62 protein-coding genes and 3 tRNA genes (1 of these 65 running past the window's edge) are annotated in these 57,671 nt (G+C 48.4%); 16 read left to right on the top strand and 49 right to left on the bottom strand.

All coding sequences use genetic code 11. The features are described 5' to 3' along the window. The 5 genes from EA58_RS03570 to EA58_RS03550 all read right to left on the bottom strand — a co-directional run. Positions 1-512 carry the 5' portion of a hypothetical protein gene (locus EA58_RS03570; protein WP_036748989.1) on the bottom strand. Its footprint begins 160 nt before the window's first position, so 512 of the gene's 672 nt are visible here — the first part of the coding sequence; the start codon lies at positions 510-512; its stop codon lies off the left edge, out of view. A 176-nt stretch (positions 513-688) separates the two neighbouring features. Further along, positions 689-2,134 carry a hypothetical protein gene (locus EA58_RS03565; RefSeq protein WP_036748984.1) on the bottom strand — a complete coding sequence of 482 codons (1,446 nt, stop codon included), beginning with the start codon at positions 2,132-2,134 and terminating at the stop codon, positions 689-691. Between the two features lie 3 nt (positions 2,135-2,137). Next, the gene (locus EA58_RS03560; RefSeq protein WP_036748983.1) at positions 2,138-3,307 is read right to left on the bottom strand and encodes a hypothetical protein; all 1,170 of its coding nucleotides are present in this window, start codon (positions 3,305-3,307) and stop codon (positions 2,138-2,140) included. Between the two features lie 173 nt (positions 3,308-3,480). Further along, on the bottom strand, positions 3,481-4,740 hold the full coding sequence (locus tag EA58_RS03555; RefSeq protein ID WP_036748982.1) for a Y-family DNA polymerase: 1,260 nt from the start codon (positions 4,738-4,740) through the stop codon (positions 3,481-3,483). 1 nt (position 4,741) lies between these two features. Continuing rightward, the gene (locus tag EA58_RS03550) at positions 4,742-5,149 is read right to left on the bottom strand and encodes a LexA family protein (protein ID WP_036748980.1); all 408 of its coding nucleotides are present in this window, start codon (positions 5,147-5,149) and stop codon (positions 4,742-4,744) included. Positions 5,150-5,193: 44 nt separating this feature from the next. On the opposite strand from EA58_RS03550, the gene EA58_RS03545 reads away from it, so the two are divergent. Continuing rightward, positions 5,194-5,805: an SOS response-associated peptidase gene (locus EA58_RS03545; protein ID WP_152547926.1), complete on the top strand. Its 612-nt coding sequence runs from the start codon at positions 5,194-5,196 to the stop codon at positions 5,803-5,805. A 111-nt stretch (positions 5,806-5,916) separates the two neighbouring features. Here EA58_RS03545 and EA58_RS03540 read toward each other — a convergent pair whose 3' ends face one another. The 8 genes from EA58_RS03540 to EA58_RS03505 all read right to left on the bottom strand — a co-directional run bounded on the left by EA58_RS03540 (position 5,917) and on the right by EA58_RS03505 (position 13,398). After that, positions 5,917-9,309: a hypothetical protein gene (locus EA58_RS03540; protein WP_036748977.1), complete on the bottom strand. Its 3,393-nt coding sequence runs from the start codon at positions 9,307-9,309 to the stop codon at positions 5,917-5,919. Positions 9,310-9,330: 21 nt separating this feature from the next. Then, a complete protein-coding gene (locus EA58_RS03535) occupies positions 9,331-9,690 on the bottom strand; it encodes a hypothetical protein (RefSeq protein WP_036748970.1) in 360 nt (119 codons plus the stop codon). 181 nt (positions 9,691-9,871) lie between these two features. Further along, entirely contained in the window at positions 9,872-10,834 is a 963-nt protein-coding gene (locus EA58_RS03530; RefSeq protein ID WP_235199547.1) for a DUF968 domain-containing protein, read from the bottom strand. Between the two features lie 73 nt (positions 10,835-10,907). Then, entirely contained in the window at positions 10,908-11,111 is a 204-nt protein-coding gene (locus tag EA58_RS03525) for a hypothetical protein (RefSeq protein WP_036748966.1), read from the bottom strand. Further along, entirely contained in the window at positions 11,101-12,051 is a 951-nt protein-coding gene (locus EA58_RS03520; RefSeq protein ID WP_036748964.1) for a helix-turn-helix domain-containing protein, read from the bottom strand. Before EA58_RS03520 ends, EA58_RS03525 begins: the two co-directional genes overlap by 11 nt. Then, positions 12,041-12,571, bottom strand: coding sequence for a class I SAM-dependent methyltransferase (locus EA58_RS03515; RefSeq protein ID WP_036748962.1), 531 nt, complete (start codon positions 12,569-12,571; stop codon positions 12,041-12,043). Before EA58_RS03515 ends, EA58_RS03520 begins: the two co-directional genes overlap by 11 nt. A gap of 123 nt (positions 12,572-12,694) precedes the next feature. After that, positions 12,695-12,946: a hypothetical protein gene (locus EA58_RS03510; RefSeq protein WP_036748960.1), complete on the bottom strand. Its 252-nt coding sequence runs from the start codon at positions 12,944-12,946 to the stop codon at positions 12,695-12,697. Continuing rightward, a complete protein-coding gene (locus tag EA58_RS03505; protein ID WP_036748958.1) occupies positions 12,946-13,398 on the bottom strand; it encodes a YmfL family putative regulatory protein in 453 nt (150 codons plus the stop codon). The genes EA58_RS03510 and EA58_RS03505 overlap by 1 nt, the downstream gene beginning before the upstream one ends. A gap of 291 nt (positions 13,399-13,689) precedes the next feature. On the opposite strand from EA58_RS03505, the gene EA58_RS03500 reads away from it, so the two are divergent. From EA58_RS03500 to EA58_RS03480, 5 genes are all read left to right on the top strand, one after another. Beyond that, a complete protein-coding gene (locus EA58_RS03500) occupies positions 13,690-14,427 on the top strand; it encodes a LexA family protein (RefSeq protein ID WP_200872150.1) in 738 nt (245 codons plus the stop codon). 140 nt (positions 14,428-14,567) lie between these two features. Then, complete coding sequence (locus EA58_RS03495) at positions 14,568-14,762, top strand: hypothetical protein (protein ID WP_036748957.1); 195 nt, start codon at positions 14,568-14,570, stop codon at positions 14,760-14,762. An 8-nt stretch (positions 14,763-14,770) separates the two neighbouring features. After that, entirely contained in the window at positions 14,771-14,977 is a 207-nt protein-coding gene (locus EA58_RS03490) for a hypothetical protein (RefSeq protein ID WP_036748956.1), read from the top strand. A 12-nt stretch (positions 14,978-14,989) separates the two neighbouring features. Beyond that, complete coding sequence (locus tag EA58_RS03485) at positions 14,990-15,214, top strand: DUF4224 domain-containing protein (RefSeq protein WP_036748955.1); 225 nt, start codon at positions 14,990-14,992, stop codon at positions 15,212-15,214. Positions 15,215-15,242: 28 nt separating this feature from the next. Continuing rightward, positions 15,243-16,226: a tyrosine-type recombinase/integrase gene (locus tag EA58_RS03480; protein WP_051641879.1), complete on the top strand. Its 984-nt coding sequence runs from the start codon at positions 15,243-15,245 to the stop codon at positions 16,224-16,226. 83 nt (positions 16,227-16,309) lie between these two features. Here the strand turns inward: EA58_RS03480 and EA58_RS03475 are convergent. The 3 genes from EA58_RS03475 to EA58_RS03465 all read right to left on the bottom strand — a co-directional run bounded on the left by EA58_RS03475 (position 16,310) and on the right by EA58_RS03465 (position 16,619). Continuing rightward, positions 16,310-16,396 (bottom strand) — tRNA-Leu (locus EA58_RS03475). A gap of 70 nt (positions 16,397-16,466) precedes the next feature. Further along, a tRNA-Gly gene (locus EA58_RS03470) sits at positions 16,467-16,542 on the bottom strand. Between the two features lie 3 nt (positions 16,543-16,545). Further along, a tRNA-Cys gene (locus EA58_RS03465) sits at positions 16,546-16,619 on the bottom strand. 411 nt (positions 16,620-17,030) lie between these two features. On the opposite strand from EA58_RS03465, the gene EA58_RS03460 reads away from it, so the two are divergent. Beyond that, entirely contained in the window at positions 17,031-17,780 is a 750-nt protein-coding gene (locus tag EA58_RS03460) for a bifunctional UDP-sugar hydrolase/5'-nucleotidase (RefSeq protein ID WP_152547924.1), read from the top strand. Positions 17,781-17,785: 5 nt separating this feature from the next. Here EA58_RS03460 and EA58_RS03455 read toward each other — a convergent pair whose 3' ends face one another. From EA58_RS03455 to EA58_RS03445, 3 genes are all read right to left on the bottom strand, one after another. Continuing rightward, the gene (locus EA58_RS03455) at positions 17,786-18,418 is read right to left on the bottom strand and encodes a bifunctional 4-hydroxy-2-oxoglutarate aldolase/2-dehydro-3-deoxy-phosphogluconate aldolase (RefSeq protein ID WP_036748952.1); all 633 of its coding nucleotides are present in this window, start codon (positions 18,416-18,418) and stop codon (positions 17,786-17,788) included. A gap of 15 nt (positions 18,419-18,433) precedes the next feature. Then, entirely contained in the window at positions 18,434-19,327 is an 894-nt protein-coding gene (locus EA58_RS03450; protein WP_235199555.1) for a sugar kinase, read from the bottom strand. A gap of 288 nt (positions 19,328-19,615) precedes the next feature. Next, positions 19,616-20,530 (bottom strand): LysR family transcriptional regulator, encoded by a 915-nt coding sequence (locus EA58_RS03445; RefSeq protein ID WP_036748950.1) that lies wholly within the window; start codon positions 20,528-20,530, stop codon positions 19,616-19,618. 57 nt (positions 20,531-20,587) lie between these two features. Here EA58_RS03445 and EA58_RS03440 point away from each other — a divergent pair, with 57 nt between their 5' ends. The 3 genes from EA58_RS03440 (at position 20,588) to EA58_RS03430 (ending at position 22,366) form a co-directional block, all read left to right on the top strand. Next, the gene (locus EA58_RS03440) at positions 20,588-21,322 is read left to right on the top strand and encodes an alanyl-tRNA editing protein (RefSeq protein WP_051641878.1); all 735 of its coding nucleotides are present in this window, start codon (positions 20,588-20,590) and stop codon (positions 21,320-21,322) included. A gap of 16 nt (positions 21,323-21,338) precedes the next feature. Next, entirely contained in the window at positions 21,339-21,995 is a 657-nt protein-coding gene (locus EA58_RS03435; protein ID WP_235199545.1) for a LysE family translocator, read from the top strand. 170 nt (positions 21,996-22,165) lie between these two features. Continuing rightward, positions 22,166-22,366 carry a hypothetical protein gene (locus EA58_RS03430; protein ID WP_036748949.1) on the top strand — a complete coding sequence of 67 codons (201 nt, stop codon included), beginning with the start codon at positions 22,166-22,168 and terminating at the stop codon, positions 22,364-22,366. 58 nt (positions 22,367-22,424) lie between these two features. Here EA58_RS03430 and EA58_RS03425 read toward each other — a convergent pair whose 3' ends face one another. The 4 genes from EA58_RS03425 to amrS form a co-directional block, all read right to left on the bottom strand. Then, entirely contained in the window at positions 22,425-23,114 is a 690-nt protein-coding gene (locus EA58_RS03425) for an MOSC domain-containing protein (RefSeq protein WP_235199544.1), read from the bottom strand. Then, entirely contained in the window at positions 23,111-23,563 is a 453-nt protein-coding gene (locus EA58_RS03420; RefSeq protein WP_036748948.1) for an OsmC family protein, read from the bottom strand. The genes EA58_RS03425 and EA58_RS03420 overlap by 4 nt, the downstream gene beginning before the upstream one ends. Before the next feature lie 66 nt (positions 23,564-23,629). Next, a complete protein-coding gene (locus tag EA58_RS03415) occupies positions 23,630-23,938 on the bottom strand; it encodes a glutaredoxin domain-containing protein (RefSeq protein ID WP_036749153.1) in 309 nt (102 codons plus the stop codon). 88 nt (positions 23,939-24,026) lie between these two features. Beyond that, positions 24,027-25,151, bottom strand: coding sequence for an AmmeMemoRadiSam system radical SAM enzyme (amrS, locus tag EA58_RS03410; protein WP_051641877.1), 1,125 nt, complete (start codon positions 25,149-25,151; stop codon positions 24,027-24,029). 163 nt (positions 25,152-25,314) lie between these two features. Here amrS and amrB point away from each other — a divergent pair, with 163 nt between their 5' ends. Both amrB and amrA read left to right on the top strand, forming a co-directional pair. After that, positions 25,315-26,118 (top strand): AmmeMemoRadiSam system protein B, encoded by an 804-nt coding sequence (gene amrB, locus EA58_RS03405; protein ID WP_036748946.1) that lies wholly within the window; start codon positions 25,315-25,317, stop codon positions 26,116-26,118. Beyond that, positions 26,072-26,686, top strand: coding sequence for an AmmeMemoRadiSam system protein A (gene amrA / locus EA58_RS03400; protein WP_036748944.1), 615 nt, complete (start codon positions 26,072-26,074; stop codon positions 26,684-26,686). The genes amrB and amrA overlap by 47 nt, the downstream gene beginning before the upstream one ends. An 86-nt stretch (positions 26,687-26,772) precedes the next feature. Here the strand turns inward: amrA and EA58_RS03395 are convergent, their stop codons facing one another. Continuing rightward, a complete protein-coding gene (locus tag EA58_RS03395; RefSeq protein ID WP_051641876.1) occupies positions 26,773-35,901 on the bottom strand; it encodes an Ig-like domain-containing protein in 9,129 nt (3,042 codons plus the stop codon). 210 nt (positions 35,902-36,111) lie between these two features. Further along, positions 36,112-37,185 carry a TIGR03032 family protein gene (locus EA58_RS03390; RefSeq protein WP_051641875.1) on the bottom strand — a complete coding sequence of 358 codons (1,074 nt, stop codon included), beginning with the start codon at positions 37,183-37,185 and terminating at the stop codon, positions 36,112-36,114. A 103-nt stretch (positions 37,186-37,288) separates the two neighbouring features. Here EA58_RS03390 and EA58_RS20805 point away from each other — a divergent pair, with 103 nt between their 5' ends. Continuing rightward, positions 37,289-38,575 carry a sulfotransferase gene (locus EA58_RS20805; RefSeq protein WP_051641874.1) on the top strand — a complete coding sequence of 429 codons (1,287 nt, stop codon included), beginning with the start codon at positions 37,289-37,291 and terminating at the stop codon, positions 38,573-38,575. A gap of 9 nt (positions 38,576-38,584) precedes the next feature. Here EA58_RS20805 and EA58_RS03380 read toward each other — a convergent pair whose 3' ends face one another. From EA58_RS03380 to EA58_RS03275, 22 genes are all read right to left on the bottom strand, one after another. Then, positions 38,585-39,112, bottom strand: a complete 528-nt coding sequence (locus EA58_RS03380; RefSeq protein ID WP_036748943.1) for a GNAT family N-acetyltransferase — start codon at positions 39,110-39,112, stop codon at positions 38,585-38,587. Between the two features lie 18 nt (positions 39,113-39,130). Further along, on the bottom strand, positions 39,131-40,396 hold the full coding sequence (locus tag EA58_RS03375) for a S8 family serine peptidase (protein ID WP_152547923.1): 1,266 nt from the start codon (positions 40,394-40,396) through the stop codon (positions 39,131-39,133). A gap of 90 nt (positions 40,397-40,486) precedes the next feature. After that, on the bottom strand, positions 40,487-41,014 hold the full coding sequence (locus EA58_RS03370; RefSeq protein ID WP_036748941.1) for a phage tail protein: 528 nt from the start codon (positions 41,012-41,014) through the stop codon (positions 40,487-40,489). A 12-nt stretch (positions 41,015-41,026) separates the two neighbouring features. Further along, positions 41,027-41,548, bottom strand: a complete 522-nt coding sequence (locus EA58_RS03365) for a phage tail protein (protein WP_036748940.1) — start codon at positions 41,546-41,548, stop codon at positions 41,027-41,029. A 10-nt stretch (positions 41,549-41,558) separates the two neighbouring features. Next, on the bottom strand, positions 41,559-42,098 hold the full coding sequence (locus tag EA58_RS03360) for a phage tail protein (protein ID WP_036748938.1): 540 nt from the start codon (positions 42,096-42,098) through the stop codon (positions 41,559-41,561). A 15-nt stretch (positions 42,099-42,113) separates the two neighbouring features. Continuing rightward, a complete protein-coding gene (locus tag EA58_RS03355) occupies positions 42,114-42,410 on the bottom strand; it encodes a DUF6916 family protein (protein WP_036748936.1) in 297 nt (98 codons plus the stop codon). 253 nt (positions 42,411-42,663) lie between these two features. After that, positions 42,664-42,969: a membrane protein insertion efficiency factor YidD gene (gene yidD, locus EA58_RS20800; RefSeq protein WP_051641873.1), complete on the bottom strand. Its 306-nt coding sequence runs from the start codon at positions 42,967-42,969 to the stop codon at positions 42,664-42,666. Positions 42,970-43,082: 113 nt separating this feature from the next. Continuing rightward, positions 43,083-43,844, bottom strand: coding sequence for a GNAT family N-acetyltransferase (locus tag EA58_RS03345; protein WP_036748934.1), 762 nt, complete (start codon positions 43,842-43,844; stop codon positions 43,083-43,085). A 204-nt stretch (positions 43,845-44,048) separates the two neighbouring features. Beyond that, positions 44,049-44,501, bottom strand: a complete 453-nt coding sequence (locus EA58_RS03340) for a GNAT family N-acetyltransferase (protein WP_036749138.1) — start codon at positions 44,499-44,501, stop codon at positions 44,049-44,051. A 108-nt stretch (positions 44,502-44,609) separates the two neighbouring features. Beyond that, a complete protein-coding gene (locus tag EA58_RS03335) occupies positions 44,610-45,563 on the bottom strand; it encodes a CE1 family esterase (protein WP_051641872.1) in 954 nt (317 codons plus the stop codon). 331 nt (positions 45,564-45,894) lie between these two features. Continuing rightward, entirely contained in the window at positions 45,895-46,311 is a 417-nt protein-coding gene (locus EA58_RS03330; protein ID WP_036748933.1) for an ester cyclase, read from the bottom strand. A gap of 183 nt (positions 46,312-46,494) precedes the next feature. Continuing rightward, the gene (locus EA58_RS03325; protein WP_200872149.1) at positions 46,495-47,064 is read right to left on the bottom strand and encodes a GNAT family N-acetyltransferase; all 570 of its coding nucleotides are present in this window, start codon (positions 47,062-47,064) and stop codon (positions 46,495-46,497) included. A 353-nt stretch (positions 47,065-47,417) separates the two neighbouring features. Continuing rightward, entirely contained in the window at positions 47,418-47,738 is a 321-nt protein-coding gene (locus EA58_RS03320; RefSeq protein WP_036748932.1) for a hypothetical protein, read from the bottom strand. A 172-nt stretch (positions 47,739-47,910) separates the two neighbouring features. Then, positions 47,911-48,405: a GNAT family N-acetyltransferase gene (locus EA58_RS03315; protein ID WP_051641871.1), complete on the bottom strand. Its 495-nt coding sequence runs from the start codon at positions 48,403-48,405 to the stop codon at positions 47,911-47,913. Further along, positions 48,402-48,716: an NIPSNAP family protein gene (locus tag EA58_RS03310; RefSeq protein WP_036748931.1), complete on the bottom strand. Its 315-nt coding sequence runs from the start codon at positions 48,714-48,716 to the stop codon at positions 48,402-48,404. The genes EA58_RS03315 and EA58_RS03310 overlap by 4 nt, the downstream gene beginning before the upstream one ends. 2 nt (positions 48,717-48,718) lie before the next feature. Continuing rightward, on the bottom strand, positions 48,719-49,315 hold the full coding sequence (locus EA58_RS03305) for a DUF2238 domain-containing protein (protein ID WP_036749129.1): 597 nt from the start codon (positions 49,313-49,315) through the stop codon (positions 48,719-48,721). A 51-nt stretch (positions 49,316-49,366) separates the two neighbouring features. Further along, positions 49,367-49,984, bottom strand: a complete 618-nt coding sequence (locus EA58_RS03300; protein ID WP_036748929.1) for an NUDIX hydrolase — start codon at positions 49,982-49,984, stop codon at positions 49,367-49,369. 70 nt (positions 49,985-50,054) lie between these two features. Further along, a complete protein-coding gene (locus EA58_RS03295; protein WP_152547922.1) occupies positions 50,055-51,182 on the bottom strand; it encodes a DUF3541 domain-containing protein in 1,128 nt (375 codons plus the stop codon). A gap of 95 nt (positions 51,183-51,277) precedes the next feature. Next, positions 51,278-51,889: an alpha-ketoglutarate-dependent dioxygenase AlkB family protein gene (locus EA58_RS03290; RefSeq protein ID WP_036748925.1), complete on the bottom strand. Its 612-nt coding sequence runs from the start codon at positions 51,887-51,889 to the stop codon at positions 51,278-51,280. A 17-nt stretch (positions 51,890-51,906) separates the two neighbouring features. Continuing rightward, positions 51,907-52,986, bottom strand: coding sequence for an endonuclease/exonuclease/phosphatase family protein (locus tag EA58_RS03285; RefSeq protein ID WP_051641888.1), 1,080 nt, complete (start codon positions 52,984-52,986; stop codon positions 51,907-51,909). A 121-nt stretch (positions 52,987-53,107) separates the two neighbouring features. After that, the gene (locus tag EA58_RS03280) at positions 53,108-53,602 is read right to left on the bottom strand and encodes a hypothetical protein (protein ID WP_036748922.1); all 495 of its coding nucleotides are present in this window, start codon (positions 53,600-53,602) and stop codon (positions 53,108-53,110) included. Positions 53,603-53,895: 293 nt separating this feature from the next. Further along, on the bottom strand, positions 53,896-54,405 hold the full coding sequence (locus tag EA58_RS03275; protein WP_036748920.1) for an O-acetyl-ADP-ribose deacetylase: 510 nt from the start codon (positions 54,403-54,405) through the stop codon (positions 53,896-53,898). Between the two features lie 119 nt (positions 54,406-54,524). Between EA58_RS03275 and mobB the strand changes: the two genes are divergently transcribed. Further along, positions 54,525-55,034, top strand: a complete 510-nt coding sequence (gene mobB, locus EA58_RS03270) for a molybdopterin-guanine dinucleotide biosynthesis protein B (protein ID WP_036748918.1) — start codon at positions 54,525-54,527, stop codon at positions 55,032-55,034. A gap of 56 nt (positions 55,035-55,090) precedes the next feature. Here mobB and EA58_RS03265 read toward each other — a convergent pair whose 3' ends face one another. After that, positions 55,091-55,552, bottom strand: coding sequence for an RNA-binding S4 domain-containing protein (locus tag EA58_RS03265; protein WP_036748916.1), 462 nt, complete (start codon positions 55,550-55,552; stop codon positions 55,091-55,093). 224 nt (positions 55,553-55,776) lie between these two features. Here EA58_RS03265 and EA58_RS03260 point away from each other — a divergent pair, with 224 nt between their 5' ends. Beyond that, positions 55,777-56,631, top strand: coding sequence for a TPR end-of-group domain-containing protein (locus tag EA58_RS03260; protein WP_036748914.1), 855 nt, complete (start codon positions 55,777-55,779; stop codon positions 56,629-56,631). 183 nt (positions 56,632-56,814) lie between these two features. Beyond that, positions 56,815-57,273, top strand: a complete 459-nt coding sequence (locus EA58_RS03255) for a methylglyoxal synthase (RefSeq protein WP_036748912.1) — start codon at positions 56,815-56,817, stop codon at positions 57,271-57,273. A gap of 152 nt (positions 57,274-57,425) precedes the next feature. Here the strand turns inward: EA58_RS03255 and EA58_RS21955 are convergent. Further along, positions 57,426-57,671: hypothetical protein (locus EA58_RS21955; RefSeq protein ID WP_235199543.1), on the bottom strand; the 246-nt coding region annotated here is incomplete at its 5' end.

The following is a 57,671-nucleotide window of genomic DNA, read 5'->3' as shown; positions in this document are numbered from 1 at the left end:
AGACAGTCCTGCTCCACCAGCGCACGAATCAGTAAGGCCTTTGTTGCAGTCGGCTGATACTGCAGTTCCTGTTTTAGCTTTTGGCCTACAACGGTCCATTCGGAAATCTCTGCACCGGTGGCTTGCTCTAATGCCAGTCCACCAGCAATCACAGGCAGCATTGCTTTCACCCGGTTGAATGTCCTCTCCTGGATGTAGAGACCTTTGCATGCCCAGGACATGACCCAATCATGGAGTACATGGTTAAAGAACCGCTCTCGGTTGTGTTGGCCATTCCAGTATGGTGAGGCATAAGCGAACATACTCCAGTCAGCCAGATGGGTGGCCTGTTTTCCGATACGGTCAATCGCAGCCAGCACCTTTGCCCCATCAATCCGGGAAGCAATTTCTCTGTCAGCAGCACCAAAGCCCCCACCACCAGCCCCCTGATTGTAAGAGGAACGGATACCTTCAGTCGCCATTCCGATCGCAGCTGACATGTCCCACTTTTCGATGTTTGTTGCTAGGCCCATATTAACTTCCAAATGTTGATAAACAAAAATCATCACATTTAATACTGTATATAACAACAGCGGTCAAATTTGGTGAATTTAAAAGCAAGTATCACAAAGCTAGCATTTTAGTAGAAATACAAAGTGATAATACATCTTATTCACAACAAATGGATACCTAATAGTTGAGAAAAAAATCACTCTAGAATTTTTATTTTACCTGGTACACTTATTAATAGCCCTCGATGTAAATTCATCTCAGTTCTAATACCAGCTCTATCAATTTCTATATAATAATTCTTATCTGTTGTTTTTCTTGAAATATATTTCCTTCTAATTCCATTTTTACATGGACTTTTTGCTACTATCTCTTTTTTATCAATATAAATACACTTTGGCATTTCAAAATTAATGTTGTTAGTATTGATCTCCCCTAATGTCAAAACCTCCCCTCTAAACAATTTATCCAGCACCCAATCGACGCAAACATCTCCTTTACCACCCTCAAAAGCACACTGTAATTTCCCTGATAAAATTTTTGACGTAATCATTAACTTACCTTTAGATTCCGAAACTCCAGGCATAGACAATAGCAAAAACGCCGAATATCCCTTAATAACTCCATCATTATTAGTCGGTAATACATCAAATGAGACCTTAATGACATCACTTCCTTCATATAATCCATATTCAACATTAGAGCTTTTTAAAACCACATCAATATCCTTTCCTTTCAATCTAATTGGTAAAATATCATTAAAAATACCTCCTCTACCTCCCTCAACAGAGGTTTTACCAAAAAAACCTTCTCTTATTGAAATTTGAGCAACTAGCTTATCTGAATCGAACCCTGGCATAGTGTTATATAAATCACTTACTTCTTTAAAACTAGTTTTACGTATGAATAATTTATTTCCCACCGAAATCCTACCAACCAGAAGTTCGTTATTTATAGCATTTAAAATATATCCATTTTTCCCATAAAATTTCTCTGCCTCAGAGGCATAAACATTTGAAGGTAGATAAATTGTTTTTGATTTAGATGATTTAGATGCAACCCACCGCCCGTCAACAAACTCACCAAATTCTGATATAAAATCCTTAGTGTCAGACAATGAAAATTCATGCCTCTCTGGAATTTTAACAATAGCTGGAATCGGTTTACTCATTTCAAAATTTTCATTTTTATAAAAAGGCAAACCCAAAATAGACACTAATAAAAAGCAATTTGAAGAATAAGGAATGTCCATTCTAATATTACTGATCAGTAGATTTGAATTACACTTAGCAGCAAATCTAACTATATTATCGACAACACACCCTTTTACAGATCCCGAGAAGGTCATGAGTGACTTAAATTCAACTTTTGACATAGAACTAACAGTATTAATAGTATCATTCATAGAAATTGATGCATTATGAACCTTTAAGTTCAACTTGGGGTTAACACAACCTAATGAATTATTCTCATAATAACCAAGATACTCACTATTAGATAATCTACTTAAAGCCTCACTGAACATACCAAGATTCAAAACCACTTCAACATCATCGGCTGGAAACACATATTTTCCTAATGTTTCATTTGCGAATGACTGCTGAGATAATAAAATAAAGATAAAATAAATAACAAACCTAAACATATATCAAATCCCTATTTCGCTGGTTTTTTCAACCAAATTCATTAAACCATCACTGGAGTAATAAACCTCATTAAATTCAAGTGGAAATTCAATACCAGAGTTACTAAAAACCTTTTCCACCATCGATGCATCACTTAGACAAAAGAGATACACATTAAGTTTATTTAATAAATGTGATAAACATGTTTTTTGGGTAAATATATTCCTTTTAACTTTAAAGTTAAGATCAGTTATGAACGAAGAATTACCAACTGAAACAAATACATCATCATCAATCCTTGAGACATCATACACTCTCCCCCCCTTCAAACTATTAATTTCATCTAAACTACCTGACTCTAGTTTATATGCACTATAAATATATGACTTTCCTGACTTTTTGAATGAAGCAATAATAACTCCATTTTTATCAGGACTCTCAAACAAATTATAAATTGCACCAACATCAAACTTGTAATATACAGTTGACATATTTTGAGAATCAAATACTCCAACCCCATCATTTCCACATTTAAAAAACAATTTAGAACCACTGCTAACAACAGTAGTCAAAAGACTAACATTACATTTCAACTCTATAGCTTTCATCCACCCTTTTACTTTTGATGAATATAAAGTTAAAAATTGTTTCCTTACCGGACCATAAGATTCTCTATATATAACAATAGGTTCAAGAACTGAACCATTTAAAACAGCCCCATACCCCAACGTATCAAGCACAGGCAAATAATCTATGAACTCATATCCATTTTTTTCTGTAAATCTAAAAGCCTTCGAATTGCTAAAGATAATTTTTTCGTTTAAAGTCGCATAATCTTTATCATAAAAAACCGCATTTGAATTCACCCCTTCCAACATGGTTTCATACAACCAATCTTCTACTTTATCTTTTGGCTCTACCAATAATGTTTTTCTGTTTACATTAGCTCCAGTGAACATGATAGATACCATGCTATTATATTTACCTGTAGAGAGCCTTCTTAATATCCTTTTTCCATCATATCCCCTCCTATCAAAATCACTGAATGGCTTAGGATCTTGAAAGAAATCTTTCTTAACTGAGTGATATTTAACTTTTTCTGACACATGAAAATCATCAATTCGACAAGAACATGAAATCAACGCCACAAAAGTAAACATTAAAAATATCACTTTTAAAAAATTGACAGTCATTTAAACACCGATTCAATAAGTGATGATTAAATTAATGTAACCAAATGTTACTATATTTGACGTAACATTTATGAGATATACTCAACATGGTGTTACTACATTGAAATATATTTATTTATTCAATATTCAATTACTTCGTTGTTGACTTCCTGTACATGCATGATTTACTTAACTCAACCACACCGCACCCGCGGCAAATCCCCCCAGCGAGTAGTGTACTGAGGGGACAGCAGCTCCCGCCTCATCGCCCACTTTTGCTCGATGCCCTGAGCGGCCAAGAACATAGAATGGCTACCGTATTTCTGATTGATACTGTCGAAGACCTTCATCAGCGCTGGGTTGGACGGTGACTCATTGAACAAATCGCCCTGGGCATGCTTGGCACTGGTCATGGCAATAAATCCAACACCCAGCTTGTAGTAGCGAACACCTTCAGTAAACAGCGCATCAACTAAGCCTGAGACGGCCTTCGTGATTAGTGTTGTATTGTCTGTCGGATAAGCAAAGCGGTGAACCTGTTTAAACCCGACGGGCCTTTCGTCATAGGGAGAGTTAGAAGCAAACACCATCATGACCTGTACCAGCGAACCCTGCCGCCTGAGTTTACTTGCTGCAATATCAGCATGCTTACAAAGCGCCTGCCCCAATGACACTGGATCTATGATTCGTTCACCGACACTACGTGTTGAAAATATCTGCTTTTTGTCAGCTCGTGCTTCATCCCAGAATTTACACCGCTCCCCGTTCAGTTCTCTTATCGTTCTTTCAATTTCAACGTTGAATTCTTTCCGGGCAATCCCCGGTTTCATCCTGGAAAGCTGCAGTGCTGTATCAATGCCCATAAACTGAAGACGTTTTGCTATCCGGGAACCGATGCCCCAGACATCAGACGTTTTCATTTGCGACAGGATCGATTCTCGTTGCTTTACCTCATCAATCACACACACGCCTTGGTATCCACGAACCTTTTTAGCTGCATGGTTCGCCACCTTTGAGAGCGTCAACGTGGGTCCAATACCGACACATACAGGCAATCGGCATTCTTTCCAGACAGTTCGCCGTATGTCCTTGGCATGTTCGAGCAAATCCGGAATTGCATGGTGACAACGTTCAAACGACAGAAAAGACTCATCAATAGAGTAGACATGCTGATCCGGTGCGAAACGACCAATCACTTCCATCATCTTGGCGGACAAGTCACCATACAACTCATAGTTAGACGAACAGGCTATCACGCCCCGCGCTTCACACAGGGCACGCATTTCGAAGTAAGCACGAAACTTCTCTACACCCGCTTCCTTCGCCTGCCGGTTCGCCGCGACAACACAGCCGTCATTGTTGCTCAGTACCACCATGGGTTTACCGCGCCAGTCTGGCCGGAACACCTGCTCTGCAGAACAATAGAATGAGTTGGCATCCACCAGCGCAAACATGTTAACCCTCCATCAGTAAGCTGCTGGGCCGATGACAACGAATCGAGCGCACCACCACCCCTTCCACAGAAAACTGATCAACCGATGAAATCCATACCGGATGATAACCCGGCGCTGCAGAAATCAACCGCCGTTGCTTCATGTCCAGCAGCTTACAAACGAATTCACCGTTCAGATTTGCCACCACCACATCCATGTTCTGTACCTGGACATGACGGTCAACGATGAGGATATCACCATCGAAGATACCGACATTTTCCATACTCCTACCATATGCCCGACCAATAAAGGTGGCGCTGGGGTGCTCCACCAGCAATTCATCTAAGCTCAAAGGAAGCTGGTGGTATTCCGCTGCCGGACTTTCAAAGCCGGTGATGCCGGCACTCGCGATTAATGGGATAACATTCATACTGGATATACTGTTTAAATATACAGTATCATTTTGGTCACGGATTGCTGCTTGGTCAATACGGATCGGGTTTTATATTAGAAAGGACGAATGGAGGTTTTACCATGTGTGGCAGGCTGAATATTCTCGCTAACATGCTGAACAATCAGGTTTCTGATGAGTTGCGAATCCGGTTTGAAGCCGAAGAAAATACCGACTTACGCCCCACACAAAAAGTATCCACTGTAGTCAAAAGGCCAGATGGCTTACAGCAACTCGACATGGTTTGGGGGATTCAGCCCAGCTGGTCGAAGAAATTACTGATCAATGCTCAAGAAGAGTCTGCCATGCAGAAGCCCACCTGGCGAAATGCCATGCAGACCCACAGATGCATCGTCCCCTGTTCCGGTTGGTATGAATGGCGGAACGAAGGTGGCCCCAAGAAACAGAAATATCTGTTCAGTCACCCTGATGGCAAGCCGCTATACATGGCTGGGATATGGTTTGAAGCAGAGACGCCCCAGTTAGTCACCCTCACGACGGCAGCAAATGAAGTGTATAAGCCTTATCACCACAGGATGCCGGTGATTTCCGATATTGCCGAGTGCAGTACTTGGCTAGAGAACGGGAACAATTTAAATGCAGAAATCAAAAATCTAACAATACATAATATTTAGTTACTCACACTCAATCTTACAATTGCGCTGTATCGTAACTCACAGCTTGACAGAAATAATTTAGATTCCCGCCCTTATTTGGGCGGAAAAAAGGTTTACAAAACCAATCGATTAACAGAGAGCCTCTATTTCAATCCAGATTTTTTTTAAGTTTTGTGACGAATCCCTTACTGCATCAGAAAATGCATCAATGTATGCATCGGTCGTCATTTTGGTTGCCTGCCCTAATTCCTGATATGAAATATTTCCCAAAAATTCACTTTCAAATGGTTGCAGTAGAGATGAAGGTAACATGTTTAAAAACACATTAGCAATTTCAGTAGAATTTCCACTAAAATCAACCAATTTAATGAATAATGATTCAAGAAGTCTGGTGCTAGCCTGAATTGGCGAATCAGTTAAACACTTAAAAAATATTCGTTTTGTTAACTTTTCTATATTGTGAATAATTGCACCATTGTCGTACCTTGATATATCACGAATAAATAGGACTAGTTTATATAACGATTTTTCAGAACCATTAGCGCAAAGCTCATCAAAGGCTTCCCAAGGAACAAATAGATTGAAGTTATGCTGGTGAAGAAGCAGTAAATCCCCAATCGTTTCAGCATCAGAATTTTCGAAAAAAAATTTATTTACATCTCCTGGTGCAACATCAACTTTAATGAATTCAGGTCTAGATAATAAACCTCTTAATTGATTATCAACGGTAAAGTAACTAAATCCATAAGTAAATGCTAAACCAAGAGAGCTTTTTGTACTAGAAGTTAGAAGTTCATTTGCAAGAATTTTCAACTTAAGAGGAACATTATAATCGCGATCATTATGTACGTTACATTTTTCTAATAACTCTTTTGTTACACCTATCAAATTTAAATCATTCTCTGTCTTTTCTTCAGAATATTCAGGAACAAAATCGTCTTTTTGTGGGTCAAAAACAACCTCCATGTCCCCATAAGAGGAGCACCACTCTTTAATTTTTTTAGCTGTTTCACTAGTTATATGTATATTGACTTCAATTTTTTTTGATAAGCCAGATACAACAAGGAATGCGAAGGATATTTCATCTAAAACGACATCATTACTATTCGAGTCATTAAAATAGATATTATTATCACTAAATAACTCCATATATATATTCTTAGAAAGTATAGCAGTAAGGGCCTTACCATATGAATTGCTTCCTTTTATAAATTTATATTTGAATATACAAGGGATATTACCGCTAAAACACTCTTTCATAGCAGGTGTATACCTATCACCACGTTCTACAATACTGTTGATAACATTTACTATATTTTCAGCAGTTGGATTTTCCGGTAATGATACTAGTGAAAAGCATTGATTTTCGTCATTATCCAAAATTTCAATTGCGATTCGGTATGCTGCTACAGTTGGCGGCAGTGTTTCTTTCATTACACAATGTTTACTTCTGTACAGAAAGTAATTATTTATTGCTTTAATCTGTAGTGTATTTGCAAGATCAGTGCTTGAATGAATCAAGTACTGTGGATGTTCAACAGCTAAATTTTTGTCATCAACAACTATACGATACTTCGATTGACAGTTTTCTGTATACAAATAACCTATTTTGAAAATCTTACTATTAAACCCTACAGTCGATACATCAGAAGGTATACTCATGACCACATTAAATAACTGGTTAGCATACTTGTTTGGATCTTTAAAAAACCAAGTTAATACTATATCCTCAACTTCAATATATCGTTCCCCAAAGAAGGTTATAAGTTCCCATGCAAGTTCATCATCAGGTGTGGAAAAAATAGAAATCGGTATTCTTTCCACATACTCTGCGACAGATGCATGAGACGTTGATTTACGTAAATTAATCAACAGATTAACCCAGAGATAAATGCAATGTTTTTTTTCTGATTCAGATAAAACTTTGTCTTGATATTTTTGTATTTGCTCTTCAATGAGCTTCACTGCTTCGGAGAATTTATCCTCTTTAGTAGCTAAAAAAGATTTAAGGTTGGAAATTTCAGAGTGAAACTGTTCTTGGTCTTGCATTGTACTTAAGCGAGAATTTAAAGAGTTGTATTGCTCATTTTCGTACAATAATGAAAGATATTGAACGTATGGATCCGATATCCACGGATGACTATTTTTAAATAACAAATCCAGAGCACATAATGCCAAACCATGATATCCAGCCATAGATAGCAGTCTAGCGGTTGGAACTAAAAAGCCAGAGTGAAGCCTTATTTCCTTAAAGTCATCTGTAAGAATAGTTTCTATCTCAACCGAAGGGAATTGTTTTTTTTCTAAAAATTCAGCAGATTTTGCAGCAAGCGCACAATAGCAGCCTAAGCATTCATTAGTTCGTTCTAGATTTAATAATTCATTAAGAGTAGACTCCACCCACTCTGTATCTTTCAGCTCACATAACAAGGCTATATTTCGCGGAGAAAACACTCCTAATTTAACATCTTTGATTATTTCAAGAGATAAATCTTCAGCAGATTTCTGCGTTTGTGAATGTTGCCCTGATTTTTCATGATCTAAAAATGAAACAACAACCTCTTTACCTCTGAAGTCTATTTGGTTAAGTAATGAACGATGGTCTTGAACTAACTTAATGAGTTTAGAATTACTTAATTGAGTGTAATGCAATAATTGACCAGCAATGCTGATATACCTATTATCAAGGACTTCTTGGCCACCGACTAATTCGATCAACCTATCAATAACGTTATCGAGATACTGCTTTTGTTCCGTTGACAATAACAAGTAATCATAAACATTAAACTTATTAATTGAGATGCAGTCTAAAATTACTTCCTGTCCTGACAAATCAGTAAATATGGAATTTTTCTTCAATTCATCAAAAACTTTTTGACATACATCTACCTGCCCAGAAGCAAATGATTTCTCCAGCAATAAATGAAGGACAGGCAAAGAAAAAGTATCTAATTTTCTAGAAATATCATCGATAGAATTTATATGATTTAATGTACTGTAATATGCGATATCAGAGCAAATATTTTCGGGTAAGGCGCAATAAAAATCCTTTAATTCTTGTGCGGATTTTTCTTCTTTTAGTAAATAAATAGCTGCAGCATTCAAATAACCTTGAAAATCCTCATCAGAATTAGATTTTAATTGGTAATTTTTTGTTATTAACAATTTTTCCTCACCAGACAGTTCCAACGAACTTACCGCTTTTAAACATGCGATAGCTACTTTTGTTGATGAGTTTAGATTTCCCAGCAAACTTAAAGTATTTAATGCAGTTACTGCTTGTTCCTTCTCACCTTCAGCTAGTTTGTGAGCAACATCTAACAACACAGGCTTAACTAATTCTAAAGATACGTCACTTTGTACTAACGTGACGTACTTGTCCCTCATTACTTTGTCACCATACACTGCATCACCGGTGTTTGGTGCTAGCATTACGTTGTCTCCATACAGCGCGTCATTGCCGTTATTTGCTAGCACACCTGAGGTATTGCTGTTTGTAAGAATCTCTGGTATTACCGTCATAAACTGTCTCTGCTTGGTGTTTTATTTATCTGTGATCACCTTGTTACCCATAATCTTATCACCCATGACCTTATCACCATAAACAGCATCACCTCCACCGAGAGTTTGAACAACTACATTAGGGGAATTTAATTGGTTAAGCTGATTTATTAATGCTTGAATTTGTGGAGATGATTCAAGTTTTTGTATCACTTCGTTTTGGGAATTGCATTGGCCAATACTCATTTTTGTCAACTCTGTACTTAGAGCTGACTCAATTGTTTTATCAAGGTTGACTACCTTACTCACAGTTTCTCGAATATTTTCTACAGTTGGAGCAGCTTGATATTTGATAAAATCCCAAAGTAATCCACCAAGCACTGCGCTAGTGATAAACTCCATAGTAACCCCTTATATTTAGGAACCAAATAGGAGTAGATATATAGGTTAACTTGCAGATAATCAAGCCGTAGGCTTTGTATTCGGACTACGATAGATCTAAGTAGGCATAACACACCATGAACCATGGGGCTTTTTAGATAACTCTTAGTAAAAAAAGTTGCCTTACATACTACGAGAGCAACTATTCCATCACACGCATATTAAGCGCTTTCTTTATCGTTGCTTTCACATACTCCAGCTGCGAGCCATGCTGCTGTTCCCAGGCTTTGGGATCATGGTGGAACTTCTGGTGCTCACTGGCCAACATGGGCATGGTAAACATATCGTGGGCCTTGCCTCCCATCTTACCTTCCCCATGGCCGATGAGGTGGTGAGCCACAACAGGGTCTGAATCACTGCCCTTTCGGCCCGTCACACAGCACGGCAAAGAACGGACGAATTTTAGATAGGCTTCAGACTTCCAGGTATTCGCTTTGGGTCTGGCCATAAACATTGCTGGTGGCTCGGCATCGACCACCAGCTTCTTCACTGGCTTTGCCAATCGTTCAACAACATCAGCCGCCGGTTCTTCGTATCTGGCATTGGTTGAGCGCTTTGCCCCCAGTCCAACTCGCTTGTGTGCTTCCTCCCGCTTGAAAATGTCATCCAAGAAAACGTCTGGCAGGTTTGGATATACTTCATTTCTGACGGCCCACCAGCAAAGCTCAGCGGACGTTAAAGCATGCTTGCTCCCTAACCCAAGCTGCGAAGCCACAACGCTCAGTGCCCACAGCAGCACATTACGTCTTGCCAGTTGTTCACTCGTCTTGCTTTGAGACCGACGTGCTTCATTGTCGTGATGCCAACAAGAGCGAACAGCACCGCCACCACATTCTGTAATCGTCAGGTTCTTATCGCAGTAAGTACCATCACCCAGTTGGCAATGCTGAATCTGATTGAGCCAGAAACTAAACCCATTCTCTAAACGCTTGCGCACTTCAGGATGATTGAAGAACTTGATGAGCCGAGCGTCATCCACCAGCGAGCTGCTTTGGGTAGCCGGGAAAGGCTGATTCAGCTTGCCACTCGGGACGTTCACGAAACTTTCTGGCAAAGGCATCACGACGACCCGATTGCTTCCCAGTTCCTCGACAAATGATTCCAACAGCTTGGTCCCTGGCTTGAGCATCAGTAAACCCAACTCTCGAAGTGGAAATGCCTGTAACACCAACACTATGTTAAACCTCCGCCAGCCACAGCTTGTTGCTGTGCCCTGTTTGTTCGTTGTTTGTCATTTGAATATTCGCCCCAGCCTTGCGGGCCTTGTCCAACATCCGGGCCAAAACGCACACATGCACACCCAGTTCTTCACACAGCTCGACAGGGCTCCATAGCTTCCGGCGTGATGCCATCAACCGACGAAGATCCTTTTCACTTGCCATGCTTGCCTCCCAGTTGTTCGACGAGTTCCTGGCGCTGACGGGTGAGGTTTTCAATTCGGCGCTTACAGGATTCAATCGCCTCCTGCGTGGCGTTCCAGTCAATCGCACGCAACATCGCCTGATTTTCGTTATTAATCTCAAGCTCCAAATCACGGATCTTGTTTTTCAGCTGAGTTCGCTCATCCGGTTTCGGTTTGGCAGCAGGTGGAGCCGATACAGCTACAAAACCCTTGTCCTGCTCGCGTGCCAACCAGGCATTGATGAATTTCCGAATCCCAGATTTTGTCTTTCGTCGCTGTGGGTTCGCAATTAGCCAGCCAATCATGTTTCGGAACTGCTGGTGAACATCCACAGCTGGATACAACTCAGACAGCACGGTCAGGTCATCCTGATGAATCGGATACATCGACTTGTCATTCAAAATCAATTCAAAAACAGGCTGCTGTTCGTCGGCATCGAGCTTGCTCGGTGCATTCAATGACGGATCTTCTATTGGTGGATCTATTGATGGTTTATAGCCGGATTCCGACCTACCCCCCGTCGAAATCTGACCTACCCCCTCAGGCTGTTTCGTCTGTTCGAGATTCGAACGTTCAAATTTCGAATGGACGAAATTCGTCTGTTCAAAATCCGTCTGTTCATCCGCAGTTTTCTTCAGCAGCAGAACCGGCAACTGGTACTGATTGTTTGATCGAACCAATCGGCCTGTCTCCGCTTTCTTGAAACGGTTTTTCTTAAACAGCCAGCCACCCTGCTCCAGTTTCTTGAGCGTAGATTTCACAGTAGTTGGTGATACACCAGACTTACGGGCAATGGTGTCGATAGAGGGCCAGCAAATGCCCTCATCGTCTGAATGGTCAGCCAGGCAAAGCATGACCAATTTATCAGAGCCCTTGAACAATGGGATATCCCACACGTAACTCATGACCTTAACCGACATGCTCTACCTCTTCTTTCTTCAGTGTCCACAATGCAGGACGCTTAATGCGGTTGCCTTTGTCCCAACAGACCCACGCGTATTCAGAATTATCTGAACCCTTGTGAACGAATGACGGACGAGGCGTAAGGATCAACAAGTTCGTAAAAGGGAACTTTCGCCAGAAATCGGCACGGCCTTTACTACCAAGCCAGCTCAGTCGAAGTAGAAAACACATGGTCCCATCCACGGCTAGATCACGATTCATGGCTGTTTGAATAAATTCCAAAGCAAGGCTGAACGGTGGATTCGTGATGATGACATCAGCCGACATATCAATGGAATTATCCAGATAATCCACGCCATCCGTGATTTCTGCCCACTTGATCATGTTTCCGTCAGGCAGCTCATTTGTGATCCGCCCATCTCCCCGACAAGGTTCTGCAATCACATCACCTTCTCTAATTTCGATACATTCAAGCAGAGCTTTCACACACCAAGATGGTGTCGGATAAAAGTCTTTTTCAATTCGTGCTTTTGCCATCACACATTTCCCTCAAAAACCGCTTTGGCCAGCTGGCGACAGATTTGCACCGGCTGTCCTTTTACTACCATGATGTAAACAAACTGGTGGCCCTCAATCCGGACCTTCAAATTGGCCTGTCGCTTACCTTGTGATATTCTTTTCATCAGTTTTGCCTCGCAGTGAAACTACCGGCTTCTTGCAGTTGCCGCTGCTTGAAGCCACCCCAATCTCTCCTTCAACGACGGCCAATTGACGTTCACATTTCTTCATCAGCAAACGCAGCTGCTCAGCTTCATAATCACGCGAACTCTGAAACTGCTTATCCATCACTCGAAGGCTGGATTGCGTCATTTGCGCGACCTGTTCGACGGTTACCCAAAACTGTCCATTCATTACACGTTCTCTCCGTATACGGCATCCAATGCATTCATCGAGGTCTCAAACACGGCCATATACTGGCGCTTAATCTCGGTGATCGCTTTGCGCTCTACTTTGTCGATCTTCCCATCCACCAGCGCTTCAGAGATCGTTTTATCCAGCAGACCCTTCACGCCATTCAGTTTCAGTTGCAGTTCAAACAGCTCTACATTGTCCAGGTCAGAAACATTTGGCATCTCAACCACCAAGTGCCCGGTTTGCATCGCGAAGAATTCAGCGACATATGGCGTGTTATCTAGGCTTGCGATCAACGCAAGCTCATCAACCGTGAAGAACCGGGAGCCCTTCTTTTCGTAAAGGTGGTTATTGAAGCTATCTACTGACATGCCCAGCATTGCTGCAACGGCTTCCCGTCCACCTGTCACGTTCTGAATTGACTTTGTGACCATCTCTTTCTTGTTCACCATTTCCTCCTGAGGTTGGTAGTTATGTTTAAGTGGCTTAGGTGAGAAGCTTTAATCACCGAGGAAGTTTGAGTAAGTCAGCTTTCTTATATTTTCCAGCAGACAAGGACTCGATCTGGCCTGCGTAATCAGTTTCTCCGGTGAAATCAGTACGAGGTAGACAACCTCGTTCACACCACTTGTAAACTGCTCGAACTGAAACACCACATTGCTCAGCAACTACCTGAAATCCAATTGAAGAAATAGCTTCTTTTAACATTTTTGACCTCAAAAAATGAACATTTGGTACATCTTATGACGGAACTGATAGTACATGCAAGTGGTTATAAAATTGAACCAATGGTTCAGAGTGAAAAGATGCGTGAAGAATTTTCCACAAGGCTTGCGCAGGCCTGTATTAAAGCTGGAATCGAAGAGCATGGAAGAGGGGTCATCATCGCTAAGCGATTGGGTGTCACCCCGAAAGCCGTAAGCAAGTGGTTAAACGCTGAGTCAATGCCAAGACGAGACAAAATGTCTGAACTTGCTTCATTCCTCGGTGTGGATCTCTATTGGCTGCAATTTGGTGATGAATCTCGAGATGCTTCTATTTCTAACGTTATCCCAGTTGTAGGAGTACCGACAGACTACCGTTCTGAATTTCCAGTCATAAGCTCAGTGGTTGCCGGAATGTGGACCGAAGCAATTGAACCTTACCATTTAGAAGAAATAGATACGTATTTGCCAACAACAGAACGAGTAAGCGAGCGTTCCTTTTGGTTGGAAGTAAAAGGCGATTCCATGACCTCAGGGTCTGGTATCAGCTTTCCTAGCGGGACAATGATCCTCGTTGACCCTGAAATCGAACCAGAAAGTGGCAAGCTCGTTGTGGCCAAGCTTACAGATGTAAATGAAGCCACATTCAAACAACTTATCATTGATGCGGGACAGAAGTTTCTCAAACCTCTCAACCCTTCCTACCCCATCATGCCAATCAACGGAAACTGCAAGATTATCGGTGTCGTAAAAGATGCGAAGTTGAAACTTTTCTAGTACCAAACTCTCAAAAATGAACCGCCACTCGGCGGTTTTTTTTCACCTCAAGAAAATAAATGAACTTTTAGTTCTTTACACAGACTGAACTTATGGTACATTTTTATTGTACTTTCAGATTGCATGTAAGGAGCACATTCATGAACAACCACGAAACCTTCATTGCCGATAACATCCGCAAAAAGCTACTGCTCGAAGGCTATAAATCCCATCAAATCGGGTTGGCCGTTGAAGCCGGCATCCGCCATTACCATTCAGGCAAAGCCAAAACTGGCCAGGTCTTCAAAGAGTGCCTGGACCATGCCCGTGCCTACCTGAAACGCAAAGCGGCATAAGCAGCACAATGGTAACGATATACGAAACACAGCACGGCGCTGTTACTGTCAGCGCCCCTTATTTCAGCTTCGTTCAATGCAGAGAAGTCATCAGCCTAACGCTAATCAAAGACGGGAACCAAGGCTGGGGTGTATCCAAAGAATTCCGGGCTGATACCGAAATATCACCTGAATTCTTCCAACTTTTCGCACTGGAAGCGAGCCGTTTACTCTGAGAGAGGCAGACAATGGAAGCTTTAACCAAAGAAGAGCTTTTTGAAGTTACCGGTTACCAGATCCCAAGCCAGCAGTACCGGGTACTGATCGATAGTGGTGTATTCGCAATATTCAAAAAGCCAACAAACTCGGTGTTTACCACCTGGCATCATGTTCTACACCCAAACGTTACGCCGATTAAAGTGGAATCAAAACATGATGATGAACCAGACTTTGGAGCACTGAGAAGTGCCTAGAACAAGAAAGAACAAAGAAGATAACTGGATGCCACCAAGAGTTTATCGCGGTCGTTCCGCTTTTGAGTGGCATCCAGCAAATGGTGGCTCTATTCGCTTATGTAGTTTGGATGCAAAGCAGTCTGAGGTTTGGCAGCAATACGAGCAAGCGGTCGCTGAATATGAAAAGCAAGAGACTACCAACGGCTTGATCCAGCGGTTCTTTGGCAGTGCCGACTTCAGAGAGCTTTCGAGAACGACGCAAAGTGATTACAGGAAATACGCGAATAAAATCATTCCTGTGTTCGGCAAAATGCTCCCGAGCACGATTCAGCCAGTACACATCAGAAAGTACATGGATATCCGCGGTGAGAAATCGAAAGTTCAGGCCAATCGAGAGAAAGCTTTTTTCTCTCGTGTTTTTCGCTGGGCATTTGAGCGCGGACTAGTTGAAAAAAACCCTTGCCAGGGCGTTCGGCAATTTAAAGAAAAACAGCGTGATGTATATATATCTGATGATGAGTATGAAGCAGTCTACGAACATGCATGCCCAGTGATAAGGGCGGCAATGGAAATAAGCTATCGATGTGCAGCCAGGCAAGGTGATGTATTAGCTTTAACGAAAAGCGAGTTGCGCGAAGAAGGCATTTATATCCAGCAGGGGAAAACAGGTGTGAAGCAAATTAAAGAGTGGTCGGCAGAATTGCACAAAGCAGTAAAGGAATGTGATGAAGCATTTGGAAATAACAGTATTTTTGTCATTCATCAAAAAAGTGGTAGCCGTTTTACTCGCGATGGATTTAATACCCGCTGGCGCAAAGCGAGAGCGCTCGCCAGAGAAGCAACCGGCTTAGCTTTAAACTTCACCTTTCATGATCTAAAAGCAAAAGGCATCAGCGATTATGAAGGTAGCTCAAAAGAGAAGCAGGCATTCTCCGGCCACAAAACTGAACGTCAGGTTGCCACCTATGATCGCAGGATTAAGGTCGTCAAAACCATTAGCAAAGCTAATGCGTCAGAGAAAAATGACTGAAAAATATTAGGAAAAGATATTAGGAAAACATTAGGAAAAGAAAAACGGCTTACAAGTGTTAGCCTGTAAGCCGTTGATTTTGATGGTGCCCCGGGCCGGACTTGAACCGGCACAACGCGAACGTCGAGGGATTTTAAATCCCTTGTGTCTACCAATTCCACCACCAGGGCACGCAATTCTGGATTGCGATGGGTTAGACACCATCTTTGTACCGACATATGAATCGATACACACAAAATTTGGAGCGACACACGAGGTTCGAACTCGTGACCTCAACCTTGGCAAGGTTGCGCTCTACCAACTGAGCTAGTGTCGCAAATGGAGGCGCGTCCCGGAGTCGAACCGAGGTCCACGGATTTGCAATCCGCTGCATAGCCACTCTGCCAACGCGCCTTCAACAATCAACCACTTGGGTTGTTGTTCTGGATTTCACCATGACCGCTTCGTCGTTACCCTCCGTTGCGGTACGGGATGCATTCTACGCAAAGGTGAGATCGAGTCAACAGCAAAATTCATCAATTTGAACTGAGTGATTGTTTTGCATCCAAAACAGGTCATTCTTCTCATTTTTTGCACATCAGCGAATGCTGAACGACTGACTTTTTATCGTGATGTGAGGGAGTTAGCACGTTTCATTCGCTGAACGCGGTCGTGATTTTTAAAAAGAAAGTGGGATTTTTCCGTTTCGTCGGGCCTGGAATTCTGTCAGAGACTTGTCATCTTCAGGCAAAAAGCACAGAATGGCGACCCAGATCACATTTTAAGCTTGTTATGTGCCGTTTCAGTTTCTGTGTCCCAGTCGTGATGTCTTGTTTACTCGCTGCCTGTTCGCCAGCCGAGCATGCTGAAGCACATCTACACGTTCGATTTCTGACACATCTCCCACCTTCTCCCGGCAAAGCTGATCTGGATGTTGTCGCCCTGCCCCCACAAGAAGGAATAACCTTTTATTCAGCGCAAAATCCCAAAGTGGAAAGCCAGCCCTTTTCCTATGTCACGGCCATCACGCCCGAGACAAAGCTCTACAGTGATTCTGCCAGCCTGCTGCCTCAGGCCAGTTATCCGGTGTTGGCGAGCAATATCGATTTCGGCCTTCGCAAAAATGGGGATGAAGTATACAGCTACAACAGCTATAAAGGCCGGGCAGACGCTTTCATTCGCTGGTATGGCAGCAGTCGGGTCGCTTTTCTGGCGCTGATTAACCCTTATCCGGGGAACGAGGGGCTGCACGAACGGGATCTGACCCTGCTCCGAAACAGTGTGGATCGGCTTCAGGAGAAAGGCATCCGGAATATCGTGTTGCTGAGTCAGTATCCAACCCGTTTTTCACCAGAGTTGTTAAAAACCATTCGAGGCGTGGATGTGGTGATCAGTGCCGGCCAGCAGACTCAAACGACAGTGGCAAGCAAACGCTGTATCGCCGAATTTAGCCAGACCAAACCCGATCAATTGACCCTGATATTTGATCCGAAAGGACAGATCAACACCTGCAGTTTTCCGAATGAAAAAAGCCGCTTCAACACTGAAGCGGCCATAACCCCTAAAGGGCTCTGAAAGCGTCAGTCGCGAACCAGTGCCACCGCTTCACGCACCAGACGACCAACTTCTTCCCAGTCGCCGTTATCAATCAGTTGTGGTGCCACCATCCAGGTGCCGCCACAGCACAGCACGCGCTCTACCGCCAGATAGTCACGAATATTCGCTTTGCCAATCCCCCCGGTCGGCATCAGGCTGACATCCACATAAGGTGCCAGCAGCGATTTCACCATGTTGAGACCGCCAGACGCTTCCGCCGGGAAGAACTTCAGGAAATTCAGACCCAGTTCTAAAGCCTGCTCAATCTGGCTGGGATTATTCACGCCCGGCACCACCACAATCCCTTTTTCCTGACAGTAACGCACTGTATTCGGATTCAGGCCCGGTGCCACAATAAACTCAGCACCGGCGGCCTGTGCGCGATCCACTTGCTCAGCATTGAGCACCGTGCCCGCACCGATGCACAAAGTCGGACAGGCTTCCCGCATCAGGCGGATGGCTTCGGCTGCTGCATCGGTACGGAAGGTGACTTCTGCAACCGGCAGGCCATTCTCCACCAGCGTTTTCGCCAGCGGCACCGCCTGTTCCACACGGTTAATTTGAATCACCGGAATCACTTTGAATTGTTTTAGCTTCTCGATCAGGGATTGAGACATGAACTTCTAACTCCTTTACATCATCTCTGTCATTGCCTCGGGCGGGATAATTGCGCCCGGGTGTTGAATCACAATCGCAGCCAGTTGGTGGCCAAGTTCTGCAGACGCCGTTGCCGTTTCGCCACTTAACCGACCCGCTAGATAGCCGGCAGCAAATGAATCACCGGCGGCGCAAGTGTCTATCACAGTCTGAACCGGGTTGGCAGCCACTTCGCTGGTCACCGGATGTTCAGACTGTAAATCCGTCGCGACCAGACAAGGCTGGCTGCCACGCTTAATCACCACCTCATCACTGCCATAATCGCGACAGCGTTCAATCACATCACCTTCGCCCCACACTTTCTGGTCGTCATCTTCGGTGATCAGGGCGATATCCACAAATGGCAGCACTTGCTTATACCAGTATTGGGCCTGCTTTGCGGTCCAGAGCTGCGGGCGAAAATTATTGTCAAACACGACTTTACCCCCCGCCGCTTTGTGTTTTACCAGCAAAGTAATCAGAATGGCTTTGGCATCTTCCGCCAGAATCGCCAGACTGATGCCACTGATGTACAGTACATCAAACTCATTGTTATCAATGGCCTGTTCAAGCGGGGTGACGCCGGTTGCGAAATAAAACTTTGCGGCACTGTCATTGCGCCAGTAATGAAAATGGCGTTCACCACTGGGCTCGGTTTCCACCAGATAGAGTCCGGGAAGTTTCTCGTCCAGGCGACGAACCAGACGCGTATCGATGTATTCTTCCTGCCAGGCCGTCAGCATATCCTGGCTGATATTGTCTTTTCCCAGCGCCGTCGCGTAACTGACATCCAACCGGCGTGAACGTCCGAGCCGGGACAAATACAATGCCGTATTTAAGGTATCACCACCAAAGGTACGACGTAATGGCTGACCGCTCAGCTCGACCATACATTCACCAAAAAATGCAATTTTCACCGCGCTACCTTTCTTTTTTGGTCTATTTCTAAAAGCCTAATTCATGATGCAGGCCTTGGTTCATCACAAAGACCTGCATTTTCACGAGTTTTAGCGATTTATTTCGCGCAGCTTGCCTCTGTACTGATGTCCTTCTGAACAGTGTTTTCCATCGCTTCACGTTCGGCATCCAAGATTGATCAGTGGCGCTATCTCTGGGTGTCCGGTGACACAGATACAGTTGTCTCTTTTGTAGATTCCCGCCTTGACTTCAAGCCCAGTTCACGACTTGCCTAATTTGCCGACAATATAGTCTGCAAACAAACTCACTTTGGCCGGAATATGACGCGTCGCCGGGTATAACATCCATAAATCACCGGTATAGGCCGTTTCAAATTCCCATTCGGGGAGCACCTGAACAATCTTGCCTTCCGCAATCGCGCCTTCGGCAACAAACACAGGTAAGCTGGCAATGCCGATTCCCTGCTCCGCGGCTTCAAGACGAACGCGTGAATGATTTGCCCGGTAACGACCGGTCACCGGCACCGTGATTTTGTTGCTTCCTTTGCGGAACCGCCATTTCGAATCCGCTTCATTCTCTCCCAGCGAAATACAGCTGTGACCGGTTAATTCTTTCGGGTGTACGGGGATTCCCTTGCGAGCCAGATATTCCGGCGATGCGCAGAGCACATGGTCAATCGGCATCAGGCTCCGCCCGATTAACCCCTGTGGAGGTTGCCGGGTGATCCGGAACAAAATATCAATTTCCTGCTCTATCAGATCCAGCGCCTGATCGTCGAGCACCAGATGCACATCAATCGCCGGATACAACCGAAGAAACTCAGCAACATAAGGATGAATCAGCGAGTGCGCCACCGCTTTCGGCGCAGCGACCTTGACGACACCCCGGGCTGAACTATCCTGACTTTCACAGAGCGAAACCACTTCTCGGGCGGCTTCATCGAGTTGAAGACAGCGCTCATAAACGGTTCTGCCTGTTTCACTCAGACGCAGTTTCCGGGTCGTTCGCTGTAACAGACACACCCCGAGTTGCTGTTCAAGCTGCTTGATGGTCCGACTGACCGCAGAAGGTGACACCCCCAGCAATCTTGCCGACTCTGAAAAGCTGCCGGTTTTCACGACGGAGACAAAAATGGCCATGTCCTGCATCAGACCAATGTGTTTATTGCTGCTCATGCGATCTCTGATTCGTGCGTTTCACGCAAAAGTTATTTGAATTGATGATGGATTATCATGCACCGCGCCGGTGATTACAATGTTGCCTATCTCACCAATCCCGGCATTACACGGAAAGCGTTCATGGCATCAATGATGGCAACACAAGCGTTATACCTCAGCACCAATCAACTCTATTGTGAGGCTGAACTTCTTGCCTGTTTTCAGGAAGATGGACAATGGATTGCCGTGTTGGATAAAACCGTCTTTCATCCGCAGGATGAAGGCCAGCCCGGTGATACCGGCCGTATCCTGACCCATTGCGGAGAGCGGGCGCAGGTGTTGCACACCCGGAAAGTCGGTGATGAGATTCAACATATTCTTGATCATCCCCTGCCAACCGGCATGACCACCATGGCGCTGGACAAAGAAGCCCGGCAACTGCACAGCTGCCTGCACAGCCTGGGACATCTGATCGGAACCATTGGCCTGCAAAATGGCTGGCAACCCATCAGGGCAAATCACTGGCCGAACACCTGTCATGTTGAATTCGCCCCCAAGACGCATGTCGTGGAGTTGGATGAGCAGACCATTGCGCAGCATCTGAGCCGGTTAATCGCAGCCGGACTCCCGGTTCAAATCAGTCTGGATCAGACGGGAACACGCCGGGTCGGATTCGGCGATCTCTCCGCCTTGCCTTGTGTCGGCACGCATATCAGTAATACCCGTGAGCTGCCAGCCAATATCCGGATTTCGACCCGGCTGCAACAAGGAAATCTCCAGGTGCGCTACCACATACCAGAAGCGGCCTGAACCCATAAGGATATCAATGATGATCAATGCATACTGGCCAGAATTTCTCTCTCTGGCACTGATCCACTTTATGGCCGTTGTTGCACCCGGCCCTGATTTTGTCGTCACCGTCAGGCAAAGCCTGAAATTTGGCCGGACTCATGGCGTCATGACGGCACTGGGCATCGGTTTCGGATTGGGCATTCATGTGCTGTATACCCTGCTGGGTGTCAGTGCGCTCATGCACACCTCCGAATGGCTGCTCACCGCAGCCAAAGTGCTCGGGGCAATCTATCTGGTTTATCTGGGCGTGCAGCTTTGCCGCAGCAAACCAGCGAAGCACAATGAGTCAGCCACTGCAACCAATACAGAAGAACATCCGGACACACCCATTGAGTCACAGTCACTGAAGCGTGCATTCAGTATCGGGTTTCTGACCAATGCCACCAACCCGAAAGCCACCCTGTTTTTCCTGGCCGTCATGACCAATGTCGTCAGTATTGATACCCCAATGACAGTACAGATGTTTTATGGTGCCTGGATGTGCTCGGTGAATGCCCTGTGGTTCACGCTGGTCAGTCTGGTATTTTCTGCCGAAAAGGCCCGTTGTTGGTTCCAGCGGCAAATGCATCTGATCGAACGTTCACTGGGTGTGGTCCTGATCGCTTTTGCAGCAAGGCTAGCCTTCGTCTGATTCGTCCGTCATCTTTGATTACACCCTCCGGGATTACAGCACACCTCAGAAGGTGTATGATTCGCCCCGCATTCAAGACGTGCAGGTCTGTCCATTCCCCCGGACAGGCCCATTCAGTAATAAGCACGCGATACGCAAATTGATAGGGTAAGTCCAAAAAGAGGATTGATATGGAATTGATGGATTTTGTTTCGGCTATCCTGTTTAGCCTGGGTGTCTTAGCCGTTGCACTGGCGGGTGGCTGCATCTTCAGTATGCTGACGGTCAAAAAAGAAGATGTTGAATGCGTGGTTGAAAAACGCATTGAATATGGTGTGTTCGGTGGTGCCTGTCTCGCGATTGCCGGTCTGATTGGCTACGCGTTATCCTAAGCTGACTGCAAACACATTCCTGAATCAACGGGCCATCATTCGGCCCGTTTTGTTTGCTTCAGGCTTTTCCTTTCAGGCGGAATTGCCAGTTTTCCAGTTCGCCCGTTTCCAGACGCTTACCAATCGTGCCCCGCCATTTCTCTGATAATGCGCGACATGACTGCAACAGACGCAACTTGTCCACATTCATCGGATCATTGAAATACCAGTCCAGTACCTGTTTGACCGTAAAGCGCTCATCCCCGGCCTGAATCAGTACCAAAGGCTCCTCAGCACTGACATAACCGGGCTGAATTACACGGTATAGCCAGCCACAGCGACCCGATGTCTGCATCACTTCAGAAAAGCCCTGAAGATCCCAGCGCGCATTCATTTTAAAACAGGGCGAACGAGGCTGGCTGATTTCGATGATGGCTTCCCCCCAGCGATAGCGATCGCCGATGCGAACATTGTCTTCCGTCATCCCCAGCGAACTGAGGTTTTCACCCATACTCGGAGACACCCACTCGCGCTCAGGATATTGCTGCTGCCAGAACGCATAATGCTCCTGCGGATACTGATGCAGTGCTCTTTCCTTCCCACCGTGGAATCTCACTTCAGCACATTCATCCTCGGCCAGCCCAGTCTCAGACAAATACATCTGACCCATGACCGGTTGTTTGACCATCGCGGTTGTGATGCCGAAATGCTGCGCCACTTTCCCTGCATACAGCCCCTGTAACAATAGGCTTGTTTCTGGATTGATCAATGCTCGAACTCCTTACCATCTAAACGAACCGTCACATTTAAACTGTTCGCAATAAAACAATTCGCGTGAGCTTTCTGGTGCATTTTTTCCAGCACCTCTGGGGAGACTTCAATCCCTGCTGCAAAAGTGATCTGGGGGTTCAGGTCAATCACAGCCACTTTGGTTTTGCCGGCCTCATTCTGCCCCAGCTCTGCGGTCACGCTATCCTGATAACTGGCAACCGGCAGACGCTTCAGATGCGCAATTGCCAGAAACGTCAGCATATGACAGGAAGACAAGGCCGACATCAGGCTTTCTTCCGGATTGATTTTATCGGCACTGCCCTGGTATTCCGGTGCAGATGAGCCCTGAACCTGCTGACCGCTGCCGAAATGAATTTGATGATCCCGGCTGAATGCTTCTCCGGGCTGACTGTTGCCTTGCCAGATCACTTTTACATGGAAGCTCATTTCTGTCGTCTCCTTACTAAAAAGATCATCAATAAAGAAAAAGGCCCCCGCCGGGAGCCTTTTTCATCACAATTCGAAATCACTGAGCGCGTCGTGATCAACCTGCCGCTCCAAGAAAGCGACCAGGTCATCATGCCCCCCGATATACCGGCCATCCAGAATAATTTGCGGCACCGTGCGTACTGTGGTGTTGGCCACCTGCTCAATGAAAGCAACCATCTCGGTTTTTTCCAGATCCTGACCCAGCACCAGTGTCGTATAGTCTGTCCCACGCCCGTCAAGGATTGCTTTCGCTCTCACGCAGTAAGGGCAGTTAGGCTGAGTAATCACCAGATTCTGAAACTGATGCAATGCTTCGATAGTCATGTGGGACATTCTCTGTTGGCTTTTCGGAAAGCGGTAAGATAAAGCAAAGCTGCAACAGAGTAAAACCCAATTGACGAACTTGTCGGTTTTAACGTCATCAGGCACTGATCCGAATCGGAATCCGTCTGCGTCCAAAACTTTCACCGGGCGTGGTAAACCGTCCGGCAAGCTGGTAACCACAGTGCTGACAGCAGCCTTTGTCGGTCAGTTCATAATCCCCCAGCGCATACCAGTTGCGTGTAATCACCCGGGTTCCGCAGCCAGGGCAATAGGTACTGTCGCCAGCTTCATCAAAAATATTCCCGACGTAGACATAATTCAGACCGGCATCCAGCGCAATCTGTCTCGCCCGTTTGACGGTTGCCGGCGGCGTCGGCGGGGTATCCATCATTTTAAAATCCGGATGAAACGCGCTGAAATGCAGCGGGATATCTGGGCCGAGATTGTCCATGATCCAGCGTGACATGGCTTCGATTTCAGCCGGACTGTCATTTTCACCCGGGATCAGCAGTGTCGTGATTTCAAACCACACCCGGGTTTCATGCCTCAGATACAACAAAGTATCCAGCACCGGGGCCAGATGCCCGCTGCAAATCTTGTGATAGAAGTGCTCTGTAAACGCTTTCAGGTCGATATTCGCCGCGTCCATTTTCTGATAAAACACCTGTCGCGGCGCATCACAGATATAACCGGCACTCACGGCCACACTATGAATCCCGTGCGCGTGACAGGCATCGGCGCAGTCCATCGCATATTCCATGAAAATCACCGGATCGTTATAGGTAAAGGCAATCGAATCGCAGCCATGCTGTTGCGCTGCCCGGGCAATTTGCTCAGGCATCGCCGTTGACCCTAAGGTATCGATTTCACGCGATTTGCTAATACTCCAGTTCTGGCAGAATTTACAGCCCAGATTACACCCGGCCGTCCCGAAAGATAAAACCGAGCTGCCCGGATAAAAATGGTTCAGGGGCTTTTTCTCAATCGGATCGATACAGAAGCCACTGGAACGGCCGTAACTCGTCAGCACAATCTGGCCATGCTCCGCCATTCGTACAAAGCAGGCGCCTCGCTTACCCTCACGAAGCCCGCAATGCCTTGGACAGACATCGCACACCACCCGGCCGTCATCTAACTGATGCCAGTACTGGGTTGGCCAGCGTTCCGGAGGGCATGTTTCTGCAGCATGCTGATCGCGTCGTATCGGATGAGACTGAGCCATGGAAATGCTCCACGAAATTAATCCTTTCTATACTTAAATATAGTTGGTCACCGCCAGAACCCACGTGATGTCTGATGCACGTTCGATGGCATGACCGGATCAACTCGTACAGATCTGTTCAGGAAACTGTTCAGGGACCTGTTCGAAGATAGAGGACCAGACGATGACCATTCGTGTCCCTGCCGTCGCCGGTCGGTTTTATCAGGCTTCGCCGTTTGAACTGAGCAAACTGCTCAGTCAATGGCTGATCACCCCAGACAAAACCACAGCATTGCCCAGAGCACTGATCGTGCCGCATGCGGGATATATATTCTCCGGCAAAGTCGCTGCCAGGGCTTACCGATGGCTGAAAAGAACCGGGCATTTGTATCAGAAAGTCATTCTGATTGGCCCCAGTCATTATTATGCCTTTGAAGGCTGCGCCCTACCCAGTGTTCAGTATTTCGCCACACCGTTAGGCCATGTCCAGATAGACGTGACGTCTGTTGAAAAATTGTCACATTTCGATGATATTGTTATTTCAGATCATATTCACGAGCTGGAACATTGCCTGGAAGTGCAATTGCCTTTCCTTCAGAGTTGCCTGCCAGAATTTACCCTGCTGCCGATCCTCACTGGTGATATTTCCCCAATACGACTGGCAGAAATCTTGGATACCTTGTGGCAGAACAACACGCTGCTGGTGATTAGTAGCGATCTGAGCCATTACCACCCCTATGCAGATGCACAGGATATCGATCACCGAACTCTGAAAGTGATTGAAAAGTTCGATCCGTCGTTAACGCCTCAGCAAGCCTGTGGCGCAACCGGGATCAACACCTTGTTATTACTGGCGAAGCAAAGAGGCTATGATTTAAAACAAGTTGAATATAAAAACTCCGGCGACATGGCGGCCGGAGATAAGGAGAGAGTCGTTGGATATGTCAGTTACCTCGTGTCTGCCCCCGGAGAAGCCAGCCCTGAATAAGGGAGAAATGACGCAACTGCTGGATATTGCCCGAGAGGCCATCCGCAGCCATTTTTCCGATGATCTGCCGCTTCCGCCGCAACTGGATTTGTATCACCGCAAGCTACGCGCCAAAGGTGCCTGCTTTGTCACCCTTGAAGTGGATGGCACACTTCAGGGCTGCCTGGGCACCGTCACAGCCAACGAGCCGCTGGTCATTGAAGTCCATAACAAAGCCAGAGACAGTGCCTATCAGGACAGACGCTTCATGCCGCTCACCGAAGAGCAGCTGGATAGCCTGACGATTGAGATCTCAGTGCTCTCAGAGCCAAAGCTCCTTTCTGTCAACTCGGAAGAAGAACTGCTGGCCTATCTTGAGCAACACAAGGTCGGCGTCATTCTGACCGAACATTATTCGCAAGCCGTGTTTCTGCCGCAGGTCTGGGAGAAACTGCCCAACCCAGCTGCCTTCATCAAAGCACTGAAACAAAAGGCAGGCTGGCCAATGAACCACTGGTCTCCCAATGTCCGGGTAAAAACCTTTACGATAACCCAGATGAAAGGGAAGTATTTTACGCCTTTGGCTTAAATCACCATCTGGCATCCCTGACCGCTCTCACTGTCATTCATAAAAAATGCTGGCCGAAGCCAGCATTTTTTGTTTCACAACTCAGGTTACTGTCCGAACTGGTAAGTCAGCGTCAGAGAGGTCTGGCTGATGTCATTGATATCAATGAAATAACGGTTGAACTTCACACCCGCCAGCCAGGCAGGATGCAGACGATAATCGATCCCAATCGTCAGATAGGGGTCGACGCCCCAGTCAGACGATTTGATCGTCTCTCCCAGATGGGTACTGCGGTAATCCACTTCCCAGCGGTATACCCCGCCCCCCAATAGCAACCGGAAGTCGTTATCAGCCAACACGGGATACCGAACATCCAGCGCCACACCGGATGTCAGTGCTGGCGTCGCCTTCGACACTTGCTGATGATAATCGCTGGCTGTCAGGCCATCAGGGGTCAGCGTCGCTTCGCCTTCGCCCTGATCCACATAGCGTGCGGTCAGCAGCCACTGATTGTCGGTTTCATAGCCAACGCCGAAAGACCAAGTCGTATCCGTATCATCCAGAGACACCGCGGTATCAGCAGGTTGCGTATGACGCTCACTGGCCTGACTGACGCCAAGTTCGGCATCGACATACCAGGCGGCCTGACTGTTGAAAGTCAGTAAACTCAGCACCAGCGCAAGCAAACGCCCGCCCCAGCGACGCATCACACCAATGCCACCCAACAGCAGTAACATCATGGCCGACATCGCACCAGCCCCCCGATTTTTCACCACCATGTCTTCCTTGAGCGTTGTCGTCACGCGTGCCTGAGCACTGGCTTCCAGTCCGGTCGCATCCTGAATCCGGTACGTAATCACACTGTCACCTGCATAACCCGCTTCTGGCGTAAAGGTTAAGGTCTGATCGCCATTGATACTCACCGTGCCCCGGTCTGCCACAGCAGCAATCACAGACAGGCTGTCGCCATCCGCATCACTATCGTTCCCCAGCACCGCAATCACCACCGCAGTTTGATCATCGGTTTGTACCGTATCGTTCAGGGCAACCGGATAATCACTGTTCAGCACGGTCACTTTCGCTTCAGCATTGGCCGTGCCGCCCATACCGTCAGAAATGCTGTAACTGATCGTCGCCACCCCATAGAACCCGTGAGGGGCTGTATAGTGCACCTGATTCGACACCAGCGTCGCTGCCCCGAAATCGACCGAGGAAGCCATCACCGTCAGCGGATCATGATCGGCGTCAGTGTCATTGGCCAGCACGTCAATAGTGATTTCGCCGTTCCGGTTCAGCAGCAGGTTATCGTCCTGCGCTTGCGGCAGCTGATTCGGACTGACCGGAACACCGACACCGCCCGGATCCATCACGCTGCCATTCACCTGACCGTCGTCATCATTCGGGCCGCCATCCTGAATGGTCAGTTGCACACACCAGTCTCCTTCACGCAGACCGGTCTGCCACAGGCTGTCTCCCGGTGGCGGACAGTAACCGGCTTCGCCCGGTGCAGAAGACACAAAGTTCTGCGCATCGATGACGTAATTCACCCACCCCTGCGATTCGGTGTACTTGCGATAAACGGCATTGGCAGGAATCGGCAAGCGCTGTGGCAGAACCACCTGATAGCGCTGACCTGCCACCGGTAACCCGTGGGCGACAAAGTCAAACACGCCCCCGATATTCTGAGCACCGCTGTCAGACGGAATTTCATCCGCTTGCAACTGAGCGCCCCCCAGTTTATTCCCGGCCACTGTCATTCCTTTGCGCAGACAAACGCCCGGATCCCCTTCAACCAGATAGCGGTCAGAGACCACGGCCTGCTCCTGCACGACATTACAGTCAGTGATCACATCCAGATAATCCGGAATACCGTCCGAATCACCATCGGTGTAACCTTCCTGATCATCTGGCAGCAAGTCCCCGTCACTGTCTCCGCCACCCAGTTGGGCTAATTGTGCAACCACCTCCAGGTAAATCTGTTGTTTCACCGACAGATTCGGAGAACCATTGTCCGTGACGGTCAGCGTCAGTGAATACACGCCCTGTGTTAAGGCCCCCGGGGCAAAAATGAACTGACTGTCCTCGGTACTGAGGTTTGCCATCGCACTGTCGCTGGCTTCCCACAGGTAACTGTGACTGTCGCCCGTATTCGGATCCGCGACGCTGGCCGTCACGGTCACCGAACCGCCGGAGGCATCAATAATATGGCGGGATTCGCTGTCCTGAACCACGGATGCCGTGACCGACGGCGCAACATTCTCTTCCAGAATGCTGAGGGTATAGTGCGATTTACTGCCGAGATTATTCTCCAACGGAGACAGGGTAATTTCCAGGGTCTCCATCCCTTCCGGCACTGAATCACTCAGCACATCAAATTCAATCACACCTTCGGTGCCGCTCTGAATCACAACTTCACCATTGGTCAGCGTGTGATCACTGCCGTCACTGGTACCTGCTACGGTGTAAGGCACGGTCACCGGATATGCCGGTGCCGGACCATTGAGATAGACACGGACTTTATGCGTGGTGCCTTCCGTGGTCTTTCCATCTTTGGCGATCGACACCTGAGGATTCACGATCACCTGCTGACTGGCCTGCGACTCACGTCCACTGGCATCCACTGCACGCCAGTACACGGTGTGTTTACCCGGTTTGAAGAACGGTTTCCGGTCCACCACAGACACCGCCAGTGCCTTGCCCTGACTGTCCGTGGCCTTCGCAACGCCCAGATTGACCCGGGTAAACAGGCCCGTTGCACTCACCTCAACATCCGCGGGTGCCTGAATTACCGGCGGCTGACTGTCGGCCGATTCAATCACCACAGTGACCTGCCCGACCTGTTGATCCGCCTCACCATCGCTGGCGGCATATTTCAGAGACATCGTCCCCTGTTGGGTGGTTGTCAGAATCACTTGCCCGTTTTCAATCGACACCGTGCCCTTCTCAGTCGTCGCCCAGAGCAGAGACAGCGGATCCTGATCGATATCGCTGTCGTTACTCAGCACATCCAGCACATAACGGCCCTGTGCATTGGCTTTGAACTGATAGCTGTCCGAGAGAATCACAGGGATGTCATTCACTGGCGTCACGGTGACCGTCACCGTATAGGTCGCAGAGACAAGCTCCCCGTCTGTCACCTGATAACTGAAAGTATCGGACCCGTTAAAATCGGCCTGCGGCGTATATAGCCAGCCGCCACTCTGCGCAGTGAAGCCACTTTGTGCCGTCAAGCTGCCGTGCTGCGGCGATGCAGTCACCAGCAGGCTCAGCGAGCTGCTGTCCACATCTGTCATTGATGGCACAATCGACAGCGTCTGATCTTCTGCCAGCGAGACCGTCAGGTTTTCCCCTTCCGGCGGATCATTCACGTTCACAACCGTGATATCGAAGGCAGGCAGGGATGCCGTTTCCGGCCCGTCGCTGACACTAATGACGATGCCGCTGGTGGTTCCGACATGACTGTTATCCGGCGTGCCGGAAAGCTGCCCGGTCTGAGGATCAAAACTGGCCCATGCCGGTTTGTTCTGAATACTGAAGGTCAGCGTATCCTGATCGATATCCGTGGCTTGCGGCATAAAACTGTATGCGCTGTCTTCCGAGACTTGATCCTGCGGTTGTCCGCTGATTGCTGGTGCATCATTGACGTTATTGACCGTAATCGTAAAGGACGGCAGCGCCGTGGTTTTATCCCCGTCACTCACACTGATGATCACATTGGTGTACTGACCGACCGCATCATTATCCGGCACACCAGACAAGCGGCCGGTCTGGGGATCAAAGCTGGCCCAGGCCGGCATATTGGCAATACTGAACGTCAGTCCGTCGTTTTCAATATCCGATGCCGTGGGCAGGAATTCATAATTCTGATCCTGATCGACGCTCAGTGACGGCGTCCCGCTGATGGTTGGCGCATCATTGACCGTCTCCACAGTCACAGATACCGTGGCCGTATTCGAGACACTGCCCTCGTTATCATCAATCGTATAGGTGAAACTATCGTCTCCTGACTGATTGGCATCCGGGGTATAGCGCAGGCTGCCGTTGCCGAGATCCAGTAGCTGACCGAACTGCGGCGGCGTCTGAACCTGAATCGAATTCAGATCCAGCGTGCCGTCCAGATCGCTGTCGTTGGCAATTACCGAAATATCGACAGCGGTGTCTTCCTGCGTCGTCGACTGGTCATTATTGGCAACCGGCGCATCATTCACCGCCTGAACCGTCATCGTTACGGTCGCAATATTCGAGGTAGCGCCCTGATCATCGTTCACCCGATAGGTAAACTGATCTTCACCGCTGAAATTCAGCGCCGGGGTGTACACCACTGCACCACTGCTTTCCACCACCACACTGCCTTGTACCGGTTGCGTGACGATCGCTAAGGTATTGGCCTGAATCGTGCCGTCAATATCCTGATCATTCCCCAGCACGTTGACCGTATGCGGCGTATCTTCCAGCAATGTCGCCGTGTCATCGGCCACAACCGGCGCATCATTCACACTGGCGACAGTCACCGTCACGGTCGCAGGCTGCGAGGTTGCACCCAGATCGTCCTGAACCACATAAGTGAAGCTGTCATTGCCAAAATAGTTGGCACTCGGCGTATAAGTCACTTTGCCATCGGCGGCAACGCTGGCCTGCCCGTTCTGTGGCTGCGTGATTACCTGAACCGTGTTTGGTGCCAGCGTCCCGTCAATATCACTGTCGTTCGCCAGCACATCGACGACACCGCTCTCATCCTCATTGACAGACAAGGCATCGGCCACGGTCTGAGGCGCATCGTTGACACCGGCAACGTTGATTGTCACCGAAGCCGTATTCGAGACCAGTCCGGTACTGTCCTTCACGGTATAAGTCAGCGTATCGGTTCCCGCAAAATTCGCTTCAGGCTGATACTGAATCTTCCCGTTTTCAACACTGGCAGAACCATGCGCAGGCTGTGTGACAATTGTTAATGTAGACGCCTGCAAGGTATCCCCGGCATCCACATCACTGTCATTCGCCAGGACATCAAGCGCTACCAGCGTATCTTCATCCGTACTGCCCACATCGGCAGTCGCCACAGGCGCATCGGCAACCGGCGTCACGGTCACCGTCACCGTCGCAACCGACGAAACGGCCCCGTAAATATCTTCAACCTGATAGGTAAAGGTTTCCGTCCCGGCAAAGTTTTCATCCGGTGTATAAGTGATGGTTCCTGTGCCGGTATTGATGCTGGTACTGCCGTGCTGAGGCGCGGTCACCACAGTGACACTAGCCGGGTTGAGCTGACTGTCGGCATCGCTGTCATTCGACAGCACATCAATCGCAATCAAATCATCTTCTGGCACAGAGGCGGTGTCATCCGTCGCAACCGGCTGCGCATTCGCGATGGTAAAGTTGAAGAAAGTCTCGCTGCTGAATCCGGCAAACGCATTGCCGGCATCATCCGTTAATGCATCATTCGTCATGGTGACATAGTAAGCATGGGTCGGCACAAAGGTTTGTGATGGCGACACGGTCAGTGTGTCTCCCGAAATGCTCACGGCACTGTCCGTCATGGCGTAGTTCGCCAGAAGCGTAGACGTGGTCGCATCGACAATACTCAGGCTGCCCGCGCCCGCCTGAATCGCTTCACTGAAGGCGATCACCAGATTGCTTTGATAACTGACATCCGTCGCATCATCTGCCGGACTCAACGCACTGATATACGGCGCGGTGCCGTCATAGGTCAGCACCAGCTGTGTCGCAGCCAGGTTTGCGTTGCCATTCGGATCGGTAAATCGTCCGCTGGCGATATCCAGGGTGATATCTCCGTCTGTGGCTGGCGTCAGGATCGCAGTATACGAGGTGCCAGAGCCGGTAAATTGACTCAGTGTTCCCCCGGAGACGGTCATGTCTCCTGCCGTAAAATCGGTACTGCTTTCACTCAATGTCACCGTCACGGTCGCGGTTTCACCCTGCTTCAGTGTTGCCTTATCGCTGCTGATGATGGCGGTTGGCTGTACCGTATCCACACTGATTGCCAACTGGCTGGCCGCAGTATTGTCGTTACCGGCCGCATCCGTAAAGACACCGGCTGCCACATCAACCGTCGCACCAGCCGTGCTGTTCGCGCTCGGGGTCAGAGTGGCACTATAGCTGGTCCCGCTGCCTGTGAAATTCGACAGCGTACCGCCAGAGACAATCACATCTCCGGCTGCAAAATCACTGCTGCTTTCACTCAGGGTAAAGGTCACGGTCGCTGTTTCGCCCTGTTTCAACGCTGCCTTGTCACTGATGATGCTCACTGTCGGCAACTGTGTATCCACACTGATCGCCAACTGAGAGGCTGCCGTATTCCCGTTGCCCGCAGAGTCGGTAAAGACACCGGCTGCAACATCCACCGTCGCACCAGCCGTGCTGTTCGCATCCGGTGTGAAGGTTGCGGTATAACCCGTGCTGCTGCCGTTGAAATTTGATAGCGTACCGCCAGAGACAATCACATCCCCGGCCGCAAAATCACTGCTGCTTTCGCTCAAAGTGAAAGTCACAGTCGCGGTTTCGCCCTGCTTCAGCGCGCCTTTATTACTCGTGATTGTCACCATCGGCTGCAACGTATCCACACTGATCGCCAGCTGGCTGGCCGCAAGGTTTCCATTCCCGTTCGGATCAGTAAATACGCCCGAGGCGACGTCAATCGTCGCGCCTGCTGTACTGTTCGCATCTGGTGTAAAGGTCGCGGTGTAGCTGGTGCCACTGCCCGTGAAATTCGACAGCGCCCCCCCAGAAACAATCACATCTCCGGCTGCAAAATCACTGCTGCTTTCACTCAGCGTAAAGGTGACTGTCGCGGTTTCACCCTGCTTCAGCGTTGCCTTATCGCTGCTGATGGTGACGCTTGGCTGTACCGTATCCACACTGATTGCCAGCTGGCTGGCCGCAGTATTGTCGTTACCGGCCGCATCCGTAAATACACCGGCTGCCACATCAACCGTCGCACCAGCCGTACTGTTCGCGCTCGGGGTCAGGGTGGCACTATAGCTGGTCCCGCTGCCTGTGAAATTCGACAGCGTACCGCCAGAGACAATCACATCTCCGGCTGCAAAATTACTGCTGCTTTCGCTCAGGGTGAAAGTCACGGTCGCGGTTTCGCCCTGTTTCAGGCTTGCTTTGTCACTGGTGATAGTCACCGTGGGCGGAATGTCATCAATCGCAAGACTCAGTTGAATCGCCGCAGTATTACCGTTGCCGACACTATCAGTAAAAACATTCGCAGCTATATCAATGGTGCCGAGCGTGATATTGGCATTGGGGGTATAGGTGGCGCTGTAGCTGGTACCACTGCCGGTAAAGTTCGACAAGGTGCCCCCGGCCACAACGATATCACCGGCCGAGAAATTGCTGCTGCTCTCACTGAGGGTAAAGGTGAGGCTCGCTGTCTCCCCCTGCTTCAGCGCCGCTTTGTCACTCGTAATTGTGACCATCGGCGAAATCGTGTCCACACTGATTGTCAGTTGCGTTGCAGCGGTATTCCCGTTACCTGCGGTATCTGTGAAACCATCCGCAGCCACATCAATCGTCGCAACAGCCTCGCTGTTTGCATCTGGTGTGAAAATCGCACTATAGGCTAAGCCACTGCCGGTGAAATCTGACAGACTGCCACCCGAAACCTGAATATCTCCGACGACAAAGTCACTGCTGCTTTCGCTCAGGGTGAAAGAAACTGCTGCTGTCTCCCCTTGCTTCACTGTCGCTTTATTACTGGTAATGACGATACCGGGTTTCGCCGTATCCAGCGTCGCATTCCCCGTCACAGCCGTGGCTGTATTACCTGCCGCATCCGTTAATGTGACGGACAAAGTCAGTGTGCCATCCGATAAACCGGACAAATCGATGCCGTTCAGTGTCTGGGAAGCATTGCTGAGTGTTCCTGAACCCGTCACGGGTGTGCCGCCACCATTCGAAGAAATCGTGTAACTGTATTCAGCCCCCACCTCACCACTGGTGAAAGTAAACGAAGCATTGCCAGCATTGCTGCTGTTGTAATGGCTCAGATCCAGCGCCACACTGTGTCCGGAAGGTGCCGTCGTATCAATGATGACGGTTAATCCGGAAGAAGCTGCACTCTGATTATTGTTGCCATCTTTGGCCTTGGCCGTGATCACATGGGTTAAGCCTGAAGATAACGCGCTGGTGGTAATGCTCCAGTTCCCTCCCGTCACACTCCCGGCACCAAGAGGCGTACTGCCCACCTGATCACTGAAGAGTTCCACTGTGCTGCCGGCTTCTGCTGTGCCGGTAAAGGTCAGTGTGAGATTTTTGGTCAGATTATCACTGTCGGAGGTACCGCTGTCTGATCCAGAGGATAAATCCGGCGTGGAAGGGACTGCGGGCGCAACGTCATCTGCAACAGTAATCGTGAAAGATTTTTGATAGGTCGTCGTACCATCATGGGTCTGTATACAGACGTTGTAGTTCCCAGCCGACAATGCGCTCCCGGTTTCCAGTGTCGCGCTGTTAATTTGAAACTGACTGTTCTCTGCATCCGAGGTACAGCTGCCGGACACACTGCTCCCTTGCGAAACCAGCGAATAACTGTGTGTGTCCCCGCTGTCTGTATCTGTTGTCGACAAGGTGCCCACATCAGCGCCGGATGCCGTTGCAGACTGATTGATGCTGGTTGACGTCAGACTGATATTCGAGGGCGCATGATTGGATGGCGCCGAGTTACACTCACTATCCGTCGAGCATATTTTTCCGTCATAGGGCCCGCCATAACAGAGACCGCCATAACACTCCCAGGCAGCATTCATCGCTTCACCAGCGCGACTGCCTGTCCCCGTTTGAGAATCAGTTCGGGAATCTGTTCGGAAATCTGTTCGGGAACCCGTTCGGGAACTCGGGCCGACGATCCCGGTTGTGAGTTCGCCAACAACCTGCTTTCCTGCCTGGACCCCTTTTTTCAGGTGATGGGTTTGTGCCAGAAAGGTATTCAGATCGAACTCCAGGCCGGCGTTCGGCTGCACTTTTGTGGTGACAGGCGCCGTCTGCGTTTCAACCGGACGGGGTTGTCCTTGTGAAGGAAAGTGTTCTTCCGCATAAGCAGCGGTCATCAATAACTGACTCCCCGCCAACCCTAACGCCAGTGAGGTTACCCAGCGCGTCACATCCTTTTGAACGGGGTGAAGTGACAGTGACTCTGCACTCACTTCATCCGAACATGTGAATAACCGCCGCGTGGCCTGAGCCAGATGCGACATCATCTGTCCGTTGATCATAATCTGCCTGCAATAGTGTGATACGAAAAGTGCGCAGTCCGTTTCACTTCATCCATTCACAGAACGAACGACGACACCCGGTTCAAGAACCAATAAATAAGTGCAACTAGTAGCTATTGAATCAGAAGACTATGAGTGTGCAAGAATGCCACGTCAAAAACATGACACAAAGAAATGTTTTGAGATTAAAAATGTGCCAAAGCGCAACATTCAAAGCGCAAAGATTTCCGTGATTTCATCAGATTGTATCTCGACAAACCGCGGTGCAGCGCTTCCGAAAAGAAGCTCGACATCATAAATCTGGTTCAGAGCGCCAGAAAACGTCAGCCGGGCAATTTCACTGCCATCCCGAAGATCGATCACTATCACACCAGAAGCCAGCGATGTTTGCATGTGCAGCAAAGGCATATCCACATGCCTTTTCAGGCCATCTTTCGCCGGACGGACAACAGACAAACCGATAAACGCCATATCGCCGACCAATCTCAGGCCACGGGTAAAACCGTTTAACTCAGCCACCAGCTCCAGATCAGAGCGGGATGCAGGCAAGCTATTCTCTTTACAGCGCCACAACCGGCCAGTACCCGATTCACAAAAATACAGGTATCCGTTGTGGATTCGCGGGGAGTGAGGCAGGCTCAGGCCATCTGCCACAATCTGGTTATCCCCGATCCGCATCACGGCCCCTTGAAAGCTACTGCCCTCCCGCCAGCCATAGTGCTGATCCGTCCCGGAAAAATAGCTGACATAAGCCGGCACGCCGTCTTTCATCGCTAAGCCATTCAGGTGGCACCGATCTTCAGCAACCAGTTCAGAAATAAAAGGCGGTTTCCAGACAAACTCAAAGCTCTTGCCGTAAACGGCCCGGGCAACACAATTAAACCGGGTATTGACCAAAAAAAGCCCTTCCTTCCCCCAGGCCAGATCATGGGTGTTCAGATGACCCGTGGTGATGGACCCACAAGGAAAATACAGACTATCGTGGCCAGAAAAGGCATTCGCCGAACTGGCATCTCCCGACTGCTCTGTGATTCGCCGGTAATCCCAGATTTGATGGTAAGCCGCCAGAGATAAACGCTGCTGATCGTCACTGAGTGCGATTCCCAGAAGCTGTTGCAGCCGGACATGCTCGACCCGTAAATCGTCACCGTCACTGCTGATCACAAACAGGCAATCCAGATTGTGGGCGCTCACCAACATACTACTGTTCATCGCTTTCAGTAATAACGGGAAACGTGCGCAGCTCGTCATGCCGTAATTCATCGTTTCTTGTTCATTGTTCATCAGATCTGTTGACCTTCCGTGATTTGTGGATATTCGTGATTGCTTTTTATCCGGAAACACCGATATGGTGAGTGATTCATAATGACTTTCAACGGATTTCTTTATGTTTCTCGAAAAGCCCTGTATCCCGATCGGTCATGTCGATATCACCGAAATCACCAAGTGCCTGAAACAATTACCGGATTCAGCCTGGAAAGCAAATCCTTATCGTCAAAATACCTACGCCGTACACAAACAGACGGAAAGTCTGGTGTTGTATTTTAAAACGGATGAATTCACAGAAAGTCACGATGAATTATTAGCGGCCATGCAGCCTCTGCTCGCGCCAATATTTGCTCGATTCGCTCAATATTATGGGTATTCAAAACTGGACATCGCAAAATTAATGTTTGCCAAATTACCGAGCGGTTGTGAAATTCCGGAACACAGAGACAGTGCGCCTATTTTTGCGAAATACCACCGGGTTCATGTCCCGATCCAGACCAATGATGCCATCATCTTTTATTTGGATCACCAAGCACACCATTTCAAAACTGGCGTGATGTACGACATCAATAATCTGGGATTACACCGGGTGATCAACCCTTCCAGTGAAGACAGAATTCACCTGATTTTTGATGCCAGACCTGTAAAACGAATTCACAACGCCAGCAGTCATTTGTTCATCATGAGCCCGAACAATTCAGGCTCGTCTCTGGTTTCTGCCGCACTCAGCGATTGTCAGAAGGCCATCACCCTGCCCGGTGAAGGGCACTATATTGCAGGCTTTGCCGGGCCAAACCCCAACCGGGATAACAGCCACTTTGTCTGGAGTCAGTTCAATACCCTGAACAAGCTGCAGACGCCCGCAGCTTACGACTGGCCTGCAATCCGCAACCTCTGGGCAAATGTGGCAACACCGCAATCAGAAGCCGCCCGTGTCTTTGTGGAAAAATCGCCCTGCAACATTGCCAGAATGGCCATGCTGGCCGAGGAGTTTGATGACGCGACGTTTCTCTTTCTGATCCGAAACCCCTATGCCATGTTTGAATCTGTGATCAGAGCCAGACGTGATTTACCGGATATTGCAACCCTGGCAGCACAACATGTCTTATGGTGTTTCCGGCAGCAGCAGGAAAATTTGCAGCAGTGCAAAAATCCTTATCTCCTGATTCGTTATGAAGACATCTGTGATTCACCCGCGGCGACAGCTCAGACCATCCGAAAATTTATGCCCGAATTTGAAGACATCGACTTCATCCCGCCACGCTGGATCAAAGGTCAAAAATCTGCACTGAAAAATCGCAATGCAGCGCAAATCGCCCGGCTGACAGACAATGAACGGCATATCGCAGAAGCCTGTTTTCAACCACATGAAGACCTGTTTGCCCGATTTGGTTATCCGGTATAATTCGCCGGCTTAAACGCCAGCGAAGACTGGTTTCAGGCTGGCCGGATACCAGATCATCCGTTCATAGGGTGGCTCGACCTGCTCAATGGTAAACCCCAGTTTCAGGTAAAGCTGCCTTGCCCCCTGATTCATCTGCTGAACCGATAGCATCATGGGGGCCTTGAGCTGGTGCGCTGAATACATAAAAGAGCGGATGACAGCTTCGCCCAGTCCGTGCCCTCTGGCTTCCCGCTTAAACGCAATATCAATCAAATGCACCTTGTCCTGAGAAAAATCGAGCACCGCCCTGCCGACCTCTTCTTTGTGATACTCAATGACAAAATACAGCGCATTGGGAAACTGATCACCATACCCCTGATTCATGGCATTGAACTGCATGTCGATCAACGACTCAATGAAGTCACGTTCGCCGTCAATCAACCGCAGGTCATCCCGTTGCTCGTTGTGCAATTTCTCCAGAAAAATCCGATCAGCCGCCGAACTATTCGAAGGGCGGACATGTAAACCACCCGGCAGTTTTAAATCTTGTAATTGCATAGCATCACTTCCTTGTTATCAATTGGATTCCGGCGTCCGCAGATGAGGCTGCACACGCTGCATCAGGCTCTGTGCCTGAAGTACAGGCCGGCTGTACTGACGAACGAGCTGAGACACCTGTTGAGCACTCAACAATGGATCCACACTCAACACTGCAGCCAACACGCCGGTCGTGGCGGCCGTTGCCGCCGACGTATTCGAGTACGTCAGGCTGTATTCCCCTGTCACATTGGAATAAACCTGATAAGGGACAGGCACCTGACTGGCAATGGTTCGGCCGGAAACTGGCCAAGATCGCCCCTGACTTTCCGCATTTACAGCCAGCACCTGAGGTTGCGCCGCCAGAGAAAAACTATGGTCAAGATCATGCTTTCTGTTCCCCACAGCAGCCACAATCACGGTTCCTTTCCCATTCCGGCCATTTTCATTCAGAAACGTTAACGCATCGGACAATGCCTGCTGCGTGAAAGGGAGTGTCCATGCGGCCTGCACAATATCGGCATGACTGAGAAAGGCCAGTTGCAAGGCAGTCAGAATATCAGAGGTCCAGTTGCGGTCCCGACGGAGTAAAATCGCATTCGCATCCGGTGCGAGCCCGGTATATCCCGCTTTTTTCGACCAAATCGTTGCCAGATTCGCATCACCATGCATGGTATCAAAACCAGATTCAGCGATAGACGACGCGTCAAAAGGCAATGGATGACGGTTATCCACATCATAATGAAGTTTGACATTGATCGGCTGTAATGCCGCGTCGGCCAGGCTGAATGCGGCATCAATCACGGCGATATTCACGGCCTGCCCTGCTTTTTCGGGCCATTGGTTCACACCTAATTGCTCGCGAACCGGCCTCCCTGCTGTTTGCGGCAACACAGTATCCTGAGGCTGCCGGAACAGCCGGACTTGTAAAAAATCCGGCTCGACCAGCTCAATTCCTGAAGTGCTTTGCAACTGCTTCAATAAATCGAGCGAATCTTCCGCGCCCGCCGTGACAATCATCGACCAGTACCGGTCTTCCAATTCAAACACAATGGCCGTCTCATATTGCCCGTCTAACCTGTCATTGAAATTGAATTGCTTCTGATGACGCACCAAGAGCCGGTTACCGACCCTCAACCCCTGATTGCCCAGCAGTGTATGGCTATAAATCGGCTGCGCCGGTGCCGCCTCAACCAGCCGGAGCACAACAGGCTTCCCCTGATACAGGACAGACAATGACGCAGGCCAGTGACCTGCCATCACCTTCAGTGAGACAAAGCAACAGAAAATAGCTATCCAGCGCATATACAGTTCACATCTAATTTCATTGCCGGTCAGGACAAGACAGGCACCGACATCGCGCTAGTGCCTGTCGAACATTGGGCCAGTCGAGTGTCAGGAATGTCTCGGATATATCCCATCAATACAGATACAAAAATTCACAGCCAGAAACGGCTGCATGTTCTCATGAGGTTCCGTCTTCCCCTGAACCGCAATGCTGTTTTCATTGAGCATAATATTTTGCGCTTCCGTACTATAACGTGCCTCACTGAAGTCACCGACTCTGAATATCCCAGCCATTGCACCCGCCGGGTTGTCCGTAGTCGCAATCGTATTCGCAGCCACCAGCGTATGTGTATGCGAGGGCATCTGCTGATTTAGTACCGTCATGACTTCATTTCCGGTTTTTTCAGACAGATAACGAGCCGTTAACCCTGCACCATGTCCCGTACCTAAAGGCGCTCTGGCCATTAAATCCGGCACTCCAAAGGTTGTCTGACCATTTCCGCCAAATTGGTCTCCGATGACTGAAAATAGCGCTGGATTTTGAGCAATTTGCATGATCTGCCCGTCGCAATAAGCCCAGAATCTCGGTGCAAAAGCATAAGGCAACATCATAATTTCACCGTAAAAAGCTTCCATGATTCTTTCTCCTTAGCCCCTGACCGGATACTGGCCGGCAGTACAGATAATAAAATTCAAAGCCAATGTCGGTGCCATATTCGGATGTGCTTCATTGTTACCTTCATCACTGACTGCATCTTGCTTCATTGCCACTAAATCGTCGTCACTTGGTTGATCAACAAACTGATTTGCCTGACCTAAAACGAAATTACCAGATGGTTCAGGTGAGACTGCAGCATTTGCCGACGCTTGCAGAGCATGGGTATGGCTGGGTAAGTTAACCGAGGTGAGAACAACCTTCTCCTGACCGAACTTTTGCCCCTGCTGCCTGGGGGTTAATCCGGGGCCACTCCCCATTCCGACGGGAACCCGGCCCTGTAAATCAGGCAAGGCATACGAATCGCGACCATTGCCACCAAACATGGTGCCTAATAACGAATACAACGACTCATTTCCGGAAATCGGCATGAGCGTGCCAAGGCAATATGCCCACTTCACTGGCGCATAATTGCCTGTAAAAAGGGTAATTTCAGAAAGATAACGCTCAGACATTTTTTCTCTCCTAGTCTCTGTCCGGAAAAATACCCGTTAGTGCAATACAAAAGTTGATCACTGTAGATGGCTGCATGTTGTCATGTGCTGTGCCAGTTCCAGTGTAACCCATTGCTTTTGCACTCATCGGGACCAGATTCGCCGCCTGAGCATAAACAGGACTGCCATTCTCTGCGGATGCAAAAACTGTCGATTCGGATGTTTTCTTTTTATACGGACGATAAGTATTTCCCGGCTGGCTGGAAACCTGGAGCTGATGCGTATGAGCCGGTAATTGATCGGTTGTCAGACTGACACTTTCCAGACCGCCGGTATTCCCCTGCTCGATTTGCTGCTTGGTATAACCAAAAATGCCAGGGTGCACCGGCATTCTTCCGCGCAAATCAGGCAACTTGAACGCAGTTTGTCCAACCATCCCAAACGTGTCTCCCAGTAATGCATACAGCGCTGTATTCTGAGTGATCGTAATAGACTGGCCATTACAATAGGCATAGTTTCTGGGGTAAAAATTTGCGCCAAACATCTGAATATTACCAATAAAAGGTTCCATTCCGACCTCCGAAATTTAAGGTTGTTCTACCCGGCGGGAAAAAATCACTTCCAGCTCTCTGGCCGAATTCGGAGAGACAAACAGTGCCGCCTCGCCTAGCTTCTCGTGACTGAACGGATAAGTGCCCTGTGCTAAACCACCCTCCAATTCACCACAATCAAGGTATAAAGCGAATGCCTCCCATAACTTGCCATGTGTTGCCGTTCGCTGAACATCGGAAATTTCAACCTCGGCCGTTTGATTGTTATCCAGTGTGACTGTTAATTTTTCGCCGACCATTTTCTCCAGTCGTTCGAACGTGAATTGCTCCATATCACCTCCTGCTTCACAATATGCCCGCGCACACTGTGAATATTGTTTATCACACGATAGGTGTAGAGCATTCGGGAGATTCAAACAACACAAAGCATGAAAAGTTGATGATTGATCAAACAAATCAATGACACCGTCAGTCGTGAAGAATCAAAACTGCTGACGCAGAGAGGAAACGTGATTGCAGTTTTCAGTCAGCATGATTGACAGTTTCTTCGCAAAGCACTGCGCTGCAAAACCGAGTTTTATGGGATTAATTCAGCAGATCGAATGGAAGAAATAACAGACTACAGCATGCTGCATCGTCATCTTCTTGTCGGCGACGCCTTTTGCTTTTACGTTTGCTCTGATTGAGCTGGATTGATGCCGCCCAGCACGCACTGAATCGCTCAAGGACAGCGGCGGGACATTCAGTCAATGTCGCCGTTTGCAGGATCTCAATGGTCGCCTGAGAACAACTTTGCCCACCATGAAAAGCGGCATGGGCACACCGATACCCTTTATACGGCGACACATATTTCTGATACCAGCGAATACTGCGAATGGCAATGACTTTCATGGCGTTTCATTTCAGTGAACAAAGATCCGCAGTATCCACACTGGGTATCGCGCCGCAAGGTATTGCGATGAAAAACAATACCTTGCTCTCAAAGCCTCTCTATCCTGTTTAGATCAGGGTGTCACTTTTTCCCACACGGTCCGAATCGTCTGCGTCGAGAAACCCAGCCTTTTGCAGTTTTTACTGCTGATGCTGTCTGGCATCACATCGGTCAGCAGCAGTGTTGCCCCCTGTGCAATCGCATCCTGAATGCGTCGGTGTAACAGTGCCGTTTGACATCCCTGTGTTCTGAAACTTTCTTGTGTATATGCATTTGCCAGAATGGCCGTTTGACCTGTAAAGAAAGTGGTTGCCCAACCGCAAGGCGTTTCCCCGATCAATGCCACATAACAACGGAAGTCTTCGGTGCAATAGAGGTGACGCTTGGCTTGCCAGATTTCGTCGGCACAAACCAACCCTGAGGTTTTCAGTAAAGCCAGAAAATCATCCGCTTTTTCCGTACCCCACATCTCGATACGAACGTTATTTTTATCCGCAACCGGCAATTGATAATCACCAGCCGCCAAAGCCAGAAATTCATGGGAAAACGAGGGAATGAACCCTTTTTTGATCAGGCATTCAGATAAAGCAACACTGACCGCTACAGGCTCAATACATATTTCTGGTGGCGTGTCTGCGCGATATTGAGCGAAAACATCATCGAAATGATTTTCAGCTTCAGCACCATAGATCACAACCTGATTATCATAGCGGCGGGTCGGGTCGAGATAGGTGGTGAAGTGGCTACCCTGCTGTATTTGCAATTCGCTCGGTAAATGGGTCGACAGGGTTCTTTCATTATTAAAACGAAAATAGGCAGTATATGCCTTATCCATTGTGTCCTTACAGAATGTTTGACTCATTGATTCTCCAATCAAAATACGATCTTGAACATATCTATCGAGGTTCGCCGTGATCCTTGAATTTCGGCGAACATGAAGGTTCATACAATATGCCTCTGATTTCACTGGCACATCAAATTATTCTTCATTTTCTGTGATTCTTGTTTTCTGTAATAACTGGTTTCTGTAGCTGACGCTTTATTTAATGACAAGAGATTCAGGCAGCACCAAATGCAATAACGGATAGGGTTTACCTTGTCCATCAAGCGGCGAACGGCTGATCACAGAAAAACCAGAATACAGATAAAATCCTAACGCTTGCTCATTTTGCTCATTGACATCCACTTTCCTGGCTCCCTGAAAATGAATGGCATAATGAACCAATGCCGAGCCGACACCTTTACCCCGAGCATCCGGTGAGACAAACAGCATTTCAATGTTGTCGTCATGGACACCACAAAAACCCATGATGACCCCATCAGGGGTTCTGGCACACTTCAAATCAACCGCATCAAAATACTGATTCAGAATGAGTGGCTTCAGCGCCTGCAAATCAGATTCTTTCAGAAAATCATGAGTGGCTCTGACGGCAGCTTCCCAAATTTCGATCAGTCTCAGATGATCTTTCTTTTCCACTGGTTCTATTTTCATCATTTTTCTCATCAAACCAATTCATTGATAAAACGGCGAACCTCGACTGTCATTCAAACCAACCCAAATTCAAACCCGCCCCCATCTCGCAATAAACTTCAAAATAGATTATCGCGAATGCTTTTCAAAAAATGCCCAGATCACGGCAGCGCCGTCAATATCTTCATTTTTCTGCCCTAAAAGCCGGGGAAGATCGGGCAAGTCACTGCCTGGTAAGGTGTGTCCACCCCCGAGGATGCTATAGAGCACCACCGGGCAAGAATGTCCATAAGTTGTTCGAATCACCCGTGAGTTATCATCGGAATCACGATCCGGTAAATTTTGGTTTTCAGGAATACCGCGACACTGATTCTGTTGCCGCCAAAGCGCCATCGTTTCTTCCGTCGAAACGACCTTCCCCCGCGGATTCCGGAAAAAATGAACCGCTCCCCCATCATAAGGCACCAGGGGATCCGCTGTACCATTCATCACAAGCACGGGAAGCGGTGTCGCTGGCTGGCATGTTTTGTAAATTCGCTCAGGAATATTGGCCGCAATCGGGGCAATGGCTGCCAGTTTATGGCTGAGTTCACACCCCAGCCGCAACGTCATCATGCCACCGTTGGAGATCCCGGTGACATAAACACGTGCCGGATCGACGTGTTTCTCATTAACAAAAGTATCAATCAGCTTTGACATGAATTGAACGTCATCCACACGACCGTCAACATCACCACGGAATGTCAGATCTCTGCCATCACGCCAGTAGGCATCCACACCATTGGGATACACCACGATGAAATGCTCACGGTCTGCCAGTGCTGTAAACCCCAGATACCGGGCAGGTGTCAGGCCATCTCCCCGTCCGCCGCCATGCAGTACCAGCAGTAAAGGCAGCTTTGCCGTTGACTGATGAGCCGAAGGAAAGTGAACGTAGTAACTGCGCTGCAATCCATCAACGATGATCGACTGTTGTTCAAGCCCTGAAGGCTGCGTCTTTGTTCGGGCAGACTGTGCACACCCAGCAACCGAGAGAAACAACAATACACAGAAGACAAATTGACCTGAAATCGAGTGACGCATCGCTCCTCCTTGTTCGCGATTATCGCGCATGCTTCAAGCGTATTGTCTATCTAGACAGCTTCTGCCACTCAGGTGAAGGATTGAATGTCTGTTTTGTGCTTTTCCTGCCTCATAAAAGACAAAAAGACAGCACTGCGGTTACTGAACAATGACTTCAGGTTTCATTCGCATGATGTTCACCAATGACACGCTCAATCATTCAAGCGTGCCATTCTTTTTGTCCGTCACTCTTTTTGTCCTTCATTCTTTTTGTCTGTCATTCTTTTCGTCCGACATATTTTGGGCCGAAATGATTTGGCTGCACGCCACCACATTCGACAACCCAAGAAAGTTATGCCCAGCCCAGTTGCTGAAGGCTTAAGCCATCGTTCCAGATTTTTGTCATATGACGAATAAGATTGCCTTCAAATTGCATGACGTAAACATAGTCTGCCGCCACCGTTTTACCCGTTGGATCAACCGGGCCGCCCGGACCCGTATGAGTGCCATGAAAAACAGCATAGGCCGCCACACAGGCTCGCGCTTTATCCTCGGCAAAGAAACGCAATTCATAATGACCATCAGGTATCGGGCCGAACAGGCCTTTCATCCATTCGGTATAATCCTGAAGAGTTTTAATCTCAGCGAGCGCTGCCGCCTGTGCAGAGAATGTCGCATCAGGATGACAGTATGTTTGGCAAATCTCCCATCCCTTCCCTGTTTCACACGCATCAAAGAACTGCTGCGCTTGTTCAATGAATCCACCCATTGGATAGCCTTACTTTTGAGAAAACCGGATGATGAGTATGAACGATAGCAACGTTCTTTGGTGACTCACTTTTAGGCATCCCGCTTGAAATCATTGGCTGTCCATCAACACGGTTCTGCAACATAAACCATGCAACAACACAAAACAGTTTCAAGGTATATCAAAGATACGATTCACCTGACCTCATCTCGCAACATCAGCGACACTGACTTTCCGGTTCACGGTTAATGACATCATGGTGTAAGCATGTGATTTTCCATCAATTCTGAACTTATCTTCAATTTCACCACATTTGATAAAACCACACTTTCGATAAAGCGCTTTCGCTGCATGATTCTCAGAAAGGACCCAAAGATCGATATATTCAATGGCTGTGTGGGTTCGGACCCAATCGATAAGGAAAGTAATGAGTTGCGTTCCTAAACCTTGACCTCTGACAACAGCGTCAACCCCCATCCCCAGCAACACCCGATGCTCTGTATGGCGGTCAGGATACGGCCTGATATCAATATGGCCGATCACTGCATCACTCTTTGTTGCAACAAACAGCTTCCGCCAGCCAAGATCATTAATCTCACGAGGCACTGCCAACCTGAAACGCTGCTCCAGCTCTGGCGTCAATTTCGACGCTTCGACAGATACCGGCTGAAACAACGGGGTCGAACCTAATCCATTTTCCCGAAGGTGTTTATCTAAATAAGCAAAGAACCCATCCAGGTTATGTTCTGTCGCTAATTGAAGCTCTATATTCACAAAGACCAACACTCTATAAAACTGTATTCAAACGTGTGTTCGCATATCAGACGTCATTCTTTGGGGCCAGCCGTCTTGCATCGCTGCATGATATGACGTTTATCGATCCGCAATATCCTGATTCACTTGCAGACCCATTCGCAGTGAGGGGAGATACATTCGAATTTGTTCAAGAAGGTCTTCACCCCAGACGCAGGTACACGAATGTTTTAACCCAAACGACCACGCATTTTCATGTCGAATCAGAAACTGCTCGTATCCATCAAATCTATATTGATGCGTGCTCTGAAAAACGATCAGAGCACAGCAATTTTAAAACGACGTTCAAAAACAACGGCTCCTTCAGAAATCAATCAATGAACATAAACTCGATAGGCTGTATCACAGTCAGTCTTGTCTTTTAAGTCGACCCTGACTTTCTTATTCGCCATTTTGGCCGCCAGTAAAATACTTAAAGCCGTATTTGTATCGGTATTTTCTTTTGTAAATCGGACATGAGTACATGAACACTCATTCGTGCTTGACCTGACTGACGCAAAAATACGACCTGACGAAGAATCAAGACCCACCAGATCTGGCAGCTCATTATAATTCTGTGAACAAGCTTCAGCCAGACTTGCCTGAGAATACACAGTGCACGCCAGAATTAGTGATAATTTCATCATTTTTTTCATGATAGAGTCCTTATTGAAGGTTAACCGGAGTAAATACAAATTCACTCAATCACTTTTCGTCGTATTTTTTCTAAAAAGTGAGCGACATAGAAATTGCCAGCATGATATGACAATATGAATTCTGTTTCATCACTCTCGGTAATTTTCTTTTGGTCTCTTTGGTTTTAATACATCAAAACGTCACACATTTGTCAGCCCGTATAACTTCTGCCAGATGCAACATCATCGGCACATCCACCATACCTTCACGGTGACGGATGCCGTCAATCCGTTGAAAGCCGAATGCCAGATAAACCCGTTCAGCATTCAAGGCAGAGTTCACCGTAAACTGGCCCGGATTTCCATGCTGTATGCATACTTCTTTCGCTGTTTCCCACAGTTGACGCGATAGCCCTTTACCATGGTGGTCATCATGCACAAATAAATGATACAGGTGGCTGTTTTCCTTCATACCAATCACCCCAATGATGTCACCCGCCGCTGACTCAGCGACATGATAGCGATACCCCTGATTCAGATACTTCGCGATGCTCTGTGCAGACATCGAGTTCAGCAGCATCTCATGGGCTTGGGGTGCGATGGTCGGTAAAACATGCTGTCGTAATGAAAGCTGAATCAACTCGCTGATCGGTGTCGCGTCAGATAAAGCTGCGATGCGAATGCTCATTCATTTCCTTCCAAAACCGGACGGAAAAAGCTGCGCTCATAACTGAGAAAACAACGGGTCTCTTCTGCAAATTGAACTGCGCGGATACATGCCGGATCATCTTTAGCATTGTTGCGATACGCTTCGTATGCCGCCAGGCTCGGAAAAGAAAACAGTGCCAGCGCAATATCACTTGCGCCTTCCGACGGCAGGAAATAACCATGATGCTGACCACCGAATTGGTTTACCAGCGGAATCCACATCCGGGCATATTCCTCGAATTCTTTCGTTTTGTACGGGTCAATTACGTAGCGAAGATAACAGGTCACCATAATCAATTCCTTTGATGAGAGATGGTCGCAAGCTGGCTGTTATGCCAGCGAGAAAGAAGTAAGATGGCACAGATTGCGCCGAGCAAGGCAAAGCCCATGTCAGACTGTGTATCCCAGACGTACCCTTGTGTTCCCAGAAATGCCTCTGCGTTTTCACCGGTTGCCAGGGCCACCCACCATTCAATCAATTCATAAAATGCGCTGAAAGCTAAACAAATCGAGACCGAAACAAAGCTCACCCAGAATCTCCCGTTCACAATCTGTTTTCGGATCAGAATTTCACGGGCCAGAATGGCTGGTACAAAGCCCTGAAAAAAGTGACCAACTTTGTCGTAATTATTCCGTGCGGCGCCAAACAAGTTATCGAATAACGGCACTTCTGCGTAGGTGTAATGGCCACCGACCATTAAGACGATGCAATGCAGCAGAATCAGTCCATAAAGCAACGGCGTGAGCCGGAACGTGTTGTATGTCCAGAGAATCAGCACCAGCCCAATCATGGCCGGGAGGACTTCAAGAAACCAGGTGAATGTATCTTTGGGTGCAATACCCGACCAGATCAATACAGCAGCAAAAATCGCCAGCCAGATAAATTTCATCATTTTGCCTTTAACTTCGACGTGAAATAAACAATCAGTGTTCGTGTGTGATTAATCTGTCTGAATCGGCAACTGAAGATCATCACAATGACAAAACATCATGGCGATATCTTCTGCCAGTACCCGACTCAGGGAAAGCGGCGGAATCGCGTGGCGCTCAAAAAAAGCAACTTTCGAAATTTCAAGATTCTCACTCGGTTCGCCGGAAATATAATCACAGAGGAAAAACAGCTTATAGATATGATTGGGGTACGCAGGCTGATAAGGATGCACAGATCTGTCTTTGATGGCGACTAGCCTGGGATTGCCAACCACAAGACCCGACTCTTCCATGACTTCACGCACAATCCCTTCCGAAGGTGTTTCGCAAACATCTGCCCAGCCACCCGGTAAAGTCCAGCGGTCATCTTCCCGTTCCCGCACCAGCAGTATCCGATTCTCACGAATCACCCCTGCCCTCAGGTCAACTTTCGGCGTTGGATATCCCGTTTCCGGAATGAAGAGATTCTGAATTTTTGCCAATGGCGCATCACTGAGTTCGGCAAACATTTGCTGAGCAATCACGGCGATCTGGTCGAACCGTTCCAAATCATAGGGATCCTGACTGTAAGCTTTCCCTGCCTGCGCAATAGCCTGCAGTTGTTTTGCCCATACCAGCGGGTCTGCCATGCATTTCTCTTTCTAACCCCTCAACACAGGATATGCACAATAACACACTACATCAGCGCACGCACTGCCGTTATTTCTGATTTCTCGGCACCAGCCCGTAAGGTAAATTCGTAAACATCCCCGGGTGTCTTTGATAGACAGGGGCTGGATGGACACCACGCCAGTCCAGCAGCATAATCGCCAGGGTATTCCGGTGTTCGCCATCCACCAGCGCCGTTTCCCCTTTCACCGATGGTACCATTCCCGCTTTTCTGTCGATGGCTTCCTGAATGGCTTTACGCGCTTTCGCAACAACCGGATCATGCTCCACACCTGCCAGCAGAAAGCTGATCCCCACCTCGGCAATCACATCCTCTTTCGTGTGCAGCAGGATCTGATCGATATGTTGGCGGAAGTGATCGTAAATCCACTGAAAGTCACTTTCCCTGAGCTGGTACTGATAATATGACGACGCCGCAAAGAGGATATGCGTCATGCCATAAATTTTGTTCATGTACTGCTGTTCGCTCAATTGTTTATCCTGACTATCCGGATAAGTCGCTCGGAAAGCCGAGATAAAGGGTTCCACCACATCCTGCTCTCCAAGCTGACGGAGCCAGTAAACCTGATTGGCCAGCTGCGCTGCCCAGGCCCGAATCATCTCCGGATCAGTTGCATAACGAGCAAAGTCGTACCGCCGGAGAATCTCCCGCAACTTGTGATCATTTTGATGCTTCAGTCCATATTCATTCGCCCGTGCCATTGAACCCAGCAAATCGACTCCCAGAAAATAATATTCAGGATGATTTCGGGTCGCCAGATAACGAAGCTCACTCCGCGCGCCTTCTTGCTGACTGTACCTGGCTGCACGCGCATCAGAATAAGCCTTAACTTGCGCTGGCGTATAAATGTCTTCACTGACTTCATTCAGGCGATCCGCGACACGGGCCATGTCGGCCCAGACGGCTGATTTATATTTTGGGTCTAAAGTCTGACGGTACATTCGCAAACCATAATGTCCCATCTTAAAGGCAGGTAAAATGTAAAGCTGGGTTTCAAAGGTATGCCGAATCAGGGCTGCGTCCTCAGCATAGGCAGGCAACGCCTTTTGCTGAACAATCGCATTTTCCTGCTGCGGGTAGATTTGTACGGCTGACCAACCCGGCAATGACAGCAAGGCAATCAGAAGATAAATAAGAGAGCAACGCACCGTTTTCATAACAATCCCTTGATGTATGAGTGACATAACCATAGCAAATTGATAGCAAACGGACGTCAGTCCAGTGTCATTTCAAGCCCGGATGAAAACACTTTTTATTTGCTGAAAATCCATCGGTAAGTCAGGTTGATCCGCTCACCTGAGCGCTGTTGCGTTTTCGGCACACTGTGTGCCCAGTTGGATTGGGTCTTTCCGGCCATGACCAGCAGCGAACCATGGCCAAGCTGAAATTCGAGCTTCTCAGCCGTGCGTTGATGCCTCAGCAAAAAACGTCGGCTTTCTCCAAATGTCACCGAAGCGATGACCGGCTGCGGGCCAAGCTCCGGCTCGTTATCCTGATGCCAGCCCATACTGTCCTGCCCGTGACGATACAGATTGGCAAGGACCGAATTGAACTGGCTTTGACTGGCCGTTTCACAGGCCGCTTTAATGGTCAAAAGTTCCGGTGTCCACGGTTCCGGCTGCATTGTCAGTCCGGAATAACGGTACTGTGCGTCGCCACACCAGGACTGCAACCGAGGCTGCATCACCTGTCGGCCATAGAGGGTAATGGCCTCCTGTTTCCAGTACAGCGACTGACGGAGCGCAGCAAAATACCGATCAGATTCTGCCGGGTCAAAAAATGCCGGGGCCCAATACAGACGACCACCATTGATCTCAATCCATTCCCCTTGTGAAGGTTCCGGAGCAAATAAATCCAGATTCATCTTCCACGTCGATTCATTCAACCTGATACCACAGGCAATTGTACATCCACCCAAACCAGCCGGTGATCCGAGCTGATCTCTGCGCGTTCCCGGCCGTCTTCCCCTGCCACCAGCTTACGAAGCGGATCTTTCTTATCCGGCCAGAACACACCGCTGTTCATCACTGAAAAATCTGCAGACGGCAACACATAATCCAGTCGCAAGCCGCCAAGGTGTGTCCACTCCGAACTTCGGCCCCGCCGCAGTTTCCACGGCCGAAAAAAACGGCCCCCGAGACTTTTCGGTGTCAGTTTCCCCTCACTGACAGCCCGATGAATCCGAGGATGGCACAACAGATGACGCAACGCCATCACCATGCCTTCACCGTCGTGTAAATCAGCATTGAGATCCCCCAGCACCACAAAAGGCGCATCGGCAGACAGTCCGCCTCGCCCCCCCTGATCGTCGGCCAGATAACTTTCATTCCCAATGATATCCGTTAACAGACGCAGTTCATCATGATTCCGGCGGGCATTTCTGCGTTCCGGGCCGTCAAATACCGGCGGGGTCGGATGAGCGCAAAGCAGCTGGAACCGCCGCTGTCCGACCTGAACCGGCAGCAGCACATGATTCTTCGACGACAGACGAAGCGCCCCCATTGCAGCTTCACTGTAATAATTTTCCGGCATCAGGTTCTCAGGCATTTGCTGCCATAAAAAGGTCTGCCAGCTTCGGAGGTCTGCTTCGATGAGGGGATAACGGGACAACACAACAAAGCTAAAATGGCCATGATGAAAACCAAAGCCCTGCCCGTCCTGCGGCAGCGTTAGCTCACCATCACCATCGAGATCGGCCTGACACAGCAAGCCCGTATTTGAAGGCGGGCAATAGCGATAAGGGTAGTCGACAGGCACCTGACCATGCTGCGGTTCCGCCAGATAATAACGACAGAAATCTGCCAGGCTGCCGTCATCTCCCCCCTCTCCGGGGTGATCGAACTCGCACAACAGCAATATATCCGGCTGCACGCGCTGAATCATCGCGGCCAGACGGGAAATACGGGCATTATCCGGTTCGGCGAGCGCTTGTCTCATCCGGCCGGGTTCGGGGTCAGACATCGCCACATTAAATACAGCGATACGTATGGTCGGTGTTGGCACAGCGTACTCCCAACAGACTGAAATCAAAAAGCCAGTTCAAATTGTACGCTGAGTTGTTCACTGGCTCCAGCTGCGGATATCAGCCGGGAATTTTCACCAGATTGCTGATGGCCTGATAAATCTGGCGGGCGTCATGCATCGCCCGATGTCTCACCGGCCCCAACTCTTCCAGCGCACGCTGAAAACAGGCACGTTCTATCCCATTTTCCTGCTGTAGCCAGAGCCCAACTTCCGTCAGAATAAAAGACGGTCGCATATGTGCAGCGTGATATAAACGACCCAGCCAGAATAAATCCCACTGGCTGTCGCAAAATACATAATCCAATTGCCCAAGCACGCGGTTCAGATGCTGGCAGACTTCAAGGACCTGCATCCCATGCTGCTCAAGTTCGGAACGGGGGATCTGATGGATCCGCTGCTCAGCGTAGCTGTCCCAGTATTGCCAAACGTCCCCCGCGGTCAGCGGGTTAATCAAGATACTTTGGCCACTGCCGTCAGGCAGTACATATCCGACTTCGATCGGGTAAGACTGATCAGAAAGTCCTGACGCTTCAAAATCGAGTGTTGCCCACATTGCACTCTCCCTGATGCTTTTTATGTCCGCCTACTCGCATACTGGTTCCTTCCAAGACCTGCAACCAATGGTGTGCAGGCATGCCAATCCGGACGCTGTTCTGACTCATATCAACAACATGGTTTTTGCCGCTCGAACCCTTTGAACGAAGTTATGCTAATTAAAGCCATGCTGATTAAAGTCATGCTGATTATTGTCTTGAATCGCTCTTCTTGTATCACTCTCCTTGTAACTTTAGACCTCACATACCGCTTTACCTGTCAATTCATTTGCTTGACGCAGGAATGATACATTTATCCAGCCTGCAACAAACGTTGATAAATCATCGTATCCTCTTGCCCAAAACACACAAAATAAACCTTCTCCGGCGTGGCCTGATTTTCCAGAACCTGCCGGACAGTGGTCACGGCAATATGTGCAGCCTGCTGCTTGGGAAAACCATAAACCCCAGTACTGATACAGGGAAAAGCAATCGTCACAGCCCCAACTTCATCGGCCAGTGCCAGACTGTTTTGATAACAGTGAGCCAGCAGCGCCGCTTCCTGCTGTCCGCCCCCGTGCCAGACCGGACCGACCGTGTGGATAACCCACCTGGCGGGCAGCTGATAGCCAGGGGTGATTTTTGCCTCGCCGGTTTGACAGCCATTCAAACGCCTGCACTCTTCCAGAAGTTGTGGCCCAGCGGCACGGTGGATTGCCCCATCAACCCCGCCGCCCCCCAGTAAACTGCTGTTGGCTGCATTGACAATGACATCCACGGACAACGTCGTGATATCACCTTGCCACACCAATAAATCTGCCATCTGTGCCTCCGGTTTGATCTGTCACAGTGCATCGTGATTTCCTCTCACACGTGACTGTGTTGCCAATGACTATCATGTTATTTTAGTGCTCCCATACCAAAACAGACCAAAGAGTAACTATGGCACCTGTCATCGGCTTTGCCGGGTTCAGCGGCTCAGGAAAAACCACCCTCATTGAACAAATCATTCCTTTCCTGAAACAGCAGGGATTGCGGGTCGGACTGCTCAAACACAGCCATCATGATGTGGAGCCGGACACGCCGGGAAAAGACAGCTACCGGCTGCGCCATGCCGGGAGCGATCAGTTACTTCTGGCAACGCCCCACCGCCACATTCTGTTTTTTGAATATCCGGAGCCTGCGCAAAGAGAGCCTCAGCTGGACGCCTGTTTGCAGCAGTTGGATCACAGCCAGCTGGATATCATTCTGGTAGAAGGATTTCGTGATCAGCCGATCGCCAAAATCGAAATTCACCGCCCGGATTATGGCAAGCCGCTACTGTACCCACAGGATGAACACATCATTGCGATGGCCACCAGTGAACCTGACGGCAATCATCCGTTACCGGTTCTGGATTTAAACCAACCCGAGCAAGTGGCGGAATTTATCTTGAAATGGTCAAAACAATAGTCTGAATACACAAAAGCCGCCAACAAGATGGCGGCTTTGACTTAAAATCCATTCGATCAGAACATCAGGCGTTTTCGCCCGGTTTGCTCATCTGAATTTTTTCCGATGGTTGCCGACGGTCGGGTTTTGGATTTTTGATTTCCGCCTTTGTGTGCTGGTTTCTGTTTTGCCTGCTTCGCCGGACGTTTTGGGGCAGATGGCACAGGTGGCTGCGATTTCCCGGTATTTTTTGCTTTCGATTTCGCAACCGGCTCACGAGCAGTTTCTGTCACGGGCTGATCGCACAACACCACATAGAACTCCTCGTTGAATTCAATCACGTCGCTGTCATAGACTTTTCGGCGCTTCCGCTGTTCCAGCTCACCGTTCACAGCCACATAACCTTCAGCGATCGCCATTTTGGCTTCACCACCGCCCCCCACTGCATTGGCAATTTTCAGCACTTTATACAGCTCAATGGGCTGTGCAGAAACCTCAATTCCAAGCGCTTCTACTTCAATTTCCTGATCCTGACTCACGACACTCTGCCTGTTGTTACCCGTGTATGACGTGAGTATACCATTCCCGGCTCTCTATCAGCTTCACTTTACGAGCCGAAAACCGCCCAGATAACGTGAGTGCATGAAAATTCTGCAAAACACAGAAAATATCTTAGTTTTAGGCCACAGATTAGAGATAGCGATCTCAATCCGTTATGCTTGTAACAACTTTCACTCTGTGATTCAGTGACAAGGAAAACCTCATGCTGAAACTGCTGTACACCACTGTATTCTGTCTCCTCTTTGCCTTTCCGGCTATGGCGCAGGAAGAAGAAGTCCCCTATTCAGAACAACCTGCGCTGGATAAGCCTTTGATGGAAAGGTACATCATGGATGAGCTGAAATCTCTGCGTCAGGATCAGCAGGATCTGGAACGTCGCCTGACCATCTCATTCACCGATCGGGAACTGGCCGTTGCCGACAAGTCATTGAACTATGCCAATGTCACCGTCACCTACTTTTTTTACCTGATCGCCGGTGCAGCTTCGCTGATCGCACTGGTGGGCTGGCAGTCGCTGAAAGAAATCAAAGTCAATACCAAGAAAATGGCCGACCAGCAGCTCCAGGAAATTACCGAACAATATGAAAAGAAATTCCAGATGCTGGAACGGGATCTGAAACGGAAAACCCGGATTATCGCGCAAAATAACAAAGAGATTGAAATCATCAACGAAGTCCACAATCTCTGGCTCCGGGCGCAAAGTTCACAAACGGCTGAACAGCAAATGGAAGTCTATGATGAAATTCTGAAACTGCGCCCGGGCGATCTGGAAGCATTGACCCACAAAGCCGATGCCGCCATGGAAATTCGTGAATTCCACTGGGCACTGAGTATCTGTAACCGAGTTCTGGAAGTCGACGGAACCAACGCCAATGCACTTTACCAACGCGCCTGTGCTTATGCCTGTCTGGGTGCGGAAGAGCAGGCAATCTCTGATCTTGAACGAGCCATTCAGGGCAGTGCTTTCTTGATCGAGCTGGCACGTGACGAAAATGATTTCGAAAGCCTTCATGGTCATGAACGCTTTGATCAGCTGATCTCTCATCATCATGATTAGACAACGATGATCTGCGAGGTCATGCGCCATGCATGGCAAATCGGTGCCGTGCAATAGCCCCCCGGTAAAAGGGCAGCTTCTGCGACGCTGCCCTCCCTGTCGCGGATATTCTCTGGACAAGTTAATGACAGCGCGCTTAGTATCTATTTAAACGACGTTTTTACTGAGTTAACGGAGTAACCCATGCAAGCAACAACCCGCCAAATGCAGGCTCGTAAACACATTGCTCTTGTCGCCCACGATAACTGTAAAAGCCACCTTCAGCGATGGGTTGACGAGCACAAAAGCAAACTGGCCCACCATACCCTGTATGCCACCGGGACAACGGGACACCTGCTCGCCAAACAAACCGGCCTGCCTGTGAACTGCCTGCTCAGTGGCCCTATGGGGGGTGATCAGCAACTGGGTGCTCTGATTTGCGAAGGTAAAATCGACATGATGATTTTCTTCTGGGACCCACTTAATGCCGTGCCGCACGACCCGGATGTCAAAGCCCTGCTACGGATTGCCGCAGTATGGAATATCCCGGTTGCCACCAACCGTGCCAGCGCGAACTTCATGATCGAATCCAGCATGATGGATCAGGAAGTCCAGATTGAGATCCCGGATTACGAAGCCTATCTGGCTGAACGTTTGTCGTAAGCGAAGACGGATGAATCATGCCGTCTTGCCCCATTGAACAGGGATCCGGCTCAGGATCCCTGCATTATATTCAAACCCCCTTCATCCTCTACAAATCACCAAGATCCCCGTGAAAGCCTGTCTATTGATCACATCTTAGAGGTCAAAAAAACTTAGGAGGGTGGGTAACCGCTCCTTCCTGTTATCCCGCTCCTTCCTGTCATCCCGCTTCCTTCTGTCATCCCCGCGAAGGCGGGGATCCAGTGACTTTTGAGGAAGAACGACGCAGAAAATGAGGGGCAGAATGATTCTGGCAGATTACTTTCATCTCGTGCCCAGTGGATTCCCGCCTGCGCGGGAATGACAGTAATTCGTTGATTACAAACGAGAATATATCGTTTTTTCATCGAAAGCTTTGT

The sequence above is a fragment of the Photobacterium galatheae genome (assembly GCF_000695255.1).
GTDB lineage: Bacteria > Pseudomonadota > Gammaproteobacteria > Enterobacterales > Vibrionaceae > Photobacterium > Photobacterium galatheae.
This window is presented reverse-complemented; position numbering and strand designations above follow the sequence as displayed.

Bases quoted from the DNA above. Each gene is read 5' to 3' on its own strand.
- EA58_RS03565 (WP_036748984.1), bottom strand. From the start codon at position 2,134: ATGTTTAGGTTTGTTATTTATTTTATCTTTATTTTATTATCTCAGCAG.
- EA58_RS03560 (WP_036748983.1), bottom strand. From the start codon at position 3,307: ATGACTGTCAATTTTTTAAAAGTGATATTTTTAATGTTTACTTTTGTG.
- EA58_RS03555 (WP_036748982.1), bottom strand. From the start codon at position 4,740: ATGTTTGCGCTGGTGGATGCCAACTCATTCTATTGTTCTGCAGAGCAG.
- EA58_RS03550 (WP_036748980.1), bottom strand. From the start codon at position 5,149: ATGAATGTTATCCCATTAATCGCGAGTGCCGGCATCACCGGCTTTGAA.
- EA58_RS03540 (WP_036748977.1), bottom strand. From the start codon at position 9,309: ATGACGGTAATACCAGAGATTCTTACAAACAGCAATACCTCAGGTGTG.
- EA58_RS03535 (WP_036748970.1), bottom strand. From the start codon at position 9,690: ATGGAGTTTATCACTAGCGCAGTGCTTGGTGGATTACTTTGGGATTTT.
- EA58_RS03525 (WP_036748966.1), bottom strand. From the start codon at position 11,111: ATGGCAAGTGAAAAGGATCTTCGTCGGTTGATGGCATCACGCCGGAAG.
- EA58_RS03520 (WP_036748964.1), bottom strand. From the start codon at position 12,051: ATGTCGGTTAAGGTCATGAGTTACGTGTGGGATATCCCATTGTTCAAG.
- EA58_RS03515 (WP_036748962.1), bottom strand. From the start codon at position 12,571: ATGGCAAAAGCACGAATTGAAAAAGACTTTTATCCGACACCATCTTGG.
- EA58_RS03510 (WP_036748960.1), bottom strand. From the start codon at position 12,946: ATGAATGGACAGTTTTGGGTAACCGTCGAACAGGTCGCGCAAATGACG.
- EA58_RS03505 (WP_036748958.1), bottom strand. From the start codon at position 13,398: ATGGTGAACAAGAAAGAGATGGTCACAAAGTCAATTCAGAACGTGACA.
- EA58_RS03500 (WP_200872150.1), top strand. From the start codon at position 13,690: ATGACGGAACTGATAGTACATGCAAGTGGTTATAAAATTGAACCAATG.
- EA58_RS03495 (WP_036748957.1), top strand. From the start codon at position 14,568: ATGAACAACCACGAAACCTTCATTGCCGATAACATCCGCAAAAAGCTA.
- EA58_RS03490 (WP_036748956.1), top strand. From the start codon at position 14,771: ATGGTAACGATATACGAAACACAGCACGGCGCTGTTACTGTCAGCGCC.
- EA58_RS03485 (WP_036748955.1), top strand. From the start codon at position 14,990: ATGGAAGCTTTAACCAAAGAAGAGCTTTTTGAAGTTACCGGTTACCAG.
- EA58_RS03480 (WP_051641879.1), top strand. From the start codon at position 15,243: ATGCCACCAAGAGTTTATCGCGGTCGTTCCGCTTTTGAGTGGCATCCA.
- EA58_RS03460 (WP_152547924.1), top strand. From the start codon at position 17,031: ATGTCTTGTTTACTCGCTGCCTGTTCGCCAGCCGAGCATGCTGAAGCA.
- EA58_RS03455 (WP_036748952.1), bottom strand. From the start codon at position 18,418: ATGTCTCAATCCCTGATCGAGAAGCTAAAACAATTCAAAGTGATTCCG.
- EA58_RS03450 (WP_235199555.1), bottom strand. From the start codon at position 19,327: ATGGTCGAGCTGAGCGGTCAGCCATTACGTCGTACCTTTGGTGGTGAT.
- EA58_RS03445 (WP_036748950.1), bottom strand. From the start codon at position 20,530: ATGAGCAGCAATAAACACATTGGTCTGATGCAGGACATGGCCATTTTT.
- EA58_RS03440 (WP_051641878.1), top strand. From the start codon at position 20,588: ATGCACCGCGCCGGTGATTACAATGTTGCCTATCTCACCAATCCCGGC.
- EA58_RS03435 (WP_235199545.1), top strand. From the start codon at position 21,339: ATGATGATCAATGCATACTGGCCAGAATTTCTCTCTCTGGCACTGATC.
- EA58_RS03430 (WP_036748949.1), top strand. From the start codon at position 22,166: ATGGAATTGATGGATTTTGTTTCGGCTATCCTGTTTAGCCTGGGTGTC.
- EA58_RS03420 (WP_036748948.1), bottom strand. From the start codon at position 23,563: ATGAGCTTCCATGTAAAAGTGATCTGGCAAGGCAACAGTCAGCCCGGA.
- EA58_RS03415 (WP_036749153.1), bottom strand. From the start codon at position 23,938: ATGTCCCACATGACTATCGAAGCATTGCATCAGTTTCAGAATCTGGTG.
- amrS (WP_051641877.1), bottom strand. From the start codon at position 25,151: ATGGCTCAGTCTCATCCGATACGACGCGATCAGCATGCTGCAGAAACA.
- amrB (WP_036748946.1), top strand. From the start codon at position 25,315: ATGACCATTCGTGTCCCTGCCGTCGCCGGTCGGTTTTATCAGGCTTCG.
- amrA (WP_036748944.1), top strand. From the start codon at position 26,072: ATGTCAGTTACCTCGTGTCTGCCCCCGGAGAAGCCAGCCCTGAATAAG.
- EA58_RS03395 (WP_051641876.1), bottom strand. From the start codon at position 35,901: ATGATCAACGGACAGATGATGTCGCATCTGGCTCAGGCCACGCGGCGG.
- EA58_RS03390 (WP_051641875.1), bottom strand. From the start codon at position 37,185: ATGAACAATGAACAAGAAACGATGAATTACGGCATGACGAGCTGCGCA.
- EA58_RS20805 (WP_051641874.1), top strand. From the start codon at position 37,289: ATGTTTCTCGAAAAGCCCTGTATCCCGATCGGTCATGTCGATATCACC.
- EA58_RS03380 (WP_036748943.1), bottom strand. From the start codon at position 39,112: ATGCAATTACAAGATTTAAAACTGCCGGGTGGTTTACATGTCCGCCCT.
- EA58_RS03375 (WP_152547923.1), bottom strand. From the start codon at position 40,396: ATGCGCTGGATAGCTATTTTCTGTTGCTTTGTCTCACTGAAGGTGATG.
- EA58_RS03370 (WP_036748941.1), bottom strand. From the start codon at position 41,014: ATGGAAGCTTTTTACGGTGAAATTATGATGTTGCCTTATGCTTTTGCA.
- EA58_RS03365 (WP_036748940.1), bottom strand. From the start codon at position 41,548: ATGTCTGAGCGTTATCTTTCTGAAATTACCCTTTTTACAGGCAATTAT.
- EA58_RS03360 (WP_036748938.1), bottom strand. From the start codon at position 42,098: ATGGAACCTTTTATTGGTAATATTCAGATGTTTGGCGCAAATTTTTAC.
- EA58_RS03355 (WP_036748936.1), bottom strand. From the start codon at position 42,410: ATGGAGCAATTCACGTTCGAACGACTGGAGAAAATGGTCGGCGAAAAA.
- yidD (WP_051641873.1), bottom strand. From the start codon at position 42,969: ATGAAAGTCATTGCCATTCGCAGTATTCGCTGGTATCAGAAATATGTG.
- EA58_RS03345 (WP_036748934.1), bottom strand. From the start codon at position 43,844: ATGGATAAGGCATATACTGCCTATTTTCGTTTTAATAATGAAAGAACC.
- EA58_RS03340 (WP_036749138.1), bottom strand. From the start codon at position 44,501: ATGAAAATAGAACCAGTGGAAAAGAAAGATCATCTGAGACTGATCGAA.
- EA58_RS03335 (WP_051641872.1), bottom strand. From the start codon at position 45,563: ATGCGTCACTCGATTTCAGGTCAATTTGTCTTCTGTGTATTGTTGTTT.
- EA58_RS03330 (WP_036748933.1), bottom strand. From the start codon at position 46,311: ATGGGTGGATTCATTGAACAAGCGCAGCAGTTCTTTGATGCGTGTGAA.
- EA58_RS03320 (WP_036748932.1), bottom strand. From the start codon at position 47,738: ATGAAAAAAATGATGAAATTATCACTAATTCTGGCGTGCACTGTGTAT.
- EA58_RS03315 (WP_051641871.1), bottom strand. From the start codon at position 48,405: ATGAGCATTCGCATCGCAGCTTTATCTGACGCGACACCGATCAGCGAG.
- EA58_RS03310 (WP_036748931.1), bottom strand. From the start codon at position 48,716: ATGGTGACCTGTTATCTTCGCTACGTAATTGACCCGTACAAAACGAAA.
- EA58_RS03305 (WP_036749129.1), bottom strand. From the start codon at position 49,315: ATGAAATTTATCTGGCTGGCGATTTTTGCTGCTGTATTGATCTGGTCG.
- EA58_RS03300 (WP_036748929.1), bottom strand. From the start codon at position 49,984: ATGGCAGACCCGCTGGTATGGGCAAAACAACTGCAGGCTATTGCGCAG.
- EA58_RS03295 (WP_152547922.1), bottom strand. From the start codon at position 51,182: ATGAAAACGGTGCGTTGCTCTCTTATTTATCTTCTGATTGCCTTGCTG.
- EA58_RS03290 (WP_036748925.1), bottom strand. From the start codon at position 51,889: ATGAATCTGGATTTATTTGCTCCGGAACCTTCACAAGGGGAATGGATT.
- EA58_RS03285 (WP_051641888.1), bottom strand. From the start codon at position 52,986: ATGTCTGACCCCGAACCCGGCCGGATGAGACAAGCGCTCGCCGAACCG.
- EA58_RS03280 (WP_036748922.1), bottom strand. From the start codon at position 53,602: ATGTGGGCAACACTCGATTTTGAAGCGTCAGGACTTTCTGATCAGTCT.
- EA58_RS03275 (WP_036748920.1), bottom strand. From the start codon at position 54,405: ATGGCAGATTTATTGGTGTGGCAAGGTGATATCACGACGTTGTCCGTG.
- mobB (WP_036748918.1), top strand. From the start codon at position 54,525: ATGGCACCTGTCATCGGCTTTGCCGGGTTCAGCGGCTCAGGAAAAACC.
- EA58_RS03260 (WP_036748914.1), top strand. From the start codon at position 55,777: ATGCTGAAACTGCTGTACACCACTGTATTCTGTCTCCTCTTTGCCTTT.
- EA58_RS03255 (WP_036748912.1), top strand. From the start codon at position 56,815: ATGCAAGCAACAACCCGCCAAATGCAGGCTCGTAAACACATTGCTCTT.